The sequence below is a fragment of the Henriciella aquimarina genome (genome assembly GCF_002088975.1).
Classification (GTDB): domain Bacteria; phylum Pseudomonadota; class Alphaproteobacteria; order Caulobacterales; family Hyphomonadaceae; genus Henriciella; species Henriciella aquimarina.
In genome coordinates this window covers 1-55473 of record NZ_NCST01000062.1, presented here as the reverse complement: position 1 = coordinate 55473, position 55473 = coordinate 1, and the positions used below count along the sequence as shown (strand labels likewise).

General features: G+C 63.3%; 55 protein-coding genes (1 of these 55 only partly in view). 24 read left to right on the top strand and 31 right to left on the bottom strand.

Features of this window, described 5'->3' with window-relative positions:
• On the bottom strand, positions 1-535 hold the 5' portion of the coding sequence (locus tag B8784_RS09945) for a quinone oxidoreductase family protein (RefSeq protein ID WP_084397815.1). It extends 437 nt beyond the left edge of the window; only the first 535 of its 972 coding nucleotides appear in the window; its start codon is at positions 533-535; its stop codon lies beyond the left edge, outside the window.
• A 52-nt stretch (positions 536-587) separates the two neighbouring features.
• Between B8784_RS09945 and rnhB the strand changes: the two genes are divergently transcribed.
• The 5 genes from rnhB (at position 588) to B8784_RS09920 (ending at position 5629) form a co-directional block, all read left to right on the top strand.
• On the top strand, positions 588-1154 hold the full coding sequence (gene rnhB, locus B8784_RS09940) for a ribonuclease HII (RefSeq protein ID WP_084397814.1): 567 nt from the start codon (positions 588-590) through the stop codon (positions 1152-1154).
• A gap of 110 nt (positions 1155-1264) precedes the next feature.
• Positions 1265-1699 carry a GIY-YIG nuclease family protein gene (locus B8784_RS09935; RefSeq protein ID WP_084397813.1) on the top strand — a complete coding sequence of 145 codons (435 nt, stop codon included), beginning with the start codon at positions 1265-1267 and terminating at the stop codon, positions 1697-1699.
• A 96-nt stretch (positions 1700-1795) separates the two neighbouring features.
• Positions 1796-3430 (top strand): acyl-CoA synthetase, encoded by a 1635-nt coding sequence (locus tag B8784_RS09930; protein ID WP_084397812.1) that lies wholly within the window; start codon positions 1796-1798, stop codon positions 3428-3430.
• Positions 3431-3474: 44 nt separating this feature from the next.
• Positions 3475-3819 (top strand): hypothetical protein, encoded by a 345-nt coding sequence (locus B8784_RS09925; protein ID WP_084397811.1) that lies wholly within the window; start codon positions 3475-3477, stop codon positions 3817-3819.
• 91 nt (positions 3820-3910) lie between these two features.
• Positions 3911-5629, top strand: coding sequence for an alpha/beta hydrolase (locus B8784_RS09920; RefSeq protein ID WP_084397810.1), 1719 nt, complete (start codon positions 3911-3913; stop codon positions 5627-5629).
• A gap of 21 nt (positions 5630-5650) precedes the next feature.
• On the opposite strand, the gene B8784_RS09915 is transcribed toward B8784_RS09920, so the two are convergent.
• Positions 5651-6436, bottom strand: a complete 786-nt coding sequence (locus tag B8784_RS09915; RefSeq protein WP_084397809.1) for a hypothetical protein — start codon at positions 6434-6436, stop codon at positions 5651-5653.
• Positions 6437-6633: 197 nt separating this feature from the next.
• On the opposite strand from B8784_RS09915, the gene B8784_RS09910 reads away from it, so the two are divergent.
• From B8784_RS09910 to B8784_RS09895, 4 genes are all read left to right on the top strand, one after another.
• Positions 6634-6981 carry a hypothetical protein gene (locus B8784_RS09910; protein WP_143435408.1) on the top strand — a complete coding sequence of 116 codons (348 nt, stop codon included), beginning with the start codon at positions 6634-6636 and terminating at the stop codon, positions 6979-6981.
• 152 nt (positions 6982-7133) lie between these two features.
• Positions 7134-8012: a tRNA 2-thiocytidine(32) synthetase TtcA gene (ttcA, locus tag B8784_RS09905; RefSeq protein ID WP_084397807.1), complete on the top strand. Its 879-nt coding sequence runs from the start codon at positions 7134-7136 to the stop codon at positions 8010-8012.
• A 228-nt stretch (positions 8013-8240) separates the two neighbouring features.
• Positions 8241-10424, top strand: a complete 2184-nt coding sequence (locus tag B8784_RS09900; RefSeq protein WP_084397806.1) for a carbohydrate binding family 9 domain-containing protein — start codon at positions 8241-8243, stop codon at positions 10422-10424.
• Between the two features lie 57 nt (positions 10425-10481).
• Positions 10482-10820 (top strand): hypothetical protein, encoded by a 339-nt coding sequence (locus B8784_RS09895; protein WP_084397805.1) that lies wholly within the window; start codon positions 10482-10484, stop codon positions 10818-10820.
• A 7-nt stretch (positions 10821-10827) separates the two neighbouring features.
• Here the strand turns inward: B8784_RS09895 and B8784_RS09890 are convergent, their stop codons facing one another.
• On the bottom strand, positions 10828-11367 hold the full coding sequence (locus B8784_RS09890) for a tetratricopeptide repeat protein (protein ID WP_084397804.1): 540 nt from the start codon (positions 11365-11367) through the stop codon (positions 10828-10830).
• 123 nt (positions 11368-11490) lie between these two features.
• Here B8784_RS09890 and B8784_RS09885 point away from each other — a divergent pair, with 123 nt between their 5' ends.
• Positions 11491-12702 carry a permease gene (locus tag B8784_RS09885; RefSeq protein ID WP_233356057.1) on the top strand — a complete coding sequence of 404 codons (1212 nt, stop codon included), beginning with the start codon at positions 11491-11493 and terminating at the stop codon, positions 12700-12702.
• Here the strand turns inward: B8784_RS09885 and B8784_RS09880 are convergent.
• The 3 genes from B8784_RS09880 to B8784_RS09870 form a co-directional block, all read right to left on the bottom strand.
• On the bottom strand, positions 12699-12917 hold the full coding sequence (locus B8784_RS09880; protein WP_084397803.1) for a helix-turn-helix transcriptional regulator: 219 nt from the start codon (positions 12915-12917) through the stop codon (positions 12699-12701). The genes B8784_RS09885 and B8784_RS09880 overlap by 4 nt on opposite strands.
• Positions 12918-12919: 2 nt before the next feature.
• Entirely contained in the window at positions 12920-13345 is a 426-nt protein-coding gene (locus B8784_RS09875) for a hypothetical protein (protein WP_084397802.1), read from the bottom strand.
• A gap of 231 nt (positions 13346-13576) precedes the next feature.
• A complete protein-coding gene (locus B8784_RS09870) occupies positions 13577-14509 on the bottom strand; it encodes a S1 family serine peptidase (RefSeq protein ID WP_084397801.1) in 933 nt (310 codons plus the stop codon).
• Positions 14510-14696: 187 nt separating this feature from the next.
• On the opposite strand from B8784_RS09870, the gene B8784_RS09865 reads away from it, so the two are divergent.
• From B8784_RS09865 to B8784_RS09855, 3 genes are read left to right on the top strand one after another with little or no spacing between them, the layout of a single operon-like run.
• Positions 14697-16760 (top strand): amidohydrolase family protein, encoded by a 2064-nt coding sequence (locus B8784_RS09865; protein ID WP_084397800.1) that lies wholly within the window; start codon positions 14697-14699, stop codon positions 16758-16760.
• Positions 16760-17881 (top strand): FG-GAP repeat domain-containing protein, encoded by a 1122-nt coding sequence (locus B8784_RS09860; protein WP_084397799.1) that lies wholly within the window; start codon positions 16760-16762, stop codon positions 17879-17881. Before B8784_RS09865 ends, B8784_RS09860 begins: the two co-directional genes overlap by 1 nt.
• Entirely contained in the window at positions 17881-18366 is a 486-nt protein-coding gene (locus B8784_RS09855; protein ID WP_084397798.1) for a YaiI/YqxD family protein, read from the top strand. The genes B8784_RS09860 and B8784_RS09855 overlap by 1 nt, the downstream gene beginning before the upstream one ends.
• Here B8784_RS09855 and B8784_RS09850 read toward each other — a convergent pair.
• On the bottom strand, positions 18363-19514 hold the full coding sequence (locus B8784_RS09850; protein WP_084397797.1) for an alpha-hydroxy acid oxidase: 1152 nt from the start codon (positions 19512-19514) through the stop codon (positions 18363-18365). The two genes, B8784_RS09855 and B8784_RS09850, sit on opposite strands and share 4 nt — an antisense overlap.
• 112 nt (positions 19515-19626) lie before the next feature.
• On the opposite strand from B8784_RS09850, the gene B8784_RS09845 reads away from it, so the two are divergent.
• The 3 genes from B8784_RS09845 (at position 19627) to B8784_RS09835 (ending at position 20800) form a co-directional block, all read left to right on the top strand.
• Positions 19627-20064 carry a VOC family protein gene (locus B8784_RS09845; RefSeq protein ID WP_143435406.1) on the top strand — a complete coding sequence of 146 codons (438 nt, stop codon included), beginning with the start codon at positions 19627-19629 and terminating at the stop codon, positions 20062-20064.
• 82 nt (positions 20065-20146) lie between these two features.
• Positions 20147-20329 (top strand): hypothetical protein, encoded by a 183-nt coding sequence (locus tag B8784_RS09840; protein ID WP_143435405.1) that lies wholly within the window; start codon positions 20147-20149, stop codon positions 20327-20329.
• Between the two features lie 72 nt (positions 20330-20401).
• Positions 20402-20800, top strand: a complete 399-nt coding sequence (locus B8784_RS09835; protein WP_084397794.1) for a hypothetical protein — start codon at positions 20402-20404, stop codon at positions 20798-20800.
• A 3-nt stretch (positions 20801-20803) separates the two neighbouring features.
• Here the strand turns inward: B8784_RS09835 and mutL are convergent, their stop codons facing one another.
• The 12 genes from mutL to B8784_RS09775 form a co-directional block, all read right to left on the bottom strand.
• The gene (gene mutL / locus B8784_RS09830) at positions 20804-22711 is read right to left on the bottom strand and encodes a DNA mismatch repair endonuclease MutL (RefSeq protein WP_084397793.1); all 1908 of its coding nucleotides are present in this window, start codon (positions 22709-22711) and stop codon (positions 20804-20806) included.
• A 95-nt stretch (positions 22712-22806) separates the two neighbouring features.
• Positions 22807-24339: a M16 family metallopeptidase gene (locus tag B8784_RS09825; RefSeq protein ID WP_084397792.1), complete on the bottom strand. Its 1533-nt coding sequence runs from the start codon at positions 24337-24339 to the stop codon at positions 22807-22809.
• The gene (locus B8784_RS09820) at positions 24336-25709 is read right to left on the bottom strand and encodes a M16 family metallopeptidase (RefSeq protein ID WP_084397791.1); all 1374 of its coding nucleotides are present in this window, start codon (positions 25707-25709) and stop codon (positions 24336-24338) included. The genes B8784_RS09825 and B8784_RS09820 overlap by 4 nt, the downstream gene beginning before the upstream one ends.
• Before the next feature lie 52 nt (positions 25710-25761).
• Positions 25762-26229, bottom strand: a complete 468-nt coding sequence (locus B8784_RS09815; RefSeq protein WP_084397790.1) for a DUF3035 domain-containing protein — start codon at positions 26227-26229, stop codon at positions 25762-25764.
• A 28-nt stretch (positions 26230-26257) separates the two neighbouring features.
• A complete protein-coding gene (gene lspA, locus B8784_RS09810) occupies positions 26258-26815 on the bottom strand; it encodes a signal peptidase II (protein WP_084397789.1) in 558 nt (185 codons plus the stop codon).
• Positions 26815-29802, bottom strand: coding sequence for an isoleucine--tRNA ligase (gene ileS / locus B8784_RS09805; RefSeq protein ID WP_084397788.1), 2988 nt, complete (start codon positions 29800-29802; stop codon positions 26815-26817). The genes lspA and ileS overlap by 1 nt, the downstream gene beginning before the upstream one ends.
• A 219-nt stretch (positions 29803-30021) precedes the next feature.
• Positions 30022-30495 carry a YbjN domain-containing protein gene (locus B8784_RS09800; RefSeq protein WP_084397787.1) on the bottom strand — a complete coding sequence of 158 codons (474 nt, stop codon included), beginning with the start codon at positions 30493-30495 and terminating at the stop codon, positions 30022-30024.
• A gap of 62 nt (positions 30496-30557) precedes the next feature.
• Positions 30558-31496: a riboflavin biosynthesis protein RibF gene (ribF, locus tag B8784_RS09795; RefSeq protein ID WP_084397786.1), complete on the bottom strand. Its 939-nt coding sequence runs from the start codon at positions 31494-31496 to the stop codon at positions 30558-30560.
• A complete protein-coding gene (locus B8784_RS09790) occupies positions 31496-31927 on the bottom strand; it encodes a MaoC family dehydratase (protein WP_084397785.1) in 432 nt (143 codons plus the stop codon). Before B8784_RS09790 ends, ribF begins: the two co-directional genes overlap by 1 nt.
• Positions 31928-31984: 57 nt before the next feature.
• Positions 31985-32842 (bottom strand): TIGR01459 family HAD-type hydrolase, encoded by an 858-nt coding sequence (locus B8784_RS09785; protein ID WP_084397784.1) that lies wholly within the window; start codon positions 32840-32842, stop codon positions 31985-31987.
• 47 nt (positions 32843-32889) lie between these two features.
• Positions 32890-34119 (bottom strand): EAL domain-containing protein, encoded by a 1230-nt coding sequence (locus B8784_RS09780; RefSeq protein WP_084397783.1) that lies wholly within the window; start codon positions 34117-34119, stop codon positions 32890-32892.
• A gap of 303 nt (positions 34120-34422) precedes the next feature.
• Positions 34423-35223: a hypothetical protein gene (locus B8784_RS09775; RefSeq protein WP_143435404.1), complete on the bottom strand. Its 801-nt coding sequence runs from the start codon at positions 35221-35223 to the stop codon at positions 34423-34425.
• 372 nt (positions 35224-35595) lie between these two features.
• Between B8784_RS09775 and B8784_RS09770 the strand changes: the two genes are divergently transcribed.
• A complete protein-coding gene (locus B8784_RS09770; protein WP_158085644.1) occupies positions 35596-37263 on the top strand; it encodes a DUF262 domain-containing protein in 1668 nt (555 codons plus the stop codon).
• A 67-nt stretch (positions 37264-37330) separates the two neighbouring features.
• Here B8784_RS09770 and B8784_RS09765 read toward each other — a convergent pair whose 3' ends face one another.
• Positions 37331-37948, bottom strand: coding sequence for a hypothetical protein (locus B8784_RS09765; RefSeq protein WP_143435403.1), 618 nt, complete (start codon positions 37946-37948; stop codon positions 37331-37333).
• A gap of 128 nt (positions 37949-38076) precedes the next feature.
• On the opposite strand from B8784_RS09765, the gene pip reads away from it, so the two are divergent.
• Together pip and B8784_RS09755 are read left to right on the top strand one after the other, a co-directional pair.
• The gene (gene pip, locus B8784_RS09760) at positions 38077-39033 is read left to right on the top strand and encodes a prolyl aminopeptidase (RefSeq protein WP_084397779.1); all 957 of its coding nucleotides are present in this window, start codon (positions 38077-38079) and stop codon (positions 39031-39033) included.
• Positions 39034-39117: 84 nt separating this feature from the next.
• Positions 39118-39549 (top strand): hypothetical protein, encoded by a 432-nt coding sequence (locus tag B8784_RS09755; RefSeq protein WP_084397778.1) that lies wholly within the window; start codon positions 39118-39120, stop codon positions 39547-39549.
• Positions 39550-39573: 24 nt separating this feature from the next.
• On the opposite strand, the gene B8784_RS09750 is transcribed toward B8784_RS09755, so the two are convergent.
• From B8784_RS09750 to B8784_RS09700, 11 genes are all read right to left on the bottom strand, one after another.
• On the bottom strand, positions 39574-40992 hold the full coding sequence (locus tag B8784_RS09750; RefSeq protein ID WP_084397777.1) for a sodium-dependent transporter: 1419 nt from the start codon (positions 40990-40992) through the stop codon (positions 39574-39576).
• A gap of 81 nt (positions 40993-41073) precedes the next feature.
• On the bottom strand, positions 41074-42246 hold the full coding sequence (gene rodA / locus B8784_RS09745) for a rod shape-determining protein RodA (RefSeq protein WP_084397776.1): 1173 nt from the start codon (positions 42244-42246) through the stop codon (positions 41074-41076).
• The gene (gene mrdA / locus B8784_RS09740; RefSeq protein ID WP_084397775.1) at positions 42246-44165 is read right to left on the bottom strand and encodes a penicillin-binding protein 2; all 1920 of its coding nucleotides are present in this window, start codon (positions 44163-44165) and stop codon (positions 42246-42248) included. Before mrdA ends, rodA begins: the two co-directional genes overlap by 1 nt.
• Positions 44162-44722: a hypothetical protein gene (locus B8784_RS09735; RefSeq protein WP_084397774.1), complete on the bottom strand. Its 561-nt coding sequence runs from the start codon at positions 44720-44722 to the stop codon at positions 44162-44164. Before B8784_RS09735 ends, mrdA begins: the two co-directional genes overlap by 4 nt.
• 3 nt (positions 44723-44725) lie before the next feature.
• Entirely contained in the window at positions 44726-45628 is a 903-nt protein-coding gene (mreC, locus tag B8784_RS09730) for a rod shape-determining protein MreC (RefSeq protein WP_084397773.1), read from the bottom strand.
• A 119-nt stretch (positions 45629-45747) separates the two neighbouring features.
• The gene (locus tag B8784_RS09725) at positions 45748-46788 is read right to left on the bottom strand and encodes a rod shape-determining protein (RefSeq protein WP_084397772.1); all 1041 of its coding nucleotides are present in this window, start codon (positions 46786-46788) and stop codon (positions 45748-45750) included.
• Between the two features lie 263 nt (positions 46789-47051).
• Positions 47052-48584 (bottom strand): 2-isopropylmalate synthase, encoded by a 1533-nt coding sequence (locus B8784_RS09720; protein ID WP_084397771.1) that lies wholly within the window; start codon positions 48582-48584, stop codon positions 47052-47054.
• A gap of 163 nt (positions 48585-48747) precedes the next feature.
• The gene (locus B8784_RS09715) at positions 48748-49491 is read right to left on the bottom strand and encodes a TVP38/TMEM64 family protein (RefSeq protein ID WP_084397770.1); all 744 of its coding nucleotides are present in this window, start codon (positions 49489-49491) and stop codon (positions 48748-48750) included.
• A 94-nt stretch (positions 49492-49585) separates the two neighbouring features.
• Positions 49586-50407, bottom strand: a complete 822-nt coding sequence (locus tag B8784_RS09710; protein ID WP_084397769.1) for a class I SAM-dependent methyltransferase — start codon at positions 50405-50407, stop codon at positions 49586-49588.
• A 48-nt stretch (positions 50408-50455) separates the two neighbouring features.
• A complete protein-coding gene (locus B8784_RS09705; RefSeq protein WP_084397768.1) occupies positions 50456-50860 on the bottom strand; it encodes a cupin domain-containing protein in 405 nt (134 codons plus the stop codon).
• 14 nt (positions 50861-50874) lie between these two features.
• On the bottom strand, positions 50875-51846 hold the full coding sequence (locus B8784_RS09700; RefSeq protein ID WP_084397767.1) for an oxidoreductase: 972 nt from the start codon (positions 51844-51846) through the stop codon (positions 50875-50877).
• Positions 51847-51996: 150 nt separating this feature from the next.
• Here B8784_RS09700 and B8784_RS09695 point away from each other — a divergent pair, with 150 nt between their 5' ends.
• From B8784_RS09695 to B8784_RS09675, 5 genes are all read left to right on the top strand, one after another.
• Positions 51997-52593, top strand: coding sequence for a tetratricopeptide repeat protein (locus B8784_RS09695; RefSeq protein ID WP_084397766.1), 597 nt, complete (start codon positions 51997-51999; stop codon positions 52591-52593).
• Complete coding sequence (locus tag B8784_RS09690) at positions 52590-52958, top strand: VOC family protein (protein ID WP_233356056.1); 369 nt, start codon at positions 52590-52592, stop codon at positions 52956-52958. Before B8784_RS09695 ends, B8784_RS09690 begins: the two co-directional genes overlap by 4 nt.
• A gap of 16 nt (positions 52959-52974) precedes the next feature.
• Positions 52975-53412: a Gmad2 immunoglobulin-like domain-containing protein gene (locus tag B8784_RS09685; RefSeq protein WP_084397765.1), complete on the top strand. Its 438-nt coding sequence runs from the start codon at positions 52975-52977 to the stop codon at positions 53410-53412.
• A 65-nt stretch (positions 53413-53477) separates the two neighbouring features.
• Entirely contained in the window at positions 53478-54254 is a 777-nt protein-coding gene (locus tag B8784_RS09680) for a GGDEF domain-containing protein (RefSeq protein WP_084397764.1), read from the top strand.
• Positions 54255-54507: 253 nt separating this feature from the next.
• A complete protein-coding gene (locus tag B8784_RS09675; protein ID WP_084396263.1) occupies positions 54508-55458 on the top strand; it encodes an IS110 family RNA-guided transposase in 951 nt (316 codons plus the stop codon).
• Positions 55459-55473 lie beyond the last annotated feature (15 nt).

Here is a 55473-nt window from a genome sequence, read left to right as displayed (position 1 = left end):
TCTCGGCCTTCTCTTCAGTCGAGGTGACAGCGATCACACGCAGGCCGAGTGATGTGGCCCACGGCACGAGCAGCGAGCCGACGCCACCCGACGGCGCCCAGATCAGCGCTGATTCGCCCGGAGAGGCGCGATAGACCTCGAAAAGCAGCATCCAGGCGGTCAGCCCCTTGAGCAGGACGGCGGCAGCGTCGTCTTCGCTGATCGCATCTGGAAGGCGCATCATGCGCGAGGCCGGACCGGTGAAATGCGTCGCATAGGTGCCCGAGCCAAGATAGGCGACCCGGTCGCCCGGCTTCAGATTCTCGACCCCGTCGCCGACCGCCTCGACTGTACCGGCGCCTTCAGATCCGAGCACGGCGGGCGTCTTCACCGGATAGAGGCCGGAGCGCTGATAGGTGTCGGCAAAGTTGAGCCCCACCGCGCTTTGCCGGACCAGCACCTCGCCGGGGCCGGGCCGGCGTGGCTCCATGGCCACAGTCTCCAGGACTTCGGGTCCGCCTGTCTTGTTAATCTGAATGCAATATGCGTCGCTCATAGTTAATGGCTCCGGGAATCATGATTGAGTCGCTACTATGGGGAACATAGGAATGATATGCGGAATAGACGAGGCTGGACGAGGCCCCTGGGCCGGACCGGTCACAGCGGCCGCCGTCATTCTCGATGCCCGCCAGCCCGTTGACGGCCTTACAGATTCCAAGAAACTGACCCATGCTCGGCGCGAAACCCTGTACACCGAGATCAAGGCCAAGGCGGTCACATACGGCATTGGCTGGGCCAGCCCCGAAGAGATCGACCGGCTGAACATCCGCGAGGCGACCTTCCTCGCCATGACCCGCGCCATCGCCATTATGGGCCTTGTGCCCGACCAGATTCTTGTGGATGGAAACTGCCTGCCCAAGGCCCTGCCCTGCCCGGCAAGCGCCATTGTGAAGGGCGACCTGACCGAACCGGCCATCTCGGCAGCCTCCATCCTGGCCAAGGTCGCCCGCGACCGCGCCATGGTGGACCTCGCCAACCGGTTCCCGGGCTATGGGCTGCGCCGCCACAAGGGCTATGGCACGGCCGAGCACGCCGAAGCGCTGGAAATGCTGGGGCCCTGTGGCTGCCACAGGATGAGCTTCTCGCCGGTGCGAAAGGCGCTCAAGGCGGCCTGAGCAGCCATACCAATGCCTTGAAAAGACCGTAAATCCAGCCGCGTGCGTTAACCCTTCATTAACCATATCAGCCGGACTCTCCGCCGATTGTGAGGCGGAGGTGCCCCTGTATGATCGTGTTCGGCGCGCATCCCTGGTACGGCGAGACCGGCCAGAAGTACAAATTCAACGTCACCCTGACCGATCACGGGATTCCGGAGGGCGGCGGCATCTATGTCTTCGTGCGCCGGCGTTTCGTCTTCTTCCTGAAGCCGCTCTATATCGGCAAGGCGACCAATTTCCGCGGCCGTGTGCTGGGCCATGAACGCTGGGCAGAGGCCTGGTGGATCCGGGGCGCCACCGAGCGCCACATTCTCAAAGAGCCGAATGCCCGCCAGCGCGCCCGCATCGAGGAAGACCTTATCCGTCACTACCAGCCGGTCATGAACGATATCCTGATCCCGCGCGGGGTCCATGATGCGCCGAACAACAAGCACCTCGCCAAGGCCTGGCGGCGCAAGCGGTTCTGGAACAGGTTCTGGTGGGGCAAGCCCCATATCAACTAGCCGTGAAGGCGCCCGACGCAACGGAACCCCTCCCCGGTCCTCCTGTTTTCTGATTAGATTGCCGATAATCAGAAACAATCGGGAGGAAGCCTCATCATGGGCGATAGCATCTTCAATTTCGGAGACATTCTGGACGCTGTCGGCGCGAAGATGGGCCCGGACGATCCAGCGCTGATCCATGGCGACCGGGTCATTTCCTGGCCGGACATGACGGCCCGTTCCAACAATGTCGCAAGAGCGCTGCATGCACGCGGCGCCGAGCCCGGCGACAAGGCCGGCTTCTATCTGCGCAACCAGCCGGAATACATCGAAGCCCTGGCGGCCTGCTTCAAAGGCCGGCTCACCCATGTGAACGTCAATTACCGCTATCTCGATGACGAGCTGACCTACATTTTCGACAACTCAGACGCGGCCGTGGTCTTCTTCGACCGGGAATTCCGCGAGCATGTCGAGCGCGTGAAGGACCGGCTGCCCGAGGTGAAGGTCTGGGTCGAGATCGGCGGCGACGGCTCCGATACGCCGGACTATGCAGTCGCCTATGAAGACCTCACGCAGGAAGGCGACGGCAAGCCGCTCGATATCGAGCGCTCCGACGACGATCTCCTCTTCCTCTATACCGGTGGGACCACCGGCATGCCCAAGGGCGTGATGTGGAGCCACCGGATCTGGCGGGAATCCTCGCTGGAATCGATGAAGACGATTTACGGCTTCGCCCCGACAAACATGAATGAACACCTCGCCCTGGTCGACGAGATGGGCAAGCTCTCGCGCCAGCTGCCGGCCTGCCCGCTGATGCACGGCACGGGGCTGTTCACCGCTATGGGCGCGATGTTCGGCGGCGGCGCCATCGTCACGCTCGAGAACACGAAACACTTCGATCCGGTCGAGCTGTGGGACACGGTCGACCGGCGCGGTGTCACGGCGATGGCCATTGTCGGCGACGCCTTCGCCAAGCCGATGCTGCGCGTGCTCGAGGAAAACCCCGGCAAGTATGATCTCTCCTCGGTGCAGACGATCACCAGTTCCGGCGTGATGTGGTCGATGGACGTAAAACGCGGCCTGATCGAACACATGCCGCAGGTCGCCCTGATGGATAGTTTCGGCGCGTCGGAGGCGGTTGGCTTCGGCATGTCGGTGACGACGGCAGAGGGCGTCCAGCAGACCGCGAAGTTCCAGATCGGGCAGAACTGCAAGGTCTTCACCGAGGACCGGCGCGAAGTGAAGCCCGGCTCCGGCGAACCCGGCTTCATTGCGCGCGGCGGCCCGGGCGTGCCGCTTGGCTATTACAAGGACCCTGAGAAGACGAAGAAGACCTTCTGGGAGGTCAATGGCGAACGCTTTGCCGTGCCGGGTGACTGGTGCACGGTGGAGGAAGACGGCACGATCACGCTGCTGGGCCGCGGCTCGAACTGCATCAATTCCGCCGGCGAGAAGATCTATCCCGAAGAGGTCGAGGAAGCGCTGAAGAACCATGAGGCGGTGCGCGACGCCCTCGTCGTCGGCCTGCCGGACGAGAAATGGGGCCAGGCGGTCACGGCTGTGGTCGAGCTGAATGACGGCGCCAATGTGGACGAAGACACGCTGAAGGCTTTCGTCCAGACCCAGCTTGCCCGCTACAAGGCGCCGAAGCGCATCTTCTTCAAGCCTTCGCTGGGCCGCGCCCCGAACGGCAAGGCCGATTACAAGGCGATCAAGACCTATGCGATGGAGCAAGCCGGCGTCAGCGCCTGACCCGAAACCGGCCATCCTTGCGCTTGTCCCTGTGAGAGCCACTCATGGGGGACAAGATGCATCTCAGAACCACAAACGGACAGCTCAGCCTGTTCAGCACCTACAAGCTGTTCTTTATCGGGCTGACCGTCACGATCAGCCTGGTGATCTGGTTCAGCACGCTGGTGGATGTGCTGGCCGGGGGACAGGAGACCGACAGCCTCGTTCTGGATGAAGACACATCCGAAGCGGCTTTCATGACCGGTTATTATGTCGGCGCGGTCGTGGTCACACCGATCCTGGCCGCACTCATGGCGGCCATTTTCGCCGCCCCGATGACATTTGGCGTCTGGCTCTACAGGTTCTGGCGTCCGGTCTCCGTGTCGGGCCCCGAAGAGGTTTTCGAGTAATCCCTCGCGCCAGCGCCTGAGCGCTGACTTGTGCGCGTCACGGCGCTATGCTCCATAGCCGGAAGGGTCCGGTTGCGGGGGATATGGGGACATGCGCACAGCACTGGTGTCGTTTCTGACGGTTGTCCTGATCGGGGCGATTGTCGGCACGGTTGTCGTCCTGGTGCAGCCGGAGACGACGCGTCACCACCCCGATTTCGGCCAGGATTGCACCGTCCTTCTCAACGACGCCACCGCCGAGGCTGTCGACTGCGTGCGCGTCTTCTACGGCACCAATCGCGACGTCCTCCTCGATGGCAACGCCCCCGCCCCCGACGGCGAGGTCGACACAAAAGATGTCGTCGCGCGCGATGGCGGCCACCTGCATGTCGGACGCGCCGATGTCTGGCTGCCGAAGCTTGTCGAGGAAGGCGGCACGCGCGAGCGCGGCGAAACCCCGATGCTCAAGGGCCCGGCGCCGGACGAGGACGACGAACTCGTCAAATATGTCTTCCTGACCCGCATCACGAAGGCGGGCCGCGAACGTTTCCTGACCGAGCTGGACGATGCGCTGATCGACCAGGATTCCTGGTCGGTCCTGCTCTTCGTGCACGGCTTCAATACCGGCTTCGAAGACGCCCTCATCCGCTCGGCCCAGCTCTCGGTCGACCTGTCGCGGCGTGCGGTCTTCGATGTTGGCGTGCCGGTGCTGTTCAGCTGGCCGTCGGCGGGCAAGCTTTCGCTGGCTGACTATCGCGGCGACCAGGACAGCTCGCTCGCCGCCGCGCCCTATCTGGAGGACTTCCTCGACCTGATCATCGACAATTCCGATATCGACCGCATCAACATTGTCGCCCACTCCATGGGCAACCGCCTCCTGACACAGGCACTGGAAGACTATGCCGCCGACTATCTGGAGCGCCATGGCGAGAGCGATATCGAATTCCGCATCGTGCTGGTTGCCGCCGATGTCGACCGGGACATCTTCGACGGCGTCACAGGCGTACTCGACAATCTGAAGGCCAATGTGACGATCTATACCTCGGACGCCGACCGCGCGCTGCAGGCTTCCGAACTGGTCAACAAGAACAGCCTCCGCCTCGGCGATACCGACTTGAACCGGCCCTATATCCGCCGCGACGAGTTCTACGAGACCGTCGATGCGACCGGCGTGGCGACAGAGCTGTTCGGTCTCGGCCATGGTTATTATTCGAACAATCCCTTCATCCTCGGTGACATGCTGTGCGCCATGGCCGAAGCCAATCCCGAACAGCGCGCGCTGGAGCAGATGCGCTACGGCGGAGCCCCCGACGGCGACGAGTATTACCGCGTCAGCGCGGCCGTCGAGCCGGGCTATGAGGAATGCTCGCTCTTCCGGGACGCCTTCCCGCTCACCGATGTCAGCCAGGCACCGGATGAAGGCCGCTTCGAGCCGAGCTATGCCCCGGCACCGCCTCCGCCGCCCCCGGAAGCCATGGAAGACGCCCCGCCCATGAGCCCGGCACCAACCGAGATTGTTTACTATGTCGAAGACCGTGACGCCTTCGATCCGGACGCGCTTGCCGGAGAACTCATGGCCGCGCTCGAGGCTGGCGATGTCGCCTCCATCACGATCCGTACCTTTACCGACACCGTCGGCTCCGAACCGGCCAACATTACCCGGACCGAACGCTGGGCGCGTCAGCTGAGCGACTGGCTGGTGGCCCAGGGCGTCGATCCGGACATGATCTTCACCAATGCCTTTGGCGAGAGCGAGCTGGCCGTCGACACCGGGGACGAGACCGACGAACCGCTCAATCGCCGCATCGAGATCGTGGTCGAGTATCAGTAGGCCGGCCCGGCTCTGCGGCCTTCAGCGATATCGCAGCCGGCCGTCGCCTTCGCCGACATGGAAAGTCCGGCTCACGGTCCGGCCATCGGAGACGATCTGCAAGGCATACTCGCCGGTGTCGAAGCCTTCGGGCCAGTGCCAGAAAGTGTAGCCCGGCCAGGCCTCGTCGTTGAAACTGCTCTTCTCGTGGATCAGGCGCCCGTTCCTGTACCATTTACGTATGAAGGTCTCGCCTCTCTCCACGCCCGGCAGGTCAAAGGTGATCATCAGCGTGTGCAGGCCGTCGGGGAAGGCTGTCACCTCCCTCAGGCACTGCTTGGTCTCTTTCGAGAAGTTCGCCTCGTCGCAGAAACGGATGTTCGTCGCGACAGGCGGCTCAGGCCCAAACGTCTCGACAAGCGCATAGGCCATTCCGCCAACGAGCGTGAGGGCGGCCAGGGTGGCCGCAGGGCGCGTCAGACGCTTCTTGCGCTCGGTAGGCCGGGGCGCAGCCGACGGGGTTTCGGCAGCCTGGCTTCGCGCCCGCTGGTCTCGCCGCTCATCCAGCGCCTTACGCCTCAATCGGATGAAGGCCGCAGACCAGCGTTCGCGCTCGAAGCGGTTCGATGAGGCGAGCGTCGCCAGACCTTTCAGATTCTGCACTTTCGGGATCGAGCTGCCACTGAGCCAGCTCTGGATCGAGCGCCGGTCGACCGCAATGTCGATCCCGGCCAGGGCGGTCGCAAGCTGGTCGTCCGTCCACGGGGCGGCGCCCTCTTCCCCCGTGACAGGCCGTCCAATGCCGGACTGAAAATAATAGTGCAGCAAATCCCTCAGGGAGTCCGCCTCGGGCGGATCCGCGTAAAACGATTTTACACGCGATCGAGACAAAAAATTTCCGTTCTATACCAGTGCCCTACGTCCCTACACTTCGGGAACACTGCAACAGTTTCACTTGCGCACAATCTAAACACACAAAAAAATCGTCTCCTCTGTCAATGAATTCGTGGGGGAGTTCAGTTCCGATGCCTAGTGTTCGTGTTTTGCCCGTCCGGCTGGCAGCCCTGGAGGCGGTCAGCGGCGTCGAGCCTCTTGGCGAAAGCGATGCCGACTGCCTCGTCGCCATCCGGGCCATTCTCGAAATGCACGGCAAGCTCGACCGGTTCGGTGTGGCGCTGCTGCCGGCGGATGTTCCCTGCGACGGCCGGGAGCGCTTGTTGACCAGCCGCGCCGACAAAGGCGCGAGCGACATGCCTCTGACAGACCTGTCGCCGGCTATGGGCGGCGCCGTATGGAAACTTCAGGAATCCGGATCGCACATGCTGCTCTGGGGAAAACCGTCCTGCAATGACGAGCCCCTGCACGGCGAGTAGTCGGTCCGACAGGCTGGGCAAAAGGCTCTGCGGGGGACGCCGCGGGGAAAGAGTGGCCCCGTTCAGGGGGCGAACAACGGGGCCGCTCCACCCGGCCTGGCTGATGCCGCCCCCTCTGGCGTCCAAGGGGCAAGGCATGGCAGAAGGCGTTCATGGCTGACGACATGATGACGGGCATGGTCCCGCCGCTCTTTGCAGACGTGCCGAAGAGCGTCTCCTTCAAGAAGCTGCGCAAGCGCATCGTGCGAAGTGCACTGCAGACGGTGGACCAGTATGGCATGGTCGACCGCACACGCACCGGCCCGCCGCCGAAATGGCTGGTCTGCCTGTCGGGCGGCAAGGACAGCTATGGCCTGCTCGCCGCGCTGATCGACCTGAAATGGCAGGGCGCCCTGCCCGTCGACCTCATCGCCTGCAACCTCGATCAGGGCCAGCCGGGCTTTCCCAAACATGTCCTGCCGGAATGGCTCGACAAGGTAGGCGTGAAATACCGCATCGAGACCGAGGACACCTATTCCATCGTCACCGAGAAGGTGCCCGAGAACCGGACCTTCTGCTCCATGTGCTCTCGCCTGCGCCGCGGCATTCTCTACCGCGTCGCGCGCGAGGAAGGCTGCGAGGCGATCGTGCTCGGCCACCACCGCGACGATGCGCTGGAAACCTTCATGATGAACCTCGTGCATGGCGGGCGGCTGGCCGCGATGCCACCAAAGCTGCTCAATGATGCCGGCGACCTGTTCGTGCTGCGCCCGCTGATCGGGTGTGCGGAAGACGATCTCGCCAAGTTCGCCGAGGCGATGGCGTTCCCGATCATCCCCTGCAATCTCTGCGGCTCTCAGGACGGGCTGCAGCGTCAGGCGATGAAGGCCATGCTGGACGAGTGGGAGACGAAGAAGCCCGGCGTGCGGCAGGTCATGGCGCGCGCCCTGACAACGGTGCGGCCGAGCCACCTGCATGACGACCGCGTCTTCGACTTCCTCGGCCTCGCGCTGGGCGGCGAGGGCGAGGACGATCCGAACGTGCCGTTCTGATTCGGCGTCGGCCAATTGCTCAGAAAATGAGCAATTGCATCGATTTTGAAATAACGAGCGCTCAAACCGGTATCACTCTTTCAACGGGGTCCGACCTCATGGGCGGGCTTCGTAGCCCGGCGACCGGCTTTCTGTAGGTTCCCCTCCACAAGCGATAGATGACGGGCCTGCCTGCGCCCGCAGGGGGGGACCGTGTTCAGAGTTGCGGCATACATTGTATTGAGCCTGATGTGCGTCTGGCCGGTGGCGGCGCAGGATGAGCCGCAGGAGCGGGATTTCCAGACCTATACACCGAGTGTTTCACCGGTTCGCATCGAGCGCTCGGAAGCGCCCGTCATCGACGGCAAGCTGGACGACGCCGCCTGGGACAAGGCGGCTGTCCTGACCGAATTCTACCAGGTCGAACCCGAAATCACCGCGCCCGACGTCAAAACCCGCGTCTACCTCGCCTATGACGAGGACAATCTCTATGTCGCCGTCTACGCCTTCGACGATGAGATCGACGACATCTTCGCCACCATCCTCGAACGCGATGGCGAAGTCTGGCGCGACGACATGCTGCGCTTCTATATCGACCCGTTCGACACCGGGATCAGTGGCTTCGGATTTGACGTGAATGCGCTGGGCGCCCGGGCGGAACGCCTTGTCCAGGCCAATCGCGGCCCCGTCGATGAATGGGACACGATCTGGGATTCCGCAGGACAAATCCTCGAGGATGGCTGGAGCGCCGAACTGGTCATCCCCTTCCGGTCGCTGAGCTTCGACCCCGGCGGGGATGGCTGGGGCCTGATGGTCACGCGCGAGCGGTCTCACAAGAGCCAGGAAATCCGCTGGGCGGCCATCGACCAGTCGGTCAGCAAGTTCGGCTTCTCGCGGGCCGGCCGCCTTGAAGGCATCACCGATATCAATCGCGGGATCGGGCTCGACGTGCAGGTGCAGGCAGGCCTCAACGCCAATCGCGACTGGACCAGCCCCCGCGATGACGATGTCCGCCTCGAGCCAAGCGCCAACATTGCCTACAAGATCACGCCGAGCATGACCGGCCTGCTGACACTCAACACCGATTTCTCCGACACCCCGCTCGATGCCCGCCAGATCAATACCGGCCGGTTCTCGCTCTTCTTCCCGGAGACGCGCGACTTCTTCCTGCAGGATGCGGCCTTCTTCGAGTTTGGCGGGCAGACCTTTACCAACGGGTCGCAATCGATCCGCGCGACGTCCAATGTGCCGAACGGCCAGCCCTTCTTCTCGCGGCGCATCGGGATCGTGAACGGGCAGTCGGTGAAGATCCGCGGCGGGCTGAAGCTCAGCGGCGAGGCCGGCGGCTTCGAGATCGGCGCGTTGACCGCCCAGACGGGCGAGGCGCTCGGCATCGACTCGCAGAACCTCTCGGTCGCCCGCATCGCGACGGATCTCGGCCGCCAGCACCGTGTCGGCATGATCGCCACCCATGGCGACCCGACGGGGCGCACCGACAACACCGTGGTGGGGGTCGACTACCTCTTCCAGACGCCCTCCTTTCTCGGTGGCAGCCGCATGCAGACCGATGTCTACTATCTGCGTTCATCCTCCTCGACGCAGGGTGACGACGACTCCTTCGGTTTCAGGACAGACTATCAGGGCGATGCCCTCGGCGGCGGCATCGAGTTCCGCCAGATCGGCGACGATTTCGCCCCGGCCCTCGGCTTCGTGAATCGGGCGGGTACACGCACCTACTCAGCGGCCATCAACCGGCGGCTGAGGCAGGGCCCGGACTGGATGCGCTGGTGGCAGTTCGGCACGCGCCACGAATACATCACCGATCTCGACGGGCGCATGGAAACCCGCCGCAACGACTTTGTGGGCGGTATCCAGACGCGCTGGACAGACGACATCACCCTCACCCTGTCGGACGAAGAGCAGGTCATCCGCACGCCCTTCACCCTGCCGGGCGGGCTGGTTGTGCCGGAAGGAAGCTATGGGAATGACGGCATCACGCTGCGCTTCCAGTCGTCCTTCACGCGGCCCTATGGCACGACTTTGGAGGTCAGCCATCAGGATTTCTATGGTGGCGAGTCGACCCTGTTTTCAGGCGACTTCCTCTTCCGGCCAAACGCCCGGATCGACCTCAGGGCGTCTTATTCGGTCGAGGAGATTTCCGTTCCGGCTGGCGAGGTCGACGTGCAGATCAGTTCGATCAATACGGTGTTCAACCTGACACCAAACCTCTCGATCTCGTCACAGACCCAGTATGACAACATCTCCCATAGCCTCTCCTTCTTCACCCGGCTGAACTGGGAGGCCCGGCCCGAGACCGAACTCTTCCTGGCGCTCGGTCATGGTGCGATCATCGAAGATGACGATTTCCGCAACAGTTTCCGCTCGATCCAGACAAGCGCGATCATCCGGCTGGGGAACACGTTCCGGTTCTAAGGGGGGCAGAAACGGCCTAACCGCCTGCAATGGCACGATCATTGCTGCGTCTGCGCCATGATGGCGGACGAGCCCCAGACGACGACAGGTCATGAAGATAAGCCACGGCTGAACCCGTCGGCACGCCATTGGGCGCTGCCGCTTCTTCTGATGACGCTGCTGATCACGATCATCGCGGCGGAGACCGGCCAGTTCCTCGCCTGGCTTTTCACGACGCTGTTTGCGCTGGCCACCTTCAATATCTGGATCGGCGGCGGACGCCCGGTGCTGTCGCTGTCGGAATTCTTTCACACCGGCCACGACAGAGACCGCAGGATCGCGCCGATCATCGGCTGCGCCCTGTTGAGCGGCCTGCTTCTCTTCATCCTCTATCTCGTGATCTGGGCCCTGATCTAGCAGGGGCCTAACCGGCCCCGTTCAGGCGGCGCGTGCATTCCTCGACACCGGCCATGTGGTGCGCGACCTCATAGAGGTCGCGGGCTTCACGCCAGTAGTCGACCGCCTCGGCATGTTCGTCCTGCGCGTCCAGCAGGCGGGCGAGCGGGCGGATGCCATTGGCGAGCGTGCCGGGCGGAATGTCCTCGATCTCGCGATAGAGGTCGAGAGCTTCCTCATAATGGGTCTTGGCGAGGCCGACGCGGCCAAGCTCGGCGGTGACATCGCCGAGATGGCGGATGACATGCGCGGTGACAAGCGAGGGCACTGCCTCTTCCCGGCGGCAGAGATTGGCCGCTTCGATGTACAGTCGCTCGGCTTTTTCGTACTGGCCTTCATCGCGATAGCACTGGCCCTTGGCCATCAGCGCCCGGACGAGAAGCTCCGGATCGTTCTGGCCGCGGGCAAGCTCCACGGCATCGGTGGCCATGAGGTGGGCTTCGTCGGGGCTTGCGTCCCGGCGCGCAGTGTAGACCCGGTCCACGAGCGCTCTGACATCCTGTTGCATGGCGCCCCACCCTTAGCAGATTTCCACAGGGCTGGCGACTAAAACCGGGGCAAGCCAGGTCAGGAACAAGATACCCCCCTCCCGCATTGGGTTAACACGCCGACAGTGAGAGGAGCCTGCATCTTGGACCAGTTTCTGACCACCTGGCACGAAGCCGCCATGACGACCGCCGGCCTGTTCTGGATGGCCCTCTGGGCCTTCGGCTTCGGCTATCTGATCTCGTCCATGATCCAGGTCTTCGTGACGCGCGAGCGCATGAAGCAGACCATGGGACAGGAAGGGCCCAAGGCCATCGGGCTCGGCACCTTTTTCGGCTTTCTCTCAAGCTCCTGCTCCTTTGCCGCGCTGGCCACGACGCGCTCGCTCTTTGCCAAGGGGGCGGGTTTTGTCGCCTCGCTCGCCTTCCTGCTGGCGTCCACCAATCTCGTCGTCGAGCTCGGCATCATCATCGCTGTCTTCCTCGGCTGGCAGTTTGTGGTCGGCGAATATGTCGGTGGCATCCTGCTCATCCTGATCACCTGGCTGATCGTGCGTCTGACGGGCGCCTTCGGCCTGGTCAAGAAAGCCCGCGAACGCGCCCGCGAGATGGAGGGCTCCGATGATGACAGCGAGGTTCCCGACTGGAAGAAGCTGATCAAGAGCCGCGAAGGCTGGCGCAAGGTCGCCCAGCGCTATGTCATGGAATGGGGTATGGTCTGGAAGGACGTGACGGTTGGTTTCACGGTCGCCGGCATCATCGCCGCCTTCGTGCCGCGCGAATTCTTCGAGACCCTGTTCATCGGCGCTGGCGAGGAAGACCCGGCCTTCTGGCAGGTCCTGGCGCAATCGGTCGTTGGCCCGGTGGCCGCCTTCTTCACCTTCATCGGCTCGATGGGCAACATCCCGCTCGCCGCCGTGCTCTATTCAAACGGTGTCGCCTTTGCCGGCATCATGGCCTTCATCTTCTCAGACCTTGTGGTCCTGCCGGTCCTGCGCATCCAAGCGAAGTATTATGGCTGGCCGATGGCACTCTATATCGCCGGGGTCTTCCTTATCGCGCTCGTCGCAACTGCGCTTCTCCTTCACTATGCCTTTGCCGGGCTCGGCATGATGCCCGACAGCACAGGCGGCCAAAGCGTGACCGACCGGGAGTTCTTCAAGGTCGACTACACCCTCTTCCTGAACCTGGCCTTCCTGGCGCTCTCGGCGGTTTTCCTCTGGTGGAAGGGCAAGACGGCCGGCTTCGGCAATCCGGTCGGCGGTGACATGACGGAAAAAGTGCTCTTCGGCCTCGCCGTCATCGCCTATCTGTGGCTCGCCGGCGGGCTGGTGATTGCGCCGCTTCTGGGGGCCTAGTCGCCTGCCCAGCCGAAGACGTCTTCCACGCCGACGCCGAAAACCCGCGAGATGCGGAAGGCGCTTTCGAGCGAGGGCGAATAGCGCCCCTGCTCGATGGCGATGACGGTCTGTCGGGTCACCCCGATTTCCTTGCCGAGGGCAGCCTGGGACATGTTGCCATGCGCCTCCCTCAACTCCTTCACGCGATTGGTAATGGGCGGGCGCCTGGCCATGCTCACACCACCCCCCGGCGGTAATACCAGATCTTCGCGGCATACTCCCCGAGCTGGGCGACCATCATCGCGCCGAAGGCGATGTGGAAGAGCTTGTTGCCGTCATAATCGAACAGGTAGCCGCCAAGCCCCGTCAGCACGCCGACCCCGAGCAGCACCCCGCCGAACGAGCCGGCGCGGCTGGCAATGATGCGGTCGCGCTCATCCAGCGTGTCGTCGGCTTCCGACGGCTTCGTCACCGCCACAAGGATATGGGCGATGATGGAGAGAACGATGATGAGGACGATATAGCCGACCACCAGCGGCAGGAGCGGCGGCGCGACTTCTCCCAGCGCGGCCGAGGCGGCGGCGACAGTCCTGAAATACCAGGCCGCCGCGATCAGCAGCACCGCGCCCATCACCCAGGCGGACTTTTCGTGAAAAGACATTGTTTGTGGCCCCGTCATGTCAAAAATATCTGACACGACAGATAGTCAAAAATTTTTGACTGTCAATTATTTTTGACAAAGCCGCTCCCAAGCCCCAGTCGAGCGCCTTGCCACGGCTTGGCCGTGGCACCCAGCTCCTGCCGGTTGTCCAAGATCGCGCGGATGGAGTTGGCCCCCACGGTCAAGCCGTGGGGAGACTTCTCCTGAAATGTCGGGTCTTTGGGATCCGCCCTAACTCTCCGCCCCCAGCGGGCCGACGGTGTCCTCGATCCAGCCGGCATAGGCGCTGACGCGGGTATAGACGCCGGGGCTGTCGTCCCGTCCGCAGCCGAGCCCCCAGCTGACCAGGCCGACCTGTACCGGATCGTAGGCGGTATCGCGTGTGACCATCGGCCCGCCACTGTCGCCATAGCAGGCATCCGGCCCGCCGAGGCCGGCGCAGACCGTGCCCTCGCCCAGCTGGTAGTCGCCATAATCGGCCTCGATGCCGTGCAGCGCGATCATCTCGTCCAGCATGGCGCGGCAGGTTTCGGTGTCGACCACGGGGACGCTGGCCTGCTGCAGTCGCAGGCTCGGCGCATAGATGGCCCGCCCGCCGGCATTGAGCGCGCCGGTGATGTCATCGGTCTCGGCCATGTTGCCATAGCCGGCGACATCCAGATACGTATCGTCGACGAGTTCGGCCGGGGCCGGGCCGAGGCCCTCGACCGGCATCAGCGGGCCGTCATAACCCGGCTCGATCTTCAACAGCGCGATATCGCTGCCACGTTCATACGCGCCGGAGACATAGTCCGGGTGCACATGGACCTCGGTGACGGCGTAGGTGCTGGTATCCTCGTCTTCGGAAAGACTGGTCCGGTTGGCGGCCACGCGCAGCGGCCCGAGACGGTAGACCATGCCATCCTCGCCACGCTCGAACTGGGCAGCCTTGCCCGTGCCCTCGATGCGCGCCTGGTCGACACAGTGGGCCGCCGTCAGCAACCATTGCGGCGCGATCATCGTGCCGCCGCAGGTATGCAGCGTGTTGCGCCCCTGGATCACCTGCAGCGAAACAATGCCCGGCCAGTCTTCGGCATAGGCATCTTCGCCCTCCACGACACAGCCGGCCAGCAGCGAGGCCGCCGCTGCGCCCGCCATCAGGCCACGAACCATCCGGATATCCATCTTTCATTCCCCTCACCTGTGCGGTCCCGGCCACACCTTGCCGCAAAACCGCCCGGGAGGGAATTCTCCCTGCGGGTTTCGCAGCTCCCGCCCCTCGCTTTTGCCTGGGGCGGGTGCTTTGATACAGGTCAATTGATTACGAATCGGACGGTTGCGGCTCGCAGGCGTCAAACGGGAGGCTTCATCGATGAGACAGTTCCTGACCGCAGGCATCGGCCTGGTGGCCCTGACGGCCTACAGTGCGGCCACGGCCCAGCAAAGCGAGACCGGCGAGGCCACGGCGGCGAGCGAAACGACCTATACGATCATGGTCAGCGGCACGAAGATCGGCGACATGGTCGTCACCGAGGACGGCCCGGCCATCTCGGTCGACTATGAATACCGCAACAATGGCCGCGGACCGACCATGGATGAGTCCATCGTGCTGGGCGAGGATGGCTTCCCGCTCGCCTGGAGCGTGGCCGGCAACACCACGTTCGGCAATGCGGTCGATGAGACCTTTGCCATGGAAGACGGCGAAGCGAGCTGGACGGATTCGACCGGCACCGGCAGCGCCACGGTAAGCGAGCCGTCCATGTACATCACCCAGGCCGGCACGCCCTATGATCTCGTCATCTATGCCAGGGCCCTGCTCGCCGACGACGACCAAACGCTGCCCGCCCTGCCCGGCGGCTCGCTCACGCTGGAAGCGCTTGAGGACTTCCAGATTGCCGGCCCCGATGGGGACGAGGCCGCGACCTTCTATGCGCTGATCGGGCCGGAGCTGGACCCGACCTATTTCGTGCTCGATGCCGACAATGATTTCCTGGCGATGATTTCGCCGGAATTCCTCGTCGCACGCGAAGGCTATGAAGGCGAGGACAAGCGCCTGCGGAACATGGCGGTGCGCTATTCCACCGAGCGCTTCGAGCAGCTGCAGGCCGACACCGCGCATACGTTCGATGCGCCGGTGCGCATCACCAATGTGCGCATCTTCGAGCCGGACACGATGAGCCTGAGCGAGCCGTCTTCCGTGCTGGTCGAAGGCAACCGCATCATCGCTGTGGAGCCGAGCGACGCCACGCCGGGCGACGACGAATATGTCATCGACGGCAAGGGCGGCACGCTGGTGCCCGGCCTCTCCGACATGCACGGCCATATCAGCCAGGAGGATGCCCTGCTCAACATCGCCGCCGGCATCACTTTCGTGCGCGACATGGGCAATGACAATGAAGTGCTGAGCGAACTGATCTCGAAGATCGAGACGGGGACGCTGGCCGGGCCGCGGATCATCCGGTCGAGCTTCATCGAGGGCAAGAGCCCGTACAATTCCAATAACGGCATCATCGTCACCAATCAGGAAGAAGCCAATGAGGCCGTGCGCACCTCGTGCGAGGCGGGCCATTTCTTCCAGATCAAGATCTACAATTCGATGAAGGGCGAATGGGTGCCGGAAATGGTGGAGCTTGCGCATGCGTGCGGACTGCGGGTGGCCGGTCACGTGCCCGCCTTCTCGCGCGCCGACAAGATGATCGAGGCGGGCTATGACGAGCTGACCCACATCAACCAGATCATGCTGGGCTGGGTGCTCGATGCCGAGGAGGACACGCGTACCCTGCTGCGTCTGACCGCGCTGAAGCGCCTGCCGGACCTCGACCTCTCCTCCGAGCCGGTCCAGAAAACGCTCGACCTGATGGAAGCCAATGACGTCGCCGTCGATCCGACCTACGCCATCCACGAAGCGCTGCTACTGTCGCGCAATGGCGAATTCCGGCCCGGCGTCGCCGATTATATCGAGCACATGCCGGTCGGCGTGCAGCGCTCGGCCAAGCAGGCCTGGTCCAAGATCGAGACGCCGGAAGACGATGCCGCCTATGCCGGCGCCTTCGACCAGATCACCGAGGCGCTGCAGATGATGAAGGATCGCGGCATCTTCATCGTCTTCGGCACCGATATGGGCGGCTCGTTCAACCTCCACCGCGAACTGGAACTCTACCAGAATATCGGCTTCACGCCCGGCGAGATCCTGAAGCGCGCCACGCTGGAATCGGCCACCTATCTCGGCCATGGCGACGACTATGGCTCCATCGATGAAGGCAAGCTGGCGGACTTCTTCCTCGTGCCGGGCAATCCGGTCGAAGACCTGAAGGCCATCAAGACGATCCGCCTCGTCATGAAGGACGGCGTTGCCTACTTCCCGAGCGAGATCTATCCGGCCTTCGGGATCGAGCCGTTCACGGACGTTCCGGACATCCAAACCCCGGAGGAGTAATGCGACCAGCCCGCCCGCTTATTGCCGGCACGGCCGCCCTGGTTTCCGGCCTGGCGGCCTCGGCCGAACCGCCTGTCTATGAGGCCAACGCCTTCCTCCTGTTCGACCTCGAAGCGCGCCTCAGCGCCGGGGTCGATCTCGCGGATGCCGATGGCGACGGAGACCTCGACGTCTTTCTCGCCAATGGCCGCCACTGGGCCCAGCCGGATCTCGTCTATTTCAATATCGGCAATGGCCGCCTCGCCACCGCCCGCCCGCTCGGCACCGAGTATGGTCCGAGCTATATCGTGCGGGCCGGCGATGTGGATGGCGATGGCGACGTGGATGCCGTCGTCGTGCGCGACAGCGTGCCAGCCCAGGTCTTCCTGAACGATGGCGAGGCGACCTTTACGCTGGCCGGTGATATCCCCGAAAGCGACGGCCCGGCCCGCAATGCGCTGCTACGCGACCTGACAGGCAACGGCACGCCCGACCTCGTCACCGTCCAGCGCCGCGGCGGGGTGCGCCTGTTCGAGGGCAATGGCGATGGCAGCTTCGCCGCGCCGCTCGTCATGCCGGGCGAGCTGACAGGCTCAACCGGTGTGGCGGCCGCCGACTTCAACCGCGACGGGCGCACGGACCTTGTAATCGCCTGCCGTGATGGGGGCCAAAGCGTCATCCTGTTCAATATGGGTGAAGATGACTGGGTGGACGCCCCCATCTCGGGCAGCGCCGGCGACCACCGCCAGGCGGTGGCCGGCGACTTCAACCGGGATGGCCATGCCGATATCGTGCTCGGCTCCACAAGCGGGGTCTCCACCCTGCTGCTCGGGGATGGCGGCGGGAATTTCATGCCCGGCGTCTCCGTCGGCGAGGCCGGACGCACCGTGCTCTCGCTCGCGGCCGCAGACCTCGATGGCGACGGCGACCTCGATCTTGTCGAAGGCGCCGACGAGCAGAGCAACCGCATCTACATCAATGACGGCCGTGCCCGCTTCAGCGCCATCACCCTGCCGGACACGCGGGATAACACTTACAGCATCGCGCTCGGCGACATGAATGGCGACGGGCTGACCGATCTCGTCTTCGCCAATTCCAGTGCGGCCAATGTCGTCATGCTGGCCCAGCCCGCCGGCGAGTAATGACAGTCATGGGTGAGCTGCGGATCTATGTCGATGCCGACGCCTGCCCGGTGAAGGATGAGGTCTACAAGGTGGCCCTGCGCCACGGCCTGCCGGTCACCATCGTCGCCAACAGCTTCATGCGGGTGCCGCAGCACCGTCTGTTTACCCGCATCACCGTTGCCGAAGGCCCGGATGTGGCCGATGACTGGATTGCCGAACGGGCCGATACCGACACCGTCGTGATAACCGCCGACATCCTGCTCGCCCAGCGCTGCCTGGAGGCCGGGGCGCGCGTTCTCTCGCCCAAGGGCAAGGCGTTTACCGAAAACTCCATCGGCCAGCAGGTCGCCACACGCGCCATTATGGAAGACCTGCGCGCCACGGGCGAACAGACGAGTGGCCCGGCGGCGTTCAAATCCGCCGACCGCTCGAACTTCCTGTCGGCGCTTGAAGTGGAACTGCAGAGGCTGAAACGTGCCCGGCAGGCCCCGCCCAGCCGCTAGATTTTGGGCGCCCGCATCAGGTCCGGGTCGAGCTCGGAGATCTTCGTCGCCCCCATGAGCGCCATGGTGCGCAGGAATTCCTCTTCCAGAATGGTCAGCGCCCGGCTGACGCCCGCCTCCCCGCCGGCGCCCAGGCCGTAGAGCGCCGCCCGCCCGAGTGCCACACCGGTCGCGCCGGCCATCAGCAGCTTGGCAATATGGCTGCCCCGGCGCACGCCCCCGTCTGCGATGATGTCAGCGCGCCCGCGCACCGCCTCGACGATCTCGGGCAGCAAGTCGATTGTCGGCACGGACGTGTCGAGCTGACGGCCGCCATGATTGGAGACCCAGACCGCATCGGCGCCAATCTCGATGGCGCGCTTCGCATCTTCGGCGCGCGAAATGCCCTTGATCGCAAAGCCCGGCCCCCAGAACTCGCGCATCCACTCGACATCCGACCAGGTCACCGCGCGCGAGAATTGCCGGTTCACGAAGCCGATCACTCCGCCCTGATCGCCCTTCTCCTGGATATGGGTGAAGTTGGCCGGCGTAATCTTCGGGCTGCGGATAAGGTCCCACAGCCAGCCCGGACGAGCGAGCACCTGCGAGGCCACCTTCAGGTTCGGCGATGGCGGCACAGCAAAATGGTTGCGCGGATCGCGCTCGCGATTGCCGGCCACGGGCAGGTCGACCGTCAGGATGCAGCCGGTGAAGCCAGCCTCCTTCGCCCGTTCCAGAAAGCCCTTCACGATCTCCTTGTCGGTCCAGACATAGAGCTGCACCCACTTCGGCCCGGACGTCGCCTTCGCAATGTCCTCGACCGTCTGGGAGGCAAGCGTCGAGCAGGCATAGATGACCCCGGCCTTCTCGGCCGCCCGCGCCATGGCGAGTTCGCCGGCGGCCGGATGGAAGAGCCGCGTCGAGGCCGTCGGGGAGATGAAGAAGGGCCGGCCGGTCTCCTGCCCCATGATCGTGGTCGAGGTGTCGATCCCGGTCACGTCGCGCAGCGCCCGCCAGGTGAGTTCGTAATCATTGTAGCGGGTGACGGCGCGCGACAGCGTCACCTCGTCATCGGCCCCGCCATCGATATAGTCGAAGATCATGCGCGGCAGCTTGCGCTTCGCCATGCGGCGAAGGTCATCGATATTGATCGCCTGGTCGAGCTTCATGGCCTGGCCCCGCGCCTCCCGTATTTTCTCTTTCTCCCTGTTCGAATACCGGCTTGACTGACGAGCCGTCAATTTCCGTTCCCTCAGACTGTACATGCGAGGAGGACGCATCATGGACATTTCGGGCATGGCCCACCTGATCATCACGGCCGGCAACTTCAAAGCTTCGACGGATTTCTATCGCGAGCTCCTGCCGGCCATGGGGCTTCAGATCGTCGAGGACAGCGAGGAGATCCTCTACTGCGTCGGCGCACGCACGGCGCTCGGCATCCGCAAACCGGACCCGGCCCATGCCGGCGAGCGCGCCAACCAATGGCGGGTCGGCCTGCATCACTACTGTTTCCGGGCGAAGAACCGCGAGACGGTCGACCAGGCCCACAAGCTTGTCATGGCGCTTGGCGGAAAGATCATCCATGCGCCCGAAGAAGGCCCCTGGGCGCCGGGCTATTACTCCGTCCTGTTCGAGGATCCCGACGGGATACGCGGCGAGGTCAATCATGTGCCCGGCAAGGGCGTGCTCGCGGAGGGGGCCGAATTCCGCACGCACTGACCGATCGGCTATGCGGGACATCCCGTATTGCGACTGCGATGCAGGACGCGCACGCTATAGCCATCATGAAGGAGAGATGGCCATGGCGAAGCCCGGCGAGAAAGAAAAGAAGATCAAGACGGCGCCCGGAAAGGGCTGTGCCGATAGCGGCCCGATCCGCCCGGCGGGTCCGGACTGCATGAAAAGCCCGCCCGACAGCTGGGACGAGATCGATGAGGATTCCGACGAGTCCTTCCCGGCGAGCGACGCGCCCGGCAATTACTGAGCCTCGTCAGGGCTTGCATAAAGCCCCGCTCCGTGTCCCACTGGGCAGCACATTCAACTCAGGGGGACGACCATGAAACATGCTGCCTTTCTTTGCGCGGCCGCGCTGATGCTTACAGCCTGCGGAAATGAACCGGGCGAGCCGGTCACCGACGAGGCCGGCGATGCGGGCGAGATGTCCACTGAAGCCGGCACCGACGAGATCAACAAGGTCGACGAGACCGAGCAGATCGCCGGCGGCGCCTGCAGCTATGAGGTGGCGATGGTGGAGGCCCATGTCGTCGCCATCGATGGCGACACCGTCGAGATGAACGATAGCGATGCCAGCATCTTCTATATGAGCGTCGATGACTTCGAGACGATGCCGGAAGCCGGCGAAGACTTTACCATCAAGCGCGAAATGATCACCGAAGGCACGTGCACGCCGGAAATCTACACCGTTGTCGACGGCGATGTCGGCGGCGTGGAATAGACGCTAGCGCCGCCCGAACAGCTTTTCGATGTCGGCGAGCTTCAGTTCGACATAGGTCGGGCGGCCATGATTGCACTGGCCTGAATAGGGCGTCGCTTCCATCTGGCGCAGAAGCGCATTCATCTCGTCGGCATTGAGCCGGCGCCCCGCGCGCACCGCCCCGCCGCGGCAGGCCATGTTACCCATGACATCCTCGAAGCGCTCCTTCAGGGCGAGACCTTCTTCATATTCGGCGAAATCGTCGGCCAGATCCTTGATGAGGCCGGCGGCATCCATATTGCCAAACAGCGCGGGCGTCGCGCGCACACAAACCGCCCCGGCCCCGAACGCCTCGATCTCGAGCCCCATTTCGGCAAGCTCCCCGGCGCGCTCGAGCACGCGGGTGGCTTCGTCTTCGGCCAGCTCAACCACTTCCGGGATGAGCAGCGCCTGGCGCTTGACGCCATCGGCAGCCATCTGCGCCTTCATCTGCTCATAGACGAGACGTTCATGCGCGGCGTGCTGGTCGACAATGACGATGCCGTCCTTCGTCTGAGTGACGACATAGGTCTCGTGCAGCTGCGCGCGGGCGACGCCGAGCGGAAAGTCGTGACTGTCAGGGGCCGGCTCGGCCTCGATCCGGACAGACGGGGCATCGTAACGCTCCCCCGTTTCAGCCATTCCCGGCGCGGGCGGGGCCGGCTGCCAGTCGGCCGGTTGCGGCTGCGGACGCGGCGGCGGCGCGCTGCCATAGGAGTCGCGAAACAGGCTCGAGCGGTCCCAGACCGAGGGCTGCGGCAGCGGCGCATCCTTCTGCGGCGCGGCCTCTTCGCCCTGCATCTTGCCGAGCGCATAGCCCGCAACCGTCGTGCTGGCGCGATGCCCGGCCGCTGCCAGCGTGTGGCGCAGTGAACCGATGATCAGCCCCCGGACATTCCCGGCATCGCGAAACCGCACTTCGGTCTTGGCCGGGTGCACGTTCACATCGACCAGTTCCGGATCGCAATCGACGAACAGCGCCGCCATGGGGTGGCGGTCTCGCGCGAGGAAATCCTGATAGGCCGCGCGGATCACACCCGTCAGCATACGGTCTTTCACCGGGCGCCCGTTCACGAACAGGAACTGGTATTGCGCATTGCCGCGATTGAGCGTCGGCAGGCCGGCAAAGCCCGACAGCGTCACGCCATCGCGTTCGGCCTCGATCGACAGCGCGTTCTCGCGAAACTCCCGGCCCATGATCGCGCCAAGGCGTTCCAGATGCCCTTCGGGCGTTGGCGTGTGCGCGGCATAGCGAAAGCTCGTGCGGCCATTGCTCTCCAGCGAGAGGCTCACCCCGGCATTCGCCATGGCAAGCCGCTTCAGCGCGTCGGTGACGGCCATGCTTTCGGCGCGTTCGGACTTCATGAATTTGAGCCGCGCCGGTGTGGCGTGGAAGAGGTCGCGCACCTCGATGCGCGTGCCGGTCTCACCCCTGCCCGTCCATGCGGCGGGTTTCGGGCCTTCCACACGGCCAGCTTCGACGAAGACCTCTGAGGCATCCTCGCCCTCGGCGCGCGAGGTGAGGCTCATGCGCGAGACGCTGGCGATGGACGGCAGTGCCTCACCGCGAAAGCCCATGGTGTGGATGTTCAGGAGATCGATCCGCCCATCCTCGCCGGGCGAAAGCTTGGAGGTGGCGTGGCGCTCCAGCGCCATGACCATGTCGTCGGCGCTCATGCCGCAGCCATCATCCTCAACGATAATGCGTTTCAGCCCGCCTTCCTCGATCGAAACCGAGATGGATGTCGCACCGGCGTCGAGCGCATTCTCGACCAATTCCTTCACCGCCGCAGCCGGGCGTTCGACGACTTCGCCGGCCGCAATCCGATTGACCGCATCGGGCGGAAGCTGGCGGATCACGGGCCGCGCGGAGAGACGTGCAGAATCAGGCATGAAAGGTGATTATATCAGGCTTTGCCATTGCCTCACAAAGACAAAGGGCGGCTCCCGACAGAACCGCCCCTTTCTTCTGGTATCCGTGTCAGGACCTAGCCGTGCCCCGGGTCCGGCATGGCCCTTGTCTCTTCCTCGTCATGCTCTTCCATGTCGGCGGCATCATCGAGCGAGACCTCGTCCTCATCGGCGGCCGGCAATTCGGAAACGGCCTCAAGACCTTCCGGCTGGCCGACCACGATATAGGTGAAGTTCTCCGGCTTGAGATATTCGGCGGCGATCCGGTTCACATCTTCCAGCGTAACCGCCTCGACCATGGCATTGCGCCGGTCGAAATAGTCGATGCCGAGCTCTTCCTGACGAACGCCCATCAAGTTGGAGGCGATCTTGGAGTTGCTGTCGAAGGAGAGCGGATAAGAGCCTGTCAGATAAGCCTTTGCGTCGGAAAGCTCGGCTTCGGTGATGCCGTTCTCGACAATGTCGGTCATCTCCGCCTCGAGCCCTTCTATGAAGGCGCCGGCGCTCTCATTCTTGGTCTGGCCGCCGCCGGACCAGAGATTGAGGTGGTCGCCCGTCTGCAGGCCGGTATAGACGCCATAGGTCAGCCCCTTCTCGACACGCAGATCCTTCATAAGGCGGCTTTCGAAGCCGCCGCCACCAAAGGTGTAGTTCAGCACATAGGCGGGGAAGAAGTCGTCATCGTCGCGCGCGATGCCCGGCGCAGTGAAGGTGACGAGGCTCTGCGGCTGCGGCAGGTCCACCACGGCCGGATTGGGCAGCGGGGCGTTCAGGTCGACATCCTCGATGGGCGCAATGTCGGAGCTTTCCGGCAGGCCGGCAAAAGCGGCATCGAGCAGCGGCGCAAGCTCTTCCGGCGACATGGCGCCAACGGCGGTGACGAGCAGCCCATCCTTGACCATGATCTCGTCCTTGCGCTCAAGCGCAAGCGCCGGGGTCAGCGCCGTGAGGCTCTCCTCGCTCGTCTCACGAGAGAAGGGATGGTTCGGCATCAGGGCCTGGTTCGCGGCACGGCCGGCGAGATAGCTTGCATTGGTCTCGCGCGTCTTCAGGCCGATCAGCGCCTCGCGGCGGAACCGCTCGAACGGGCCTTCGTCGAAACGCGGCTCGTTGAGCGCCAGGGCGACAAGATCCATCGCCTCGCCGGCATTGTCGGTCAGCATGTTGGCCGAGCAATAGGTCGTCTCGTTGCCAGCCCCGCAGGAGAAGCCCATGTTCAGCTCTTCCATGCGCGTGGCGAAAGCCAGCGAATCGAGCTCGCCGGCGCCTTCATTCATCTGGTAAACCATCGCATCGGTCAGCCCTTCCAGGCCGTCCGGATCGGTGGCTTCGCCGGTTTCCCAGGCCATGCGCAACGCCATGATCGGGATGGAAGGCTCCTCGACCAGCCAGACGGAAACACCGCCCGGGGTCGTGAATTCCTGGATCGTGGCGAAATCGCCTTCGTGAACCGTGATCTCGAGGCCGGCCGGCTCGGCCGGGTCTGCGGCGTCGGTGACGGCTGGCTGGCTTTCATCGAACGAGGCCTGTTGCGTGTCTGCCGTCTGGCAGGCGGCAAGCAGCAGCGCGGAGGCCGCCGCGCCGAACAGCGGTGTCGTTATACGTTTCATCCTTCGCTCTCCTCCTCGTCCGAGGCCGGCAGCAGATGGCCTTCGATATAATTCTGGTCTGCCCCGAGCACCTTGCGCAGCGCGGCAATGGCATCGTCCTTGGTGACGCTGCGGATATCGTCGGGATAGCTCATCACATCGTCGACGGTGCCACCGACGGCGAGCGTCGAGCCATAGAGCTGGGCCATGCTGGCCTGGCTGTCGCGCTGATAGATGGCACTGGCGGCCAGCGAATTGCGCGAGCGCTCGACTTCGGCGTCGGTAAAGCCGTTCTCCAGAACATCGTTCACGACGGCCATATAGGCTGTTTCCAGCTCGTCCAGGCTGACGCCCTGCGAAGGCGAAGCCGAGAGCACCGCCGGGGCGGTGTCGTGCAGCGAGAGCCAGGCGCCGGCCGAGGCATCGACGGCGATCTTCTGGTCTTCCACCAGCGCCTGGTAAAGACGGCTGGTGCGCCCGCCGCCCAGCACGTCCATCGCGACGTCGAGCGCATAGGCGAAATCGCGGTCCTGACTGTAGGAGGTGGCGAGATACCAGCGCTGCCATTCCGGCTGGCGGACCTTCGGATCGCTATGGGTGATGGTCTGGGTCTCGGCCAGCGGCTGGACAGTTTCCCAGCCGCGTTCGGGCCGCTCGATCTGTGGATCCTCGATCGTGCCATAGGTCTCTTCGGCCAGCGTGCGGACCTGTTCAGGCGTCACGTCGCCGGCCACCACGAGGATGGCTTCCGAGGGGGTGTACCAGGTGTTGTAGAAGTCGAGGCCGTCTTCCGGCGTCAGCGCGGCAACCTCGTCCATCTTGCCGATCACGGTGATATGGTAGGGATGGTCCTGATAGAGCGCGCCCATCACCTGCTCCTGCAGGATCACGCCGGGATTGTTGTCGATCCGCTGTCGGCGCTCTTCCTTGACGACATCACGCTCTGAAATGAACGGGCCTTCCGGATCGTCATTGATGATGAGATCCGTCATCCGCTCGGCTTCCAGCTCCATCATGCGCTTCAGCTGCTCCTTGGCGACGCGCTCATAATAGGCGGTGTAGTCCCAGGAGGTGAAGGCGTTGAGCTGGCCGCCATTGCGCTGGACGATGGAGGTGAACTCTTCCGGGCCAATATCGTCGGTTTCCTTGAACATGACATGTTCGAAGAGGTGCGCGATGCCGGACTTGCCCGGCTCTTCATCGACCGCGCCGACCTTGTACCAGACCATGTGCGTCACCACCGGTGCGCGATGATCCGGCAGGACGACCACGTCCATGCCATTGTCGAGCTCGAATGTTGTCGGATGCCATCCGGCCTCCGCCGTGTCTGCCATGGCGGAGCCGGCCGAAATGGCGATCGCTGCCAGCCCCCCCGCAAGAAATGTCTTCATAGTTTCTCTCCGGTCTGGGCGCTCTCTTCAGAGCTCGATGATGGCAGCGGGCTTACGTGCCCGGCAGCTTGATCCTGTCGCCGCTACCGCGGGCGATGGTGACCTGCTCATTGCCGGTCGCATTGTCCTCGACCTCGCCCTGCGAATTGAGGATCGCATCGGCATCGTCACGCGTCTTGCGGATGGTGCCCGCCTCTTCATAGTCGACCATGGAGCGGATCATCGGATTGACGGCATTGGCGCCAGCCGCCGAAACAAGCGCACGCTCGACCGCGCTGGCATTCTCGCCGATGCTGGACCCGAAAGCGGCCGCGACAGGCGCGCGGGTCGGATCGGCTTCGGCCGGAACAGAGGTGCCGGCCGCCGGCGGGCGCAGGCTGTATTCAGGCGGCACCGACAGCGGCGCCTTGGTCACGACGCGGAACTCATCCGGCCCGGACGGGCCGCCGCCACCAAAGAGGCAGCCGCCAGTTGCAAGGAGCGCCCCCATAGCCGCCAGTGTCAGAAAGGATTGTCTCATCGGCGTCCTCACTCGAAATCTCTATCGCTCAGGCCCTTGTCGCATCTTCGGACCCGGAACGCGACATTAAAAACTGATCGAGAAACAGCAAGACCGCGCCGACAGTTATTGACGCATCTGCAATGTTGAACACCCACGGAAAACCGACCGGCCAGCCCGCGATATACGCGCCGAACCAGGGCCCGGAAAAGTCCAGGAAATCGACCACGGCGCCGAACCGCACCCGGTCGATCAGATTGCCGAGCGCGCCGCCAATCACCAGCGCCAGCGACAGCGCCGTCAGCCAGCGCTCGGCCCGCCAGAGCCAGTAAACAAAGGCCGCCGCAATGCCCCCGGTCGCCAGGACGAGCACCCAGCGCATCAGGCCGTCGGATTGCAGCGTGCCAAAGCTGATGCCCCGGTTCCAGAGCATGGAGAGGTCGAACACCGAGGAAATCTCGATGGAGCCGCAGGCAATCGTGATGTCGAGACAGTCCCGGGCATTGAAGGCCGGCGTCGCCAGGATCCAGAGCTTGGTCAGCTGGTCGGCAATGATCACGCCTGCGATCATTGCCAGCCAGGCATACCGGTTCCCCGGCCCCGCCATCAGGCCGCGCCCCGCATTTCACGCACAGCGGCTGCATCACGCGGGGTGATGTCCGGGAAGTCGGGATCGGCGGCCGCCGGATCGAAATACTTCCAGCTGCGGGCGCACTTCACGCCATCCGCCTTGGCCGGGACGACCGCCACGCCGGGCGTATCCTCCAGCCGGTAGGCGTCTGCCGGGCCCTCGCCCTGGATGAGCGTTGCACCGGAGGTGATGAAGAGGTCGGCGGGGCTTTCGCCCTCGAACGCGTCGATCAATGCCTTGTCCTCGATATAAACCTCCGGGGCCGCTTCCAGAGAGGCGCCGATCCGCTTTTCGCGGCGTTCGACTTCCAGCGCACCGGTGACGACGCGGCGAACCTTGAAGATCTTCTCCCAGCGCGCGGCGTGCTCAGCGTCGAGCCAGCTTTCCGGCGTTTCGGGGAAGGTCAGCAAATGCACGCTGTCGGCCTTGCCGGCGACATGGCTCATCAGGAAGGCTTCTTCCGTGGTGAACGGCATGATCGGAGCGAGCCAGGTGACCAGCCGCTCAAGGATAAGCCCCATCACCGTGCGCGCCGACTTGCGGCGGATGTCGGAGGGCGCATCGCAATAGAGGCTGTCCTTGCGGATGTCGAAATAGATCGCCGACAGGTCCACCCCGCAGAAGTTCAGCATGGCGGCCATGACGCGCTTGTAGTCAAAATTCGCGTAAGCCTTGCGGACCAGCGCGTCGCTCTCGGCCAGGCGGTGCAGCACCCAGCGTTCGAGGCCCGGCATGTCCTTCGCGTCGACGGTTTCGTCCTCGGAATAGCCATCGAGCGCGCCGAGCAGGTAGCGCAGCGTGTTGCGCAGGCGTCGATAGCTCTCGGCATTCGTCTTCAGGATATCGTCGGAGATGCGCAGGTCTTCGGTAAAATCCGAACTCGCCGTCCAGAGGCGCAGGATCTCGATGCCGAACTGGTTGGCGACCTGTTCGGGCTCGACCGTATTGCCGAGCGACTTCGACATCTTCTTGCCCTCGGAATCGACGATGAAGCCGTGGGTGACGACGTTCTTGTAAGGCGCCATGCCGCGCGTCGCGCAGCATTCCAGCAGCGAGGACTGGAACCAGCCGCGGTGCTGGTCGGAGCCTTCGAGATAGACGTCCGCCTGCCCCGTCGCCTCGTCGATGACGCCGCGGTCGCGCAGGGTGAAGGCGTGCGTCGTGCCGCTGTCGAACCAGACGTCGAGCACATCGGTGACCTTTTCCCAGCCCGCCGGATCGGCGATGCCGTCGAGAAATTTGGCGGCGTCGGCCGAGAACCAGGCTTCCACGCCTTCGGCAGCGATGGCGTCGAGGATGCGTTTGTTGACCTCGTTGGCCTTGTCCTCGTCCAGCGCATAGGTATGAGGCTGGCCGTCCGGGCTGACGAGCAGCGTGATCGGCACGCCCCAATTGCGCTGGCGCGAGATAAGCCAGTCGGGCCGGTCCTCAACCATGCTCGTGATGCGGTTGCGGCCCGAGGCCGGCACGAAGCCAGTCTCCTTCAGCGCGTCCAGCGCCAGATCCCGCAGCGGGCGCGAGCCATTGGCGCCCGGCTTGTCCATAGCGATGAACCATTGCGGGGTGGCCCGGCGGATGACCGGTGCCTTGGAGCGCCAGGAGTGGGCATCGCGGATCATGGTCACGCCGCGCGAGAGCAGGTTGCCCGCTTCGGTCAGCAGGCGCATCACTTCCGGGTTCGCCTTGCCCTGCTCGCCGCGCTTCTTGCCGGAGGTGCGGATGACGTCGAGGCCCTGCAGGGCGTCTGGCAGGTCCGGATGTTCATAGACACCGTCTTCATTGACGATGTCGCGGATGTCGGAGGCGGTGCGGCCCGAGGCGATCCAGACGAGGAAGTCATCCTCACCGTGGGCCGGCGCGGTATGCACAAAGCCTGTCCCGGCATCGTCGGTGACGTGGTCGCCCGCGAGCATGGGGATGTCGTGCTTGTAGAAGTCCGACAGGCTGGCCAGCGGGTGGCTAAGCGTCCAGCCCTCCGGATTTACGTCGCTAACGCGCTTGAAGCCGGACACCTTGGCGCTCTCCATGACGCTGTCTGCGAGCGCATCGGCGAGGACATATCTGTCCCCCGGCTTGGCGAAGGGCGCGAAGCCAAGCTCCTCCTCGCTCATCACGCTTTCGACCTCATAGAGGCCATAGGAGATGGACGGGTTGAAGCTGACGGCCTGATTGGCCGGGATCGTCCAGGGCGTGGTCGTCCAGATAACCACGGATGCTCCGGCTAGGGACTCGATTTTTTCTCTGTCTTTCTGCGTACGCCAATATTGGGCGTTCATATCAATCGGAAACTTCACCCAGATCACCGGCACCTTGCGGTCGTGATATTCGACTTCGGCTTCCGCCAGCGCAGTCCGCTCCACCGGGGACCACATGATCGGCTTGGAGCCACGCACGAGCCGGCCGGACATGGCGACGCGGAGGAATTCGCGCACGGTCGCGGCTTCGGACTCGTAATTCATCGTCAGGTAGGGATGGTCCCAATCGCCCTCGACGCCGCAGCGGCGGAAGCCGGCCTTCTGGACCTCGATCCACTTCTCCGCATAGGCGCGGCAGGCGCGGCGGAACTCGTCGCCCGGCACATCGTCCTTGGTGCGGCCCTTGGCGCGGAACTCCTCTTCCACCTTCCATTCGATCGGCAGGCCGTGACAGTCCCAGCCGGGGATGTAGGAGGCGTCATAGCCGAGCATCTGATGGCCGCGCACGACAAGGTCCTTCAGGATCTTGTTCATCGCGGTGCCGAGGTGGATCGGGCCGTTTGCGTAGGGCGGGCCGTCATGCAGGATGAAGGGCTTGGCGCCACGCGCCTTCGCCTCTTCGCGCATACGGTCATAGAGCCGCATCTCGTCCCAGCGCTCAATCCATTTCGGCTCGGCCTTGGGCAGGCCGCCGCGCATGGGGAACTCGGTCTTCGGCAGGAACAGCGTGTCGCGGTAGTCGGTCGCTGTCTTGGTCTCTTCGCTCATAATGTAATCAGTCTCGAATCAGCAGTGTCTGTCTTGGCGCATGGGAATATCCCGGCTTCAGCGTGACGCCCCTGTTCGAGGACACATCATCGCCAAGCCGGGCGGCTAATTCGAATCACGAAAGATCTGGCCCGTTTCATCATGGCCGCAGGCTCTAGCAGAGCGCTCCGCCTCTGTCATCTGCTGCACGGCAAGCCCGCGCAGTCGGGCCCCGCCGGCCTATGACCTGAACCGGTCGATGACGTTCTGGACGATCACATCGAAGGTGCTGAGCTCGAAGACGATATTGTCCCGCGTCACCCCGCGATTGAGGATGATATAGCGCTCAACCGACAGGCCGGAGTCGTCATACCAGAGCTTCAGCGGCGGCACGTCCCGATTGATCTGGTTGACCTTTTCCGACGTGACCTGATCGTCGGCAGCGAAACGGGCGATCAGCTTGATACCCCGGCAGGAACCGGCTTCGCAGGCATTGCCGACGAGATAGTAAAGCATGCCGCCCTCGGTCTGTGCCTGAACGGTCGGGGCCTCCGGGTCCTCGCCTCTCTGCGTGACCGTGTGGCCCTCGGCCTCGGCAAAGCTTGCGAGATCGGACTGGGTCACTTCCGTGACCACGTCGCCCGCCTGGGCCATCGCCGGACATGCAAACCCAGAAACCGCCAGGGCGGCTGCGGCAAAGACAACAGATTTCATGATCGTCCCCTCAGTCTGTTTCGCGAGATACTCTGGCGGGCGCGGCCCGGTTTGTCACCCTTTTACGGGGCCGGATCCTGGTCCCTCGCCAGCAGGGTTTTCGCCTCGGCCGTGTCGGCCTTCATCTGCTCGATCATCTCCTCAAGCGAGGGGAAGTGCAGTTCAGGCCGCAGAAAATGGTGCAGCGCGACCTCGACATAGTGGCCGTAAATGTCGCGGTCGAAGTCGAAGATGAATGTCTCCAGCAGCGGGTCGCGTACCCCTGTCGTCGGCGTGCGGCCGAAATTGGCGACCCCGGGCAGCCACTCGCCCTGCCGGTCGATCCGCAAGCGCACGGCATAGACACCGTGGCGGGGATGGATCAGGGGTCCGAGGTGAATATTGGCTGTCGGAAAGTTGATGGTGCGCCCGCGCGCCTCGCCATGCTCGACATGGCCGTCGGCAATCCAGGGATGGCCCAGCATGGCGGCGGCCCGCTGCGGATCACCGGCAATCAGCGCCTCGCGGATCGCTGTGGAAGAGACCTTGGCCGCACCATCGGCGTCCACCTTGTCGACAATACTGACCTCGAAGCCGAAAGCCCGCCCGAGCGAGGAGAGCCGGGCCGCATCGCCCATACGCCCGCGCCCGAAGCGGAAGTCGAAGCCGACGGCGACATGTTTCACACCCAGCCCTTCGGCCAGGACCTTGCGGCAGAAATCCTCATCCGTCATCGACGCCATGTCGGCGGTAAAGGGCAGTTCGAAAACGGTTTCTGCGCCCAGCGCAATCAGCTGCGCGTTGCGCCGCGCCGGACGGTAAAGACGGAAAGGCGGATCGTTCGGGCGGAAATAGGCGCGCGGCGGCGGCTCGAAAGTCGCCACACCCAGCGGCGCGCCATCGATCCGCGCGGCATCGATGACGGCGCGGTGGCCCATATGCAGCCCGTCGAAGTTTCCCAGCGCCACGGAGTAGCCATGGGCGCTTTTCGGCAGGTTTCGGTAATCGGCGTGGACCGTCATCAGGCCTCCCGCGGTGGCACCATGACCTTGGCCTCACCGCCCACGACAACTTTGTCGGCAACCGAACAGGTTATCTTCAGCGTCACCCGGTTGCCGCGCTCATACATCTCGGTGACTTCGGCGCGCGCAATGACTTCGTCGCCAATGAAGACGGGCCGGCGGAAACGCATTTCGAGGTGGGTGAAGATCGCGCCGGGGCCAGGCAGGTTGTTGCCCAGAATGCCGGAAATATAGCTTGCCGTGAGAGCGCCATGAGCGATGCGCTGACCGAACGGTGTCTTCTTGGCGTATTCTTCATCCATATGGATCGGGTTGTAGTCCCCCGATACTTTCGCGAAGAGGTTGATGTCCTCCTCGGTGATCGTATGGCGTGTCTCGTGCGCCATGCCGATGCTCAGATCCTCGAATTTGTAACCTTCATTCGCGCTCATCAACCGTCTCTCCGAAATACAAAAACCCGTGTCTGTTACAATGACAGCACCGCCACGTCACCACCTCAAGGCGGCCATGGCATAGCGGGCCCCGGTTTCATACTCTTCAAGCAACGCCCCGACCTCGGCCTCGAAGTCGTCGCCATGATCGGCCAGGCCGGTCCCGACATAGAGCGCATCCAGGCCCTGCCGGGCGGCGCCGCGCATGTCGGTCCCCGGACTGTCGCCGATACAAAGCACGGCTTCGGACGGCTTGCCGCGCGCCGCTGCGGCGCGTTTCAGGGCAAGCTCGTAAATCACCGGATGCGGCTTGCCGGGATAGATGACGGTGCCGCCCTCTTCCTCATAAATGGCCGCCAGCGCGCCGGCGCACCAGACAAGCTGGTCGCCCACGCGCACCTTGATGTCGGGATTGGCGCAGATCATCGGCAGGCCGCGCTCAACGCCCGTTTTCAGGAGACCGCGATAGTCTTCCGGATCGTCATTCGCCTGGTCTTCCAGTCCGACGCAGAGCAGCGTGTCGGCAGCTTCCGGCTCGACGAAGTTCAGGCCGAGCCCCTGATAGAGAAACTGGTCGCGCTCCCAGCCGGCATCGACACCGAGGCGCCAGATCTTCTCATGCGTACGCCGCGAGAGCTCTTCGCGCGTGGCGTCACCTGAGGAGACGCAATCGTCGTAGCAGTCATCCGATACGCCCATCGGCTCGAAATAGGAGATGACCTGCGCCTTCGGGACCGGCGCATTGGTGATCAGCACGACCGTGCCGCCCTGCTCGCGGAACTTCGTCAGTGCCCCGCAGGCCGGGGCAAAGGCGCGGCGGCCATTATGGATCACGCCCCAGACATCGCAGAGGATGGTGTCGTAACGCTCGGCGATCTCGGCGAGGCCGTCAGGATGCTCGGGTCTTGTCGTCATGGCCGCTCAGTAGTGAGGCGCTCTCAGGCGGTCAAATCCCGGACGCATCAGCCAAAGGCACTCAGCTTGGCGATGAACTCGGCCGGCGGGGCGGTTTCCTCCATGAGGGAGGACTTGATCGGCTTCGGCGCACCGAAGACATGGCCCTGGCCGAAGGGGATGTCGTATTCGAGGATCTCGACGACGCTAACTTCCTCTTCCAGCTTCTCGGCGATCAGCGTGACGCCGAAGCGCGAATAGACCGCCGACACCTCTTCACCATCGATGCGGCGATGGACGTTGGAGACCGGGCGCGGCCCGGACGGGTCGCGCAGCTGATCAATCAGCTGACCGCCATTCATCTTGACGAAACGCACGCCGGCATCCTGCAGGCGCGGCAAGTCGACGGCGATATCATGGGCATGGTCGATCGAGAAGCGGAAGCCGAGCGCGGTCAGCTGCTCCATGCTGCTACGCAGCTCCTTCGAGCGATTCTCGAACCGGTCAGCCGGGATCTCGAAGATCAGCGCCCCGGCAAGGTCGCGATTCTCGCGCATGAAGTTCAGGAAGTGCGGGAAGAAATGTGGATCGGTCAGCGAATTTGCCGAGATGTTGCAGAACACCCCGACCCGGCGGTCGCGCTCGGCCAAGCGGCGCACGATCTGTACGCAGCGGAAGAGCAGCATGTTGTCGATGAGGCCCATCAGATTCGCCCGGCGGGCGGCATCGAGGAATTCGGCCGGCAGGATCAGCGAGCCGTCCGGGCGACGCAGGCGCGTAAAGCCTTCATAGAAAGCCACCCGGCGCTGTGGCAGCGAGACGATGGGCTGCAGGTGCAGGTCGACGCGGCCATCCTGAAGCGCTGCCTTCACCGTGCGCAGCACCGCATCTTCCTGCGGACGCATGTCGCTGACGGTGTCCGGCTCCGACAGCTTCGTCTCGAAGCTCTTGGACAGCCGGTCGATCAGCCCTTCGAGCTGGCGCATCTCGCTGACCAGCGCATCGCGGCGTTCGGTCAGTTCGTGCTTCACGGTGGATTCGACACTGTCGGTGCGCGCCTCGACCATATCCATGCGCTCACGCGTGGCGGCCTGGCTGCGCTCCAGCCCCTGGATACGGTCCTGGGTCTCAGCCGAGCGGGTGACATGAGAGATGAGGAGATGGATCTGTCCGAGAAAGGCCGTCGCCACGGTGCCGAGCGCGGCTGAAACCGCAATCGACAGGCCGGCATAGGCAAAAAGCCCGAAACCGAGCGCCGCGCCAAGGGCAATATAGAAGATGAACAGGATACCAATCATTAAACCAACAGCCCCATCACTCGTTTAACCTTAACAGATAGTCGCCAAGAGTTAACGAATTCGTAGCAATAGGCCTGATTTGGGGTCGATGCCAATGTTGTAATCAGAAGCGTCCACAGCGTGTCGCGGATGACACACTTTCAGATCCGGTGCGCAGGAATGGCACTAGCCGTTTGACTCCGGCGCAAAGGCGGATAGACATAGCGCAAGACCCGTCGCCTGGAAGTCCGCGGCCTACTTGGCCGGACGGGGGCGTCTCGGGGGAGACCGGGGTCCTGTCACCGACAGGACCCCGTTGCTTTATCAGGCATCCGATTTGAAGATGAAAACGCGCTCGTGAAGCGGCCAGGCCGTTGACGCATCAGCGTTTTCACACACGACCGCCTGGCGGTTTTCCGGGCTGACCTCATAGTCACCGGGCCCCACCTCTGCGCCCTTGCACGGGGTCAGCAGCACTTCATGCCAGACTTCGTCGAGATCGCGGTAACCGACTCTGTACGATACGTTCGACGTGCCGCCCTCGGCCGCCTGAACCTTCAGGTCGCCGCTATCGAACACCAGGGCATCGGACTCGATGGTCGTGGCGTGCGAGAGGAGCGCGGCATCGAATCCGCCGGCCGGGGCGCCCTCCTCTACAAAGCTCAGCGCGTCCGGCTGCTCGTAAGCGAGGTTCAGCCCCTCGACCAGCGCCTCGATACCCTGTGGCCCCGAAACCGGCAGCGCCTCCGGACGTCCTGCGCGCCAGCCGCGATTGCGCACCTCATCGAGCCCTTCGACATCGCGCGGATGAAGCGAAAAGAGGAAAGCTGCGTCCAGCGCGGCCAGGTCCTCGGCCTCCAGCGCCGCTGAGATCCCGGCGGGGGCGCCGAACAGAAGCCGTTTGCCGCCCGCCATGACGAGGGCACAGGGGTCGCTGACCATGTCGCCGCAAGGCAGCAGGACGAAATCGGCGGGCGCGATAACCGGCGCCGGCTCGGGCGCCTCCTCCGGCACAGGGGCAGCCTCTTGCGGGCCGCCGCAAGCGCTTGCCAGCACACTCCCGGCAAGCAGGAGCCCGCCCCAGCCGGTCATTGCCCTGCCCTGTCCGCATCGTCTCCGGCTCATCGCTCACCTCTCTGGCTATGGTCCCCGATGCTCACGGGCGGTCCCGACAAAAAAGGCCCCTCGAAGGGCCTGCAGGCACATGTGCGTGATAATGCAAGCGCCTGTCTTCTGCAGTGTGTGATTTTTTTAAAGGCTGCTCGCCTGGCCGCGCTGCCCGGATGACAGGCTCGCATCGTGAAAATCTGCTCATATTCCAACAGGACCCCACTCTTTTGACGGTCATTCCCGACATTCGGACACGTCATGATTGCGTTGCCCCACTGTCACAGGTCACTGAATTTGTCCGAATAAAGAGTGTATTCGGGACTTCAGGACGGCTACTCAGTGGCTTGATGTCTATTCAGCCCAGTGGGGAAATCAATGGATTCAGGAATGTTGAAGCCAGACTCCGGCATAAGAGCGCGAGAATGCCTCCTGTCGGACATCCTGACGCCCGGCAGTCAGTTGAGGATGCCCTCCTATCAGCGCAGCTATTCCTGGGAAGAAAACGAGGTCCGCGAGCTTCTGGATGACCTCCTGAATGCGACGGAGAACGTCCGGTTTCACTTCATTGGCGCAGTCGTACTCGTCCAGATGCAAGACAATACGTTCCAGGTGGTCGACGGCCAGCAGCGCCTGACCACGCTGAGCATGATCCTCGCCACGCTGCGCGACCTGGAAGAGGACCCTGCCGTCAGGGCCGATATCCAGAGCCTCATCGGGGACCCGGAACGCACCCTGCTGGGGGAAGGCGCGGTCTGGCGGCTGACGCTGAACGATGTCGACAACCCCTTCTTCCGCGAGGCTGTGCAGGTCGATGGCGCCACCCGGCGGGCCGATATCGAGACCACCGAGGATTCCAATCATGAGGGCATGCAGAAGAATTTGAAATTCCTCGATGCCGAGCTAGGCCGCATGAGTCTCAACACGCGGCGCAGCCTGTTCACCGCGATCCGCGACCGCATCGTCCTGGTGCGTGTCATCGTGCCGGACTGGGATGGCGGCTATGAGGTGTTCCGCGTGCTCAATACGCGCGGCAAGGCCCCCAACAGCCACGACATCATCAAGACCGAAATCCTGCAGCAGGCGAATTTCACCCAGGGCGAAGCCAGCCAGTATGCGCGCGACTGGCTCGATCACGAGGCGAAGCTCGGCGGCGGCGGCCTCGACGAGCTCCTGAACATCATCCGCCACCTCTACAACCGTAACGCCAAGGGCAAGACGGCGAACATCTTCTCGAAGGTCGTGCTGTCGAAGACCGACCCGAAAGTGTTCATCGACCAGGAATTGCCACGCTATGTCGATGCGTTCCGCGTCGTGCTGAAGGGTGATTCCGAATCCGGTGAACTCAGCGAGCTGATCCGGGCGCCGCTTAACCATCTCAGGCTGCTCGACCACCAGCAATGGCGTGCCCCGGCCGTCGGCTTTCTCTACAAGTATCCCGACAATCCGGAGACGACGCTGCGCTTTTTCAAGCTGCTCGAGCGCTTCGCCTATGCGATGATGCTGGACCACACGACGGCAAACTCCCGCCAGAAGCGCTACAACAAGCTCACCAAACTCATCCTCGAAGGCAAGCCGCTCTTCGAGAAGAACAGCCCGCTCTATTTCTCCCGCGACGATCAGAAGAAGATCCGCGACCGGATGACCGGGCGCTATGCCACTTTCGGTCAGCGCCGGGCCATCGCGCTCAGAACCAATGCGGCGCTGGAAAACGGGGAAGTGATCACGCTGAACGACGATGCCACGGTGGAGCACGTCCTGCCCCGCTCCGTGCCGGAAGGCTCGCACTGGCTGGTGACCTGGCCGCGCTTCCAGACCCGCCGTGAGCTGTGCGAAACGCTCGGCAATTTCGTCATCGTGCCCCAGCATGTGAACCGCCGGGCTGACCGGCTCGACTTCCGGGAAAAGAAGAAGATCTATTTCGAGGAGGGCGTGCGCGTCTTCGCGCTGACCGAGGATCTTCGCCATCGCAACACATGGACACCCGAAGATGTGCGCGCGCGCACCGAGCAGCTGGTCGAGATCCTGTTCAATGCCTGGTTCGTCGACCTCGAATAGAGGGCGGCGAAACAGGGCTGGCCGGGCCATTCCGACCGGGACCAGGCTTCACGAATTCAAGGAATGATCAGGATTGCGCGGCGGCTTCGGCCTGGCCGTTGGCATAGATCTCAGCCAGGTCGTCAGCCGAGCCGCGGGCCTTGTCGATGGCAGTGGCAAAGTCCTTGAGGGTCGCTTCCGTCTCTTCAAGGCCGTCAGAGCCCTGTTCGGCGGCAATGCCGGTGGCCTCGGCAAAGCTGCGATAGCTCTTCTGGGCGGTCACAAGCGCAGTCTCGAAGCTGATCAGGTCGGCGCGGGCAACATCGCCGGAGCGCAGCGTCTCCGAAGCGAGCATCTGGACGCCTTCGAAAGCCTGGGCGGCCTGTTCGGCATCGTCGCGTACGCGGGTGAAAACCTCGGTGGCGTCAGTCTCGGCCGCCTGGATCCGCTCGGCATAGCTTGCCCCGCTCCGGTCGGTCTGTTCAGAGTCGCCGCCAAACAGGATGTTGGCAAAGTCCATGAGCGAGCGCTGCTCGCTGACCCAGCCTTCCGTCTTGGCCGTTTCGGTGAAGGCGGCCGCCGACTGGCTAAGCGCGGAGTCCTCGGCGCCGGCCCCGGTTTCGACCACAGCATCCCTTGATACGACGGATACCGTCGCACAAGCTGACAGCAGAAAAAGAGCGGCGCAGGGTATGGCTTTCATCATCTACAGTTGACTCGCCCCAAAAACAGGTCCCCACAATTGCCAGAATTACAGATTGGCTGTGGCACGTCCAGTGCATTATTCCATATAGAACGCCTCATGTATGAAGAGGGCGTGAACAAGGTTATCGAATGTTAAAGCTTTATCCACCGATCGAGGCCCGCCGGACGGGCCGGCTCAAGGTTTCCGATATCCACGAGATCTACTGGGAAGAATCCGGCAATCCGGATGGCCTGCCCGTGATCGGGCTGCATGGCGGACCTGGCGGTGGCTCCAGCCCCGAGATGCGCCGCTTCTTCGACCCGGAAGTCTATCGCATCATCCTGATGGATCAGCGCGGCTGTGGCCGGTCCACACCCCACTCCGAACTTGAGGGAAATGACACCTGGGCGCTCGTCAGCGACATTGAGGCGGTGCGCGAGCATCTCGGTATCGAGAAATGGGTCGTCTTCGGCGGCTCCTGGGGCTCAACCCTGTCGCTCTCCTACGCTGTCACCCATACCGAGCGCGTCATCGGCCTCATCCTGCGCGGCATCTTCCTGATCACCGAAGCCGAGATCCAGTGGTTCTATCAGGACGGGGCCAGCCGCCTCTTCCCGGATGCCTATGACCGCTACATCGCCCCGATCCCGGAAGACGAGCGCGGCGACCTGCTGAGCGCCTTTCACAAGCGCCTCACAGGCAAGGACCGGCGCGCCCGCATCGAAGCAGCCAAGGCCTGGGCCTGCTGGGAAGGCGAGACGATCTCGATCCAGGGGCCCTCCTCGCGCCCGGCGCGCTTCGAGGAAGACGACTTCGCCGACGCCTTTGCGCGCATCGAGTGCCACTACTTCGTCAATAAGGGCTTCTTCCCTGAAGATGGCTGGCTGCTGAAGCAGGCCAAGGAAAAGCTGAAAGGCATCCCCGGCATCATCGTGCATGGGCGCTATGACGTCGTCACGCCGCTGGCGACCGCCTGGGCGCTGACCAAGGTCTGGCCGGATGTGCAGCTAAACATCGTCTCCGATGCCGGCCACTCCAGTCTGGACAGCGGCATTGTCGACCAGCTGATCCGCGCCACACGCACTTTCGCGAAGCATTACGGCTGAGCGTTCGCAAAGAACGAACCACCGGTTGATAATTTTGCCGCCCTCCGTTATGTGATGTTATATCAACATAACTGGTAGAGCCTCATGAAACCGATCATCCTTCTTGCCGGCCTTGGCCTTGCCACCCTCACAGCCAGCGCATCCCCCTGCACCGCTTCGGAATTCAGCCAGCCCACCGCGGACCGTTATCTTGAAGCCGAGCAAGCCCTGCTTCGTGAGGAGGACGCCCAGAGTGCCGTCGCGATCCTGACGGACCTTCAGACCACAGACCTCAACTGCTATGAGGAAGCGAGCGTCCATCGGATGAAGGCCGCCGCGTTGGTCGAAATCAAGGAGTACGAAGCTGCGATCGCCGAGCTCAAGCCTGTCCTTTCCAGCGGCACGCTCTCGGCATCCGAAAAGGCCAAGCACGCCTACAATATCGGCCAGCTCTATCTTGCCATGGACGATCAGGAGTCGGCTCAGCCCTACCTGGACATGAGCGAAAAGCTGAAGGCAGACTCGGGCGAGAACTAAACCTCGCCCGGCCAAGCCAGTTTGTTACTCGCCTGAAGGCAGCTCGTTGTTCGGGCCGAGCAGGACGGTCATGAAGCCCGGCAGCTGGACGTTGTATTGCTGCTGGATCTTGTCGAAGAAGCCGAAGAACAGGATGAAAGCGATAAAGGCGGGCACGAACCAGCGCATCAGGGCGCGCCAGATATTCATCACTGTGCCTTCGCCGATCTCGGTCGTCAGCATTTCGCGCGACAGGATCCAGCCGGCAAAGACAACCGCCAGCAGGCCGCCGAGCGGGAGCAGCAGATTGCCGGTCAGGAAGTCGACAAAGTCGAGATAATCCAGCGAGAAGACATAGGCCGAGCCGACGACGAACAGGATCACGCCCATGCCGAGGGCCGCACCAAAGCGCGTCACGCCCTGACGCTCCTCAAGCCAGGAGACAGAGACTTCCATCAGCGAGATCGAGGAGGTGAAAGCTGCAAACAGCGCCAGGCCGAAGAAGATCACGGCCATGAACTCACCGCCGGGAATGGATCCGAAGGCGACCGGCATGGAAACGAAGAACAGGCTGGGCCCGCCCGCCGGGTCGAGACCGGCAGCGAAAACGATGGGGAAGATGGCGAAACCGGCGATCAGCGCAACGAGCGTGTCAGACCCGGCGACGATGCCGGAAGATTGCGGAATATCGGTCTCGCGCTTGAGATAGGCGCCATAGGTGATCATCAGACCGACACCGACCCCGATCGAGAAGAAGGCCTGGCCAATCGCTTCGAGGAAGGTGTTGAAGCCGACATCCTCCCATTTCGGCGTCAGCAGGAATTCAGCCGCGGCCGCGCCATCGCCATTGGCCAGCGAGAAGCCGACCACCACCACCAGCATGATGAAGAAAGCCGGCATCAGGACGGTGGCCGCGCGCTCGATGCCGCCTTTCACGCCACGTCCGACGATCCAGACATTGGCGGCGAGAAAAATGCCGAGCAGGAGCAGGATATACCATTTCGACGCCATCGGATGGGCCCCCATGCCGATCACGTCAGCGAAGTTCGCCCCGGAGGTGGCGGCATCCATGTCGGTAAACTTGCCCTGGAGGGCCTGAAGGGTAAACGCCATCAACCAGGCCGAGATCACGACATAGAAACTCAGGATGAAGGAGGCCGTCAGTGTCCCGACCCAGCCGACGATGCCCCAGTTGAGCGACTTGCCTTCTGCGCGCGCCAGCGACTGCACACCCTCGATGGCGGACATGCCGGATTTGCGGCCCATGGCATATTCCGCCATGAGCAGCGGCAGGCCGATAAAGGCAACCGATAGCAGGTAGATAACGATGAAAGCCCCGCCGCCATTCTCGCCAGCGGTATAGGGAAAGCGCCAGAAATTGCCGAGCCCGACGGATGAGCCCACCGCGGCCATGATGAAGCCGAACTTCGAGCCCCAAGTCTCAGTCTTGCGACCAATTTCCATATTTCGCTCCCCTTACGGAATGATTTTCGCCGGACAGTAGCTTTCGCGGAACAAAGGTCAACGTTTTCGGCCTGAACAAGGTCAAATTACCCCCTGCGAACTCAGCCGTTCATCGCGCCCCAGATGCACCGACAGGATGATGCCGAAGCAGGCCATTGTCGTAAACATCACCGTGCCGCCATAGGACACAAGCGGCAATGGCACGCCGACAACCGGCACCAGACCGAGAACCATGGCGACATTGAACAGGATGAAGAAAGCAACCGTGGCCACACAGCCGACGGCTGCGAAGCGTCCGAACAGGCTGGCCGAGCTGCGCGCGATGACGAGCCCCCAGATCAGGATGATCGCCCACAGCAGAAGCAGGCCTGTCGCGCCGAGAAAGCCGAACTCCTCGGCGATCACGGTGAGAATGAAGTCGGTGTGCTGCTCGGGGATATAATCGAGCTGGGCCTGGATGCCTTCCATGAAGCCGCGCCCCTGCCAGCCGCCGGAGCCGATGGCGATCTTGGCCTGCTCGATCTGATAGCCGTCATCGAGTGTGTTGACCGCCTGACCGGTCAGCTGCGCCAGGAAGGTGTCGACCCGCTTGCGCTGGTACTCCTCGAGCACAAAGGCATAGATCGGCCAGGCGCTGGCGAGACCGGCCGCAACGACCCCGAAGATGATGCGGTAATAGAGGCCGCCGAGATAGATCAGCACCCCGCCAGAGGCAAACAGGGCGAGGGTCGTGCCGAAGTCTGGCTGCTTGAAGATCAGGGCGGCCGGCACGAGAATCAGCAGGAGCGGCGGCAGGTGAATGAAGAAACGGCCCGACTGATGGGTGAGGTTGTTGTGGTAGTAGCGCGCCAGCGCCAGCGTCAGGGCGAGCTTCATGAACTCCGACGGCTGCACATTGATCGGCCCAAGCGGCAGCCAGCGTGTCGCCCCGCCGCCTGTCACGCCGAACAGCTCCACCCCGACAAGCATGGCGAGGGTGACCAAATAGGCCGGCCAGGCCGCTTGCAGCCAGACCTTGATGGGCACCAGCGCGATCAGGAACATAAGCACCAGGGCCACAGCGAAACGTATGGCATGGCGCAAGGGCAGCGCCGATTCCGCCGGATTGGTGTAGGTCGAGCTGTAGAGCGCCGCCGTCCCGATGCAGGCGACACTGACAAGCATCAGGATAAGCCCCCATGGGAGCTGGCCCAGCGTACTCGCCAGGGTCCGGTCCTCGAACCGCATGCTGGACGCACGCGCGGCACGGGCCATCAGGGGGCCCCTTTCGTCGTGATGATGGAGGGCGCCACACTCGCCGTCTGCCAGCGTGCGGCGCGGCGCGAATCCCGACGGATTGCGGTCGCCATGATATCGCGGGCCACAGGGGCCGCGGTACTGGAGCCGCCCTCACCATGCTCGACGACAACTGCGGCGGCATATTTCGGGTCGTCGGCCGGTGCATAGCAGACGAACAGGGCGTGGTCGCGCAGCTTGCGGGCGATCTGGTCGCCCTTGAGCACGCCAGTGGCGCGCTCTTCCTTGGTGATGCGGCGCACCTGCGCGGTGCCGGTCTTGCCAGCCAGGCGCGGCCCGCCAAGGCCAAGGTCACCGGACCGCCATGCCGTCCCGCCAGCTTCGGATGTCACGCCGTACATGCCCGCCTGCATGCGCTTCATGATCTCTTCATTGAGCGGCTCGGCATCCGGAATGCGTTCGTCGGGGCGCGGGCCCTCGCCGATGATATAGGGCTCGATCAGTCGGCCATTGGCCGCGATGCGGGCAGAATAGAGCGCAAGCTGCAGCGGGGTGGTGGAGAGGTAGCCTTGCCCGATGCCGTAGTTCAGCGTCTCGCCCTCATACCAGGGCTCGCCCAGGGCCGCGCGCTTCCAGGCATCGTCGGGCACCGTGCCCCGGCGCCCGCCGGTCATGCCGAGTTCCCAGCGCTGGCCGAACCCGAACTTGCGGGAAACCTCGGCAATCTTCTCCACGCCCGTGCGCCGGGCGATCTCGTAGAAATAGACGTCGCAACTGCCCTTGATGGCCCAGTGCATGTTCACCGAGCCATGGCCGCCCCGCTTCCAGCAGTGCCAGGTACGGTTGCCGAACCGGTAATGACCGGGGCAGTGCACCCGCATCTCCGGATTGATCCCGGCTTCCAGCGCGGCGGTGGCCACTACCATCTTGAAGGTCGACCCGGGCGGATAGGTCCCGTCATAGGCCTTGTGATAGAGCGGCGAGCGGTCATTCTCGCGCAGCGCGTCATAATCGGCCTGGCTGATGCCGTTCACGAAATCGTTCGGGTCGAAGGCTGGAGTGGAGACAAAGGCGAGAATGGCGCCGGTCTCGATATCCAGCACGACCGCCGCCCCGCTCTCGTCGCCGAAGCGCTCGATGGCGGCGCGCTGCAGCTCGGCATCGACGGTGAGGCCGATATCCTTGCCGGGCGTCGGGGCGACGTCGGCGCTATCCAGCTCCTTGATGACCCGGCCAGCCGCATTGGTTTCCAGGCGCCGGAAGCCCGGCTCCCCGCGCAGCCACTCCTCGGCATGACGCTCCACGCCGGAGCGGCCCGTGCGCATGTCCGGGTGGCGAAAGAGCCGCCGCAGGAGCTCGGTCTCCTCCTGGGTCGCGCCTTCCGTCAGGCGGGCCAGATCGTCCGCACTCGCCTTGGCGACATAGCCCAGCATGTGCGCAAAGTCGCGCCCACGCGGATAGGAGCGGGTCGCGGCCATGTCGACCTGCACGCCGGGAATGTCGGCGGCCAGCAACGACATGCGCGCGAACTCCTCATAGGTCAGCTCGCTCTTGACGATGGTGGACTGGAAGGAGGCCTGCTGGCGGGCCTGCTGGATGACCCGGGCCTGCTGGTCGCTGGTCAGGTCGATCTGTCGGGCCACTTCCCGCAGCGAGGCTTCCATATCCGGGGTCTGCTCGCGAATGATCGAGATGCGTCCGGCCTGCCGGTGCGAGGCGAGCGGGACGCCGAACCGGTCATAGATACTGCCCCGCAGCGGCGGGGCCAGTTCCAGCTTGACGCCGTTCTCGTCGGCAATCTCGCGGTAGCGCTGCCCCTCCAGGAGCTGCAGCTGGGCCAGGCGTGCGACGAGGCCGGAGAACATCACCCCTCCGGCAACCCCGGCGGTCACCGTGCGCCGGCTGATGCGTTGGTCAAATTCGCCCTGCGTGGTCATGCCATGCTCCCCGTCAGGGGGCCGACCCGGCGGCCGAGATCGAAGGCCGGGGCAGCGATAATGTGCAGGATATAGGTCACGGCATAAGCCTTGATCAAAGGCTCGGCCTGCACAAGGTGATTGCTGTTGAAACTGGCAAACAGCCAGACCAGCGAGAATGCGGCGGCATAAATGAAGATCGGCGCGATCGAGGTGATCACTGGAGAGCGCTCACGGTCGAAGCTGCGATGGACCAGCGCGCTCAGGCCAAAGGCGGACAGGTTGATGAAGCCGAAGCAGCCGAGCGGCGCATAGGCACTGACATCCTGGGCGAAACCGAACAGAACGAGGACCGCCATGGGGCGGAAGGCCAGACCGCTGCGCCCCCAGCCAATGGCGGCGACCAGCGCGGCATACGGCCAGACCAGCTCTGTGTTGAACAGCGTCTTGGGCGTCAGGCCGATCAGGCCGATCGTCACGACGATCAGCGTGCCGGCGATCATGCGGCTTGTCGGGCCAGCCTCGCTCCAGATCCGGGTGAACCAGGCAAACCGGCTGGGCTGGGTGCTGCGCGGCATCGCCTATAGCCCTCCCGAGCCCTGCGGACTGGTCTCACCCGTTTCAGAGGCGGCCGTTTCCGTCTCGTCACTGGTTTCGGCCTGGTCCTCGGCGGGAAAGTCTTCCGGCTTGGGTATCTTCATGGCCGGCATCAGGCGCACAAAGCCGCCGCTGGCCTCCGTCATGCCGAAATCCACGCGCGCCTGATCGCTCCGCTGGACAATCTCGCCCACGACGACGCCACGCGGGAAAACACCGCCCTCGCCTGAGGTCAGCACGCGCTCGCCGGTGATGAAACTGCCCCGCTCCGGCAGGTCGGTCAGCGTGCCATAGCCGTCGCGGTCCCCGAAGACGATGGCGCGCATACCACTCGCCTCGCCCATGACCGGCACACGAGAGTTGAAGTCGGTTACCAGCAACACACGGGAGGAGCGTTCGCCCAGCTGGACGACACGCCCGACAAGGCCGCCTTCATTCTCGGCATAGGCGCCCTCTTCCACGCCCTGCAGCGTGCCGGCATTCACAAGGATCGCCTCACTGAACGGGCCATTCGTTTCAGACGTGATGCGCGCCGTCACGCCGCGCACGGGCGGCTCACCCATGACGTTGAGCATCTCTTCATAGGCTTCCAGCCGGGCGGCCATGGAGATCGCGACGGAGCGGTAGCGGGTCAGCTCGCGGACTTCGGCTTCAAGTTCGCGGATACGTTCCTCGCGGGCCGTGCGTCCGGTGATCCGGTCCCACAGGCCGGGACGGGCCGAACTGGCCATCTGGTCGGCCGCCACCGTGCGCGCCGGGTCGACCATGGCGCGAAGCCGGGGGGAGGTTTGCAGGAGCAGAACGCCGAAAAGCAGGGCAAGCGCAATGAAAAGGGCGTAACGCCTCAGCGGGCGGCCTTTCAGACGCTTTGTTCGCATACGGGCCATGGACGTCCCTTCTGGCCTCCGACCACTCCCTTGGGATCCGCGATGGGGAAACTGCCTTCAGTTTCCGATTCTGGGGCGAACCGCCGATTTGCGCAACACTCAAATCAGCCAGGCTGCGCTTACACTTCCGGCGACAGCACGTTCTTCATGCGCACCAGGTTCTCCAGCACATAGCCACAGCCATTGGCGACGCATTTCAGCGGATCGTCGGCAATCATCACCGGCAGCTGGGCCTGTTCGCGGATGACGACGTCGAGATTGCGCAGAAGCGCCCCGCCCCCCGTCAGCACGATGCCACGGTCGACAATATCGGCGGCCAGTTCCGGCGCCATGGCTTCCAGCGCGAGCTTGATCGCCTCGACGATCTCGCCGACCGGGTCGGCCAGCGCCTCGGCCATCATCGCTTCGGTCACTTCAACTTCGTTCGGCACGCCATCGGTCGAGCCACGGCCGCGAACGGTCACGGTCAGGCCGTCGCCGCTGTCGGGCGCCTTGGCCGAGCCGATTTCCTTCTTGATGCGTTCGGCCGACATCTCGCCGATCATGATCTGCTTGGTCTTGCGCAGATAATTCATGATGGCGTGGTCCATCTTGTCGCCGCCCACGCGGACGGACCGCGAATAGACGATACCGCCGAGCGAGAGCACGGCCACCTCGGTCGTACCGCCACCGATGTCGACGACCATGGAGCCGGCCGGTTCCTCGATGGGCAGGCCGGCGCCTATGGCAGCGGCCATGGGCTCCTCGATCAGCTGAACGTCACGTGCGCCAGCGGCCAGCGCCGACTGGTGGATGGCACGGCGTTCGACATTCGTGGCCGAGCTCGGCACGCAGATAATGATGAGCGGGGAAACGAAGGCGCGGCGATTGTGCACTTTCCGGATGAAGTGCTTGATCATCTCCTCGGCGACTTCGAAGTCCGCGATGACGCCGTCGCGCATGGGCCGGATGGCTTCCATGTTGAGCGGCGTCTTGCCGAGCATCTGCTTGGCCTGGTTGCCGACCGCGTAGACGACCTTGCGCCCGCCCTGGTTCATATAGGCGACGACGGAGGGCTCATCGAGCTTTATGCCCTGACCTTTCACATAGACGAGCGTGTTCGCCGTCCCGAGGTCAATGGCCATGTCCGTGGAAAGCATGCCGAGAAGGCTACCGATCATGTGAAACGTCGCTTTTTCAGTGGCACGGCAGGCATTCCCGCCGCACGCGGGTTTTTGTCTATGATCAGCCCCAATACACCAATGCCGTTTCCACGCGGTTAACGCAAGAGCAACACTGTTGACAGCCGGTACGCAGCGTTCCGTTTGAGGGAATCATAATAATGGCGGGCGATTCGGCATCGCCCGCCCTGAAGGCAATTTTCGTTTCGCAAACGAAACGTTCACGAATAAAGCGGCTCGCTTCAGACCTCGGAAAGGATTGCTCAGGCGGCCATTCGCTTCATACGGCGGGCTTCCAGCTTGTTGAGTGCATGGATGTAGGCCTTGGCACTGGCGACCAGCGTGTCCGGATCGGAAGCCCGGCCCACCGCCATGATGCTCTCGCCCTTGAGACGCACGCTCACTTCGGCCTGGGCATCGGTGCCGCCGGTAACGGCATGCACCTGGAAGAGGTCGAGCTTGGCATCGTGCTTCACGATCTCGCGGATGGCGTTGAACACCGCATCGACCGGGCCATTGCCCTCGCAGCTGGCGGAGCATTCCTCGCCATCGACCAACACGGTGAGATCGGCCGTCTGCGGGCCTTGCGAGCCGGCGATGACACGCAGGCTGCGGAAGGCGACGCGCTCGCCCATGGCCGAGAGCTGGTCGTCGACCAGCGCCAGGATATCGTCGTCGAAGACATGCTTCTTGCGGTCGGCGAGATCCTTGAAGCGTCGGAAAGCCTCGTTTAGCGAGTCCGCATCAAGCTCATAGCCGAGCGCTTTCAGCTTGTCGCGAAAGGCATTGCGGCCCGACAGCTTGCCCATGACGAGCGAGCTTTTCGAGACGCCGACATCTTCCGGCTTCATGATCTCATAGGTCTCGGCATTTTTCAGCATGCCGTCCTGATGGATACCGCTTTCGTGGGCGAAGGCATTCTTGCCGACAATGGCCTTGTTGTACTGCACCGGGAAGCCGGTGATGCGGCTGACCATCTGGCTGGCGCGCGCAAGACGGGTCGTGTCGACGCCGGTCTCGAAGGGCAGCGAGTCGCCGCGCACCTTGAACGCCATGACGATCTCTTCGAGCGCGGCATTGCCGGCACGTTCGCCGAGGCCGTTGATCGTGCACTCGATCTGGCGCGCGCCGTTCTGCGCGCCGGCGATGGAGTTGGCGACGGCAAGGCCCAGATCGTTGTGGCAGTGGGTCGACCAGATGACCTTGTCGGAATCCGGCACGGCCTCACGCAGGCTGCGGATCAGCGCACCATACTCTTCCGGGTGCATGTAGCCGACCGTGTCCGGCACATTGATCGTCGTCGCACCGGAGGTGATGGCGGCATCGATACACTTGCAGAGGAAGTCGAACTCCGTACGGGTGGCATCTTCCGCGCTCCACTCGACATCATTAACGAGGTTGCGGGCCTTGGCCACCGAGTGGCCGACGGCTTCCAGCACAGCATTCGGCCCCATCTGGAGCTTGTGCTTCATATGCACAGGGCTGGTGGAAATGAAGGTGTGGATACGCGGACGGGCGGCGGCCCGGACAGCCTCGCCGCAGCGTTCAATATCCTTGTCGGTGGCGCGCGACAGCCCGCAAATGGTGGAAGATTTCGAGCGGCGTGCAATCTCGCGTACGGCTTCGAAGTCCCCCTGCGAGGAGGCCGGGAAGCCGGCCTCGATGATGTCGACGCCCATTGTCTCGAGAAGATCGGCAAGGTCGACCTTCTCCTTGTGCGTCATGGAAGCGCCGGGCGACTGTTCGCCGTCGCGCATGGTGGTGTCGAAAATCAGGATGCGGTCTTTATCGCTCATCTTGCTCTGGCCTGTTGGAAACTTGGGTCTGTCCGAAAATACGCGGCTTTATCTGTTCCCCTGGCCAGGCGCCAGACATCAATGCCTGGCGGCGACCGGCCAGGGGCCGGTAAGCAGAAGGCGTAGGAGCGCCCATTGAGGCAGAATCTTGCGCATGACAGGACTAATCTGCCTTCTCATCGCTGATGTCAACCGCCTGACCGTCATTCGGGGCAAGAACCTTCCCAGCCCGGCTGCGGTGTCGCGCATAGAGCCAGACGCCCACAAAGATCATTCCGGCCAGGGCGGCCAAACCCGCCGCGATGAGGGGCGAGCCGCGCATCGCCGCAATCAGGCTCTGGCCCGCAAAGGTGACAAGCAGGATCTTCGGAATGCTGCCCAGCGCCATGCCGGCCAGGAAACCGGGGAAGTTCGCGCGCACCGCGCCGAAAGCCATATTGACGATGAGGAACGGCCCGGTCGGAACATTGCGCACGATCAGGCTGGCGGCGAAGGCATTGCGATTCACGAAGCGGGTGAAACGCGCGGCCCGTTCGCCGGAAAAGCGCGCCACAGCCGCCTGCCCACTGAACCGGCCGAGCCAGAAGGTCACCGAGCCAGACACCATGGTGCCGATCCAAGAATAAAGCGCCCCGTTGACCGGTCCGAAGGCGACAACCGCCGCCCCGATCAGGCCGAATTGCGGCAGGCCGATAAAGGCCGCCACAGTGAACAGCCCGATCACCGCCGGCAGCGCCCAGGGCGTATTCGACAGCGACTGCATCTCTGTGATGAAGGCTTCGAGCGAGCCGATGACGCCGGTTTTTCCGAGGACGAAAAGGAGGATCACGGCCCCGCCAAAAGCGAGCCCGAGCCAGAGAGCCTTGCGCGAGCGCGCGGCCGGAACAGGCTCACCCTGCGTCTGCATGGCCGCTCCTCTCCATCACCCGCGCGGGCTCGTCAAGACGATCGCTCAGAGCCCGCAGACACCCCGCTGAAAGCGTGACCGCAAAAGCGCAGCCTTACTCGCCCGCGACCGCCGGCTTCTCGAATTTCAGCAGGAACTGATCGGTCCGCCCGCGCACCTTTTCGTCGAAGACGCTGGCGTTCAAGTCATCCTCCGGATTGTCGTAAAGATCGCTCTCGGCAATCAGCACGAAGCCGGCCTCGTCGGCCATGTCCTTCACGATCTGCGGATCGATACGATGGGTCTCTCCGCCCGTTTCCGGGGGCGCGCCGGCCGGTGCGGAATGGTCGATTACGACGAAGGTGCCGCCGGGCTTCAGCACACGCATGATCTCCGGGAAGGCCGCATTCGCATTGCCGACGAGCTTCGTGCCGCTTTCCGGCGTGTACCAGAGTTCGTGCGGCCCTTGGAACCAGGTCACCACATCGATGGCGCCTTCCTCGAAGGGCAGTTCATCGAAGTCGGTCTTGACGTATTCGACATTGTCCAGCCCATCGAGGCGCTCATCGACGGAGTCGCCGAGAAACGAGTCGAAGGCGGCCGGGTTCTGCATGTAGAGCGTGCCGTCGGGGCCGAGATAGCGCGAGAAGATCTCGGTGAAATAACCGCTGCCGGCTTCCATTTCGAGCAGGTCGACGCCCGGATGGATGCCCATGAAGTCCAGCACGGCGGCCGGCTTGCGCAGCTCATCGCGCTCAACATCGGTCTCCGGGCGCTCGGGCGCGACAATGGCCTCGTTGATCGCCGCTTCAGGCATCTCCTCCTCGAAGATCGGCGGTTCGGGCACATCTGCCGGGGCGAGACCGGCATCCTTCTGATTGGCGCAGGCCGCCAGGAGGAGCAGCGACGCTGTCCCGGTCAGGATGAATTTGGTCATGATGTCCTCTCTCGCACCTCGCCGGGCGTCATCTTAAATACGCCGCCCTCAGCGCGGCCTGTGGTCTGTGCCTTCGCCAGCCGTAATGAATACAGCCGTCGCCGGCCCCTCGATCACGTCAGCCGTATGCCAGACGCCGGGATCGTTTACCACATATTCGCCGGGACCGATGGTCACTTCTTCACCATGCCCGTCGGGATATTCCTGAATGAGCCGCATGCGCCCGGCCGTACACAGAACGACTTCGTGACCGCGGGGGTGGACTTCCCAGCTGTCCCAGCTCCCGGTGAAGGTGTGCATCGAGACGAGCCGGCCGTCCGGGCCGTCATCGGCATGGCGCGCCCCATAGGCCATGAACCATTCCATATCGCCGGTGAAGGCCGGCTCGATGGCTGCCTTGCCATGTTTCCCGAGATGCACGGGATTGCGCTCCAACTGCTTCGAATCCGCCATTTAGCCTCCTCAGCTCAGGCCTCGGCAAGCATCTGCTCGCTCATCTTCCAGAGCCGGTCCGCTCTTGCCTCGTCGCAGATCCATTCGCGCGCATGCTGCCAGCGCTGGCTGTTTTCATCCGCGAGCTTCGCAATGTCGCAATCCTCGCAATACTCCCCGCCCCGATCAGCCAGCAGAGGAGAGGTCGCCGCCCAGACCGCCGTCGAGGCGCCCTGCTCCGGCGTCTTGAACATCTTCTGCACCTGTTCGGGGATGGAGCCGTCCGGGTTCTTCCAGCCAAGCGCGACCATTTCCTCTTCCGGCAGATGGCGCTGAAGCGGGGTGAAAATGCCGCCCGGATGCACCGAAAAGGCCTGCACGCCATCGCTCGACCAACGCCGGTGGAGCGCATTGGCGAACAGCGCATCGGCGGACTTCGCCTGCCCATAGGCCTGCCACTTGTCATAGTCATGATCGCGGAAATGCGGGTCATCCCAGTGGACATCGCTCATGATGTGCGCGGTCGAAGACAAGCTGACCACACGGGCATGCTCGGCCCGTTTCAGCGAAGGCTCGAGGCCCAGCGTCAGCGCCATGTGGCCGAGATGGTTGATGGCGAATTGCGACTCCCAGCCCGGCCCGACGCGCGAAAGCGGACAGGCCATGATCCCGGCATTGTTGATGAGAATGTGCAGCGGGCGCTCGGAGCCGACATAATCGGCGGCAAACCGTTTCACGCTGTCGAGATCGGCAAGGTCCATCTCGGCCACGGCAATCTCGCCAGGCAGCTGGTCCAGCGCGGCCTTCGCGGCTTCGATGCGCCGCGCCGGGACCGTCACATGCGCCCCGGCGCCCGAGAGCGCACGGACCATTTCAAGCCCGATGCCGCTATAACCGCCCGTGACGATGGCGTTGACGCCCGTCAGGTCGTGGCCATCGACGACCTCACTGGCTGTTGTCTTTGCCCCGAAACCCGATCCGGTCGGCTGCTGGTCGCTTGCTGCCATGAAACCCTCCCGCGCATGTCTGCGTCTTGTCTTTGAATGGTGAGCGTGCCTTCTCTGCTGTCAGCTGACAAGGCTCCAGGCATCCGGGTCGCCAGAATAACGCCGCATTCCTATGTGTTACTATGTTGCATCAAGTGGAGAGAGACACCCATGATCGCCCGCATACTCATTCCCCTGATCACCCTGACCGCGGCAGCCGCGCTGGCGCCGTCGGCGTCCGCCCAGTTCGGACGAGAAGAAGTCGCCAGGCCGGATGCCAAGGAGCTCTATGCCGACCGGGCCATGAAGAATGGCTGGTATGATGACGCGATGGAGAATTACACCAACGCCTGCAACGACAAGACCCGCCAGAAGGCTGTCTGGGCGCGCAACTGCCGCAAGCTGGCCGACATGTACCGCATGGGTAAAGGCACCCAGCAGGATTATTCCAGGGCCGGCAGCCTTTACGAGGAAGCCTGCTATGACGGCCGCGACGCCAAAAGCTGCCGCCAGCAGGCCTATCTCAAATTCGAGGGTGTCGGCAGCGACAAGGACCTGCCCGATGCCCGCAAGCTCTACAAGCAGGGCTGCGAGCTGGACGACCAGACCAGCTGCGGCGGCTATGGCTCGATGCTCTATCGCGGCCAGGGCGGTGAGATGAAGCGCGACGAAGGCAAGCGCTACATCCAGGAAGCCTGCGACGCCGGCGACGAGTGGTCCTGCGAACGCGCCCGCGGCTTCGGCCTGCCGGACCGGAAAGGCCTGTGATCGGACATATCGGCCTCAGCGCCATCACGCTCTCGACAGCCGACATGGCGCGCGCTGTGCGTTTCTACGAGACGCTCGGCTTCCGGCTGAGCTTCGGCGGTCCCGAGGCGGACTTTACAACGCTCTGGGCCGGACCGAGCGCGCTTAACCTTACGACCGAGCGCGGCGAGGCCCCGCCCGGCTTCTGGGGCCGGGTCATCTTCGAGGTCGAGGATGTCGACGCCTTCCACACCACGATCACGGAGGCCGGGATCGAAACCGAGTTCCCGCCCCGTGATGCGCCCTGGATGGAACGTTATTTCCACCTGCACGATCCTGATGGACACGAACTGAGTTTCATGACGCCCATACGCGACCCGTCCTGAAGGAGACAGCTTCTCAATGCTGCGCCTGACCACTCTGCTGACAAGCGCCCTCATGATCGCGGCCTGCAATCCCGGCGAGGAGGCCACTGCCCCGGCTGACACTCCCCCGGCCATGAGCGCCGACCTTCCGCAGGAGATGACCATCGACACGCCCGATGCGGGCGCCGAAGTCACCAGCCCCATCCATCTCAGCGGCAAGGTGCCGGGCACCTGGTATTTTGAAGGCCAGTTCGAGGTCGATCTGGTCACGAAAGACGGCACGGTTCTGACAGAGCATTATGCCGAAGCAGACGGAAGCTGGATGACGGAGGAGCCGGTGCGATTCACCGCCGAGATTGCCTACACCGTCGACACTGAAACGCCCGCCATGCTGGTGCTGCGCGAAGAAGACCCCAGCGGCCGGAGTGACCGGCGCGAAGCGCAATTTCCCGTCATTTTGGCGCCGGATACCTGAAATTCTATCAAATTTTCAGTTTCGGGTTACGCTGATCTTCGCACTCGCCTGTTAAGCATCTTCGCATGGTACGCGAATTCCAACTCATGGATGCTGGCCAAGGCGCCGTCACACGAGCCCTGACGTTCTTCGGCTTCGTGGTGGCAGCCGCGCTGTCGCTTGCCACGATCTTTGCCGTGCTGATCAGCGAGTTCGGCATGGTGCCGGCCGACCAGACCGGGTTCATCACCACCACCATCCTGATCGCCACCTGTGTCGCCGCCCCCATGGGCGCGCTGGCGGCCCAGAACCAGTACCGTGTCGACCGCTATCACTCCACGCTGCACGCCATGGCCTCGACGGACCCGCTGACGGGCCTGCTCAACCGCCGCTCTTTCGAAAAACTCGCCAATGAAGAAATCGAGCGGATGAAGCGCAGCCAGCACACCGCCAGCGTGGCCCTGTTCGATCTCGATGACTTCAAGCAGTTCAACGACGAGTATGGCCATGCCTTCGGCGACCGTGTCCTGACCGAGATTGCCCGCATCAGCCATTCCGAACTACGCGGCCCCTTCGACCGGCTCGGACGCTGGGGTGGGGAGGAATTCGTCATCCTGATGAGCAATCTCAGCCTGGAACAGGCCGAAGGCGTCTGCGAGCGTCTGCGCCGGCGCATCGAAGCCGCCACGATGAGCTACAAGACCAAGACCGGACAGGTCACCGCGAGTTTCGGCATCGCTCCGCTGACCGTTTCGCGAGGGCTTGCCCAGAGCATCGAGGAAGCTGACGAAATGCTCTACCAGGCCAAGAATACCGGGCGGAACAAGGTCGTCTGTGCGCGTCAGCTGCGCAGCGTCGCCTGAGCCGGACTCGCAGAAAACACTCCCCTTCCCCGATTGAGACCGGCCTGCGGCTTGTCTTAGAGATTCCTGGTCTTCTGGTTAGAAAAGAACCGCTGGTGGGGACTGCGCAATTTCCCCGCCGGCGTAGAGGAACGGATCGTGCCTGCGCTGGCTGAGTAAGTGCCGTTGGGAAGTTTGATCGTCCTCTTCATTTCCATGCGACCTGAACGGATACGAGGGCATCTAGGCCCGTACGACAAGCAAAGGATCTGGAATGTCCATCGAACCAGTTCGCCAGCATATCGGCGTCGATATTTCAAAGAGCACTCTGGATGCGCACATGTATCCTGAGGGCAGGACCATAACTGTCCCGAATGATAAAAAAGGATTCAGGCAATTGCTGACCTGGATGGCAGGATGTCATCTTGAACAGCTACTCTATGAACCGACCGGGCAGTATCATCTTGCCTTCGAGAAGTTCTTCCTGAAAGCCGAAATACCTCTCGGCAAGGTCAATCCACGGCAGGCTCGACGATTTGCGGACGCATTGGGTGTGTCGGCGAAAACAGACACGATCGATGCCGGGCTTATCGCAAAATACGGGGCGATGATTTCTGTGCGCCGCGTCAGCGACAGAACGATCAAGTTCAATGAAATGAAAGAGCTACAATCGGCTCGGCGCGCTCTGGTGAAAGACAGGACACGCGCGTCCAACCGGTCTTCCGCCCGGATAGCTCCCTTGTTGCGGCGCCAGGCACGGGAAAGGATTGAGCAGATCGACCGTCACATGAAAGCAATCGACGCGGCTCTTCGTTTGCTGGTCCGTGATGATGAATTCCTGAAAGCCAGATTCGACATTCTACAGACTATTCCTGGCATTGGAGAAACAACCGCGATCATGCTTCTGACCGAGATGCCCGAACTCGGCTTCATCGATCACAAGGCGGCCGCCAGTCTTGCAGGACTTGCTCCGATCGCTCGGGACAGCGGCACGTTTCGAGGCAAGCGATACATACAAGGTGGAAGAGCACATTTGCGACAGGCGCTCTATATGCCCACCCTCGTTAGCATAAAGCATAATCCGGAATTCAGCGCGAAATACCAGATGATGGTCGCCACCGGAAAAGCGCCAAAACTGGCCATCACAGCCATAATGAGAAAGCTTATCGTCCTGGCGAACAGTCTGCTTCGCGATAGCCGAAACTGGGTTCCAAGCCGGACTTGACGAAGACGGATACTT

What these genes read in the sequence shown, in the direction of transcription:
- B8784_RS09820 (WP_084397791.1), bottom strand. Translation starts at nt 25,709, where the DNA reads ATGAAGACATTTCTTGCGGGGGGGCTGGCAGCGATCGCCATTTCGGCC.
- lspA (WP_084397789.1), bottom strand. Translation starts at nt 26,815, where the DNA reads ATGGCGGGGCCGGGGAACCGGTATGCCTGGCTGGCAATGATCGCAGGC.
- B8784_RS09790 (WP_084397785.1), bottom strand. Translation starts at nt 31,927, where the DNA reads ATGAGCGCGAATGAAGGTTACAAATTCGAGGATCTGAGCATCGGCATG.
- B8784_RS09930 (WP_084397812.1), top strand. Translation starts at nt 1,796, where the DNA reads ATGGGCGATAGCATCTTCAATTTCGGAGACATTCTGGACGCTGTCGGC.
- B8784_RS09870 (WP_084397801.1), bottom strand. Translation starts at nt 14,509, where the DNA reads ATGGATATCCGGATGGTTCGTGGCCTGATGGCGGGCGCAGCGGCGGCC.
- B8784_RS09875 (WP_084397802.1), bottom strand. Translation starts at nt 13,345, where the DNA reads ATGTCTTTTCACGAAAAGTCCGCCTGGGTGATGGGCGCGGTGCTGCTG.
- B8784_RS09680 (WP_084397764.1), top strand. Translation starts at nt 53,478, where the DNA reads ATGGTACGCGAATTCCAACTCATGGATGCTGGCCAAGGCGCCGTCACA.
- B8784_RS09695 (WP_084397766.1), top strand. Translation starts at nt 51,997, where the DNA reads ATGATCGCCCGCATACTCATTCCCCTGATCACCCTGACCGCGGCAGCC.
- B8784_RS09755 (WP_084397778.1), top strand. Translation starts at nt 39,118, where the DNA reads ATGAAACCGATCATCCTTCTTGCCGGCCTTGGCCTTGCCACCCTCACA.
- rnhB (WP_084397814.1), top strand. Translation starts at nt 588, where the DNA reads ATGATATGCGGAATAGACGAGGCTGGACGAGGCCCCTGGGCCGGACCG.
- B8784_RS09750 (WP_084397777.1), bottom strand. Translation starts at nt 40,992, where the DNA reads ATGGAAATTGGTCGCAAGACTGAGACTTGGGGCTCGAAGTTCGGCTTC.
- B8784_RS09735 (WP_084397774.1), bottom strand. Translation starts at nt 44,722, where the DNA reads ATGCCGCGCAGCACCCAGCCCAGCCGGTTTGCCTGGTTCACCCGGATC.
- B8784_RS09715 (WP_084397770.1), bottom strand. Translation starts at nt 49,491, where the DNA reads ATGCAGACGCAGGGTGAGCCTGTTCCGGCCGCGCGCTCGCGCAAGGCT.
- B8784_RS09890 (WP_084397804.1), bottom strand. Translation starts at nt 11,367, where the DNA reads ATGCAACAGGATGTCAGAGCGCTCGTGGACCGGGTCTACACTGCGCGC.
- pip (WP_084397779.1), top strand. Translation starts at nt 38,077, where the DNA reads ATGTTAAAGCTTTATCCACCGATCGAGGCCCGCCGGACGGGCCGGCTC.
- B8784_RS09700 (WP_084397767.1), bottom strand. Translation starts at nt 51,846, where the DNA reads ATGGCAGCAAGCGACCAGCAGCCGACCGGATCGGGTTTCGGGGCAAAG.
- B8784_RS09775 (WP_143435404.1), bottom strand. Translation starts at nt 35,223, where the DNA reads ATGAGCCGGAGACGATGCGGACAGGGCAGGGCAATGACCGGCTGGGGC.
- B8784_RS09840 (WP_143435405.1), top strand. Translation starts at nt 20,147, where the DNA reads ATGGCGAAGCCCGGCGAGAAAGAAAAGAAGATCAAGACGGCGCCCGGA.
- B8784_RS09860 (WP_084397799.1), top strand. Translation starts at nt 16,760, where the DNA reads ATGCGACCAGCCCGCCCGCTTATTGCCGGCACGGCCGCCCTGGTTTCC.
- ileS (WP_084397788.1), bottom strand. Translation starts at nt 29,802, where the DNA reads ATGAGCGAAGAGACCAAGACAGCGACCGACTACCGCGACACGCTGTTC.
- B8784_RS09780 (WP_084397783.1), bottom strand. Translation starts at nt 34,119, where the DNA reads ATGATTGGTATCCTGTTCATCTTCTATATTGCCCTTGGCGCGGCGCTC.
- B8784_RS09850 (WP_084397797.1), bottom strand. Translation starts at nt 19,514, where the DNA reads ATGAAGCTCGACCAGGCGATCAATATCGATGACCTTCGCCGCATGGCG.
- ribF (WP_084397786.1), bottom strand. Translation starts at nt 31,496, where the DNA reads ATGACGGTCCACGCCGATTACCGAAACCTGCCGAAAAGCGCCCATGGC.
- B8784_RS09725 (WP_084397772.1), bottom strand. Translation starts at nt 46,788, where the DNA reads ATGATCGGTAGCCTTCTCGGCATGCTTTCCACGGACATGGCCATTGAC.
- B8784_RS09765 (WP_143435403.1), bottom strand. Translation starts at nt 37,948, where the DNA reads ATGATGAAAGCCATACCCTGCGCCGCTCTTTTTCTGCTGTCAGCTTGT.
- rodA (WP_084397776.1), bottom strand. Translation starts at nt 42,246, where the DNA reads ATGGCCCGTGCCGCGCGTGCGTCCAGCATGCGGTTCGAGGACCGGACC.
- B8784_RS09815 (WP_084397790.1), bottom strand. Translation starts at nt 26,229, where the DNA reads ATGAGACAATCCTTTCTGACACTGGCGGCTATGGGGGCGCTCCTTGCA.
- B8784_RS09935 (WP_084397813.1), top strand. Translation starts at nt 1,265, where the DNA reads ATGATCGTGTTCGGCGCGCATCCCTGGTACGGCGAGACCGGCCAGAAG.
- ttcA (WP_084397807.1), top strand. Translation starts at nt 7,134, where the DNA reads ATGGCTGACGACATGATGACGGGCATGGTCCCGCCGCTCTTTGCAGAC.
- B8784_RS09900 (WP_084397806.1), top strand. Translation starts at nt 8,241, where the DNA reads ATGTGCGTCTGGCCGGTGGCGGCGCAGGATGAGCCGCAGGAGCGGGAT.
- B8784_RS09880 (WP_084397803.1), bottom strand. Translation starts at nt 12,917, where the DNA reads ATGGCCAGGCGCCCGCCCATTACCAATCGCGTGAAGGAGTTGAGGGAG.
- B8784_RS09835 (WP_084397794.1), top strand. Translation starts at nt 20,402, where the DNA reads ATGAAACATGCTGCCTTTCTTTGCGCGGCCGCGCTGATGCTTACAGCC.
- B8784_RS09920 (WP_084397810.1), top strand. Translation starts at nt 3,911, where the DNA reads ATGCGCACAGCACTGGTGTCGTTTCTGACGGTTGTCCTGATCGGGGCG.
- B8784_RS09925 (WP_084397811.1), top strand. Translation starts at nt 3,475, where the DNA reads ATGGGGGACAAGATGCATCTCAGAACCACAAACGGACAGCTCAGCCTG.
- mutL (WP_084397793.1), bottom strand. Translation starts at nt 22,711, where the DNA reads ATGCCTGATTCTGCACGTCTCTCCGCGCGGCCCGTGATCCGCCAGCTT.
- B8784_RS09895 (WP_084397805.1), top strand. Translation starts at nt 10,482, where the DNA reads ATGATGGCGGACGAGCCCCAGACGACGACAGGTCATGAAGATAAGCCA.
- B8784_RS09675 (WP_084396263.1), top strand. Translation starts at nt 54,508, where the DNA reads ATGTCCATCGAACCAGTTCGCCAGCATATCGGCGTCGATATTTCAAAG.
- mreC (WP_084397773.1), bottom strand. Translation starts at nt 45,628, where the DNA reads ATGGCCCGTATGCGAACAAAGCGTCTGAAAGGCCGCCCGCTGAGGCGT.
- B8784_RS09910 (WP_143435408.1), top strand. Translation starts at nt 6,634, where the DNA reads ATGCCTAGTGTTCGTGTTTTGCCCGTCCGGCTGGCAGCCCTGGAGGCG.
- B8784_RS09785 (WP_084397784.1), bottom strand. Translation starts at nt 32,842, where the DNA reads ATGACGACAAGACCCGAGCATCCTGACGGCCTCGCCGAGATCGCCGAG.
- B8784_RS09845 (WP_143435406.1), top strand. Translation starts at nt 19,627, where the DNA reads ATGGACATTTCGGGCATGGCCCACCTGATCATCACGGCCGGCAACTTC.
- B8784_RS09825 (WP_084397792.1), bottom strand. Translation starts at nt 24,339, where the DNA reads ATGAAACGTATAACGACACCGCTGTTCGGCGCGGCGGCCTCCGCGCTG.
- B8784_RS09685 (WP_084397765.1), top strand. Translation starts at nt 52,975, where the DNA reads ATGCTGCGCCTGACCACTCTGCTGACAAGCGCCCTCATGATCGCGGCC.
- B8784_RS09855 (WP_084397798.1), top strand. Translation starts at nt 17,881, where the DNA reads ATGACAGTCATGGGTGAGCTGCGGATCTATGTCGATGCCGACGCCTGC.
- mrdA (WP_084397775.1), bottom strand. Translation starts at nt 44,165, where the DNA reads ATGACCACGCAGGGCGAATTTGACCAACGCATCAGCCGGCGCACGGTG.
- B8784_RS09800 (WP_084397787.1), bottom strand. Translation starts at nt 30,495, where the DNA reads ATGAAATCTGTTGTCTTTGCCGCAGCCGCCCTGGCGGTTTCTGGGTTT.
- B8784_RS09770 (WP_158085644.1), top strand. Translation starts at nt 35,596, where the DNA reads ATGTTGAAGCCAGACTCCGGCATAAGAGCGCGAGAATGCCTCCTGTCG.
- B8784_RS09865 (WP_084397800.1), top strand. Translation starts at nt 14,697, where the DNA reads ATGAGACAGTTCCTGACCGCAGGCATCGGCCTGGTGGCCCTGACGGCC.
- B8784_RS09720 (WP_084397771.1), bottom strand. Translation starts at nt 48,584, where the DNA reads ATGAGCGATAAAGACCGCATCCTGATTTTCGACACCACCATGCGCGAC.
- B8784_RS09705 (WP_084397768.1), bottom strand. Translation starts at nt 50,860, where the DNA reads ATGGCGGATTCGAAGCAGTTGGAGCGCAATCCCGTGCATCTCGGGAAA.
- B8784_RS09710 (WP_084397769.1), bottom strand. Translation starts at nt 50,407, where the DNA reads ATGACCAAATTCATCCTGACCGGGACAGCGTCGCTGCTCCTCCTGGCG.